The organism is Kitasatospora sp. NPDC024654 (assembly GCF_055559155.1).
Genome location: NZ_JBVHLF010000053.1, coordinates 1 through 54914 on the forward strand (window position 1 = coordinate 1; position 54914 = coordinate 54914).

Here is a 54914-nt window from a genome sequence, read left to right on the forward strand (position 1 = left end):
GCCGGTGGTCTGGATGGCCAGGTGCTCGCCGGCGGACTCCCAGCGGTGGATGGTGCCGGGGCGGTTGGCCAGCCACAGGTGGCCGTGGCCGCGGAGGGTGCCCGCACAGATCTGTTCCAGCGCGTCGTGGAGGCGTCGCGCGTGCAGCGGTCGGCGGGAGGTCCAGTGGGTGGAGCGGACCCCGTACTCGGGCGCGGGCGGTCGAGTGGGCGGGGGTAGCGGCCCGTGCCGGTCCCGGGCCCGGTCGGCGTCGAAGAGGTTCGCGCCGGTCAGGGGCGCGGGGTCGGACGTGCGGAGTGACCCGGTCAGTGGGTCGTGGCAGATGTGGGTCGTGGTGGCGGCAGGGGCGAGGTGGCGGATCAGCGCCGTGGCGCGTGCGGAGGTGGTGGGGTCGGGGTCGTTCGTGCTCGCGGTCACCACCAGGTCGGCGCTCTCCAGGTGCCGGGCGGCGGTCTCGGCCAGGGTGCGCCGGTCGTGGGGGCCGAGGGCGAGCCCGTGCCGCGCGAGCCGGTCGCCGCTGTTGAGGTCGTCCTCGACGCGGGAGAGGTCGACGGCGACGGCGACCGTGTCGATCCGCAGGTGGTCGGCGAGCGCCTGCCCGCGCGCGTGGCCGTGCAGCAGGCCGAGGGCGACCGGGTCGGCTTCCATCCCGGGCGGGAGCGTGAGCAGCAGGTGCCGGTGGCGGCCGGCGCGAGCCAGCCGCAACAGGAGCGGCAGCAGGGCCGCCGGCAGGAGGCGGGAGGAGGACGGGCGGGACGCGGGCCCCCGGTCGCAGTCCACCGGTACCGAGCCGCCGTCCACCGGCCCGGAGCGCTCCAGCAGCCGCCAGGAGAGCCCCCGGCCGTCGGGGTGGGCCCGCAGGGCGAGCGCCGCCAGCCCGGGGGTCTCGATGCGCGCCAGGTCGGCGACGCAGTCGCGGACTCCGGTGGCGAGGCCGCCGAGCACGGCGACGGGCAGTGGCGGCGGCTCGCCTTGCGGGGGCATCTCGCTCCTCTCGGGTGGCCGGCGGAGTCGACCTGGAGTCAGTTGGCCGTGCCGGGCTTCGAGCCGGTGAGTCCGTAGCGGCGCTGGAAGCGTTCGACGCGGCCGGCGGTGTCCAGGACGCGGGCGGTGCCGGTGTAGAAGGGGTGGCTGGCGGAGGAGATCTCGACGTCGACGACGGGGTAGGTGTTGCCGTCCTCCCACTCGATGGTGCGGGTGCTGGTGGCGGTGGAGCGGGTGAGGAAGGCGAGGCCGCCGGCGTTGTCGCGGAAGACGACGGGGCGGTACTCGGGGTGGATGCCGGGCTTCATGGCGGTCTCCCAGAGGTGGAGGTGGGCGGGGTCAGCGTTCTTCGCGGAAGAGCACGTGCTTGCGGGCGACCGGGTCGTACTTGCGCAGGACGAGGCGGTCGGGGTCGTTGCGGCGGTTCTTGCGGGTGACGTAGGTGTAGCCGGTCCCTTCGGTGGACCGGAGCTTGATGATCGGGCGCAGTTCGTTGCGGGCCATGGGTGTCCTTCCGGGCGGGGTGTGGCGGTTGCCGCACCACACTAGCGTAATGGTTTTCGTTTTCATGTGGTGTAGTGTCGATTCAACGCCGGCGGCAGTCGTGGCATTCCCCGCCCGGCCTCCCGCCCTGCCCCCAGTCGACACGGAGACGCCATGTCCGCCCACTGCCAACTCACCGGCCGCCAGCCCGGGTTCGGCAACACCATCTCGCACTCGCACCGCCGCACCCGGCGCCGCTTCGATCCGAACATCCAGACCAAGCGTTACTGGCTGCCCAGCGAGGGCCGCTTCGTGCGCCTGACGCTCAGCGCCAAGGGCATCAAAACGGTCGACAAGCTCGGCATCGAGCGGGCCGTCGCCCGGGTGCGCGCCCGTGGGGAGAAGATCTGATGGCCAAGCGCAGCAAGATTGCCAAGAACGAGCAGCGCCGCGAGATCGTCGCCCGGTACGCCGAGCGGCGGGCCGAACTCAAGCGGCTGATCGCGAACCCGGCCACCACGCCCGAGGGCCGCGCCGCCGCGCAGGCCGAGCTGCAACGCCAGCCGCGCGACGCCAGTGCCACCCGGGTGCGCAACCGCGACGCCGTCGACGGCCGCCCGCGCGGGTACGTGCGCGCCTTCGGCCTCTCCCGGATCGGCCTGCGACAGCAGGCCCACGCCGGGTTCCTCCCGGGCGTCCGCAAGGCCAGCTGGTAGCACCGGCACCGAACTCGATCGGAAAGGAAGACCAAGGGGTGTCCCCATCCAGCCTGCTGCCCGTGGTGGTGGTCGGCGGCCTGCACGAGGCCGCCCGCCGCCAGGCCGTCCTGGAACTGCTCGAAGCCCACCGGGACGCGGTGGTGCTGCACCACGACCTCGCCCGGGCCGGCGAGGGCCGGGTCCGTCGGGAGGCCCGGGACGCCTCGGGGCCGCTGCACGACGTCCGGGTGCCGCTCACCAACGACTGTCCGTGCTGCGCCCTGCGCGAGGACCTGCTGCCCGAACTGCGGCGGATCGCCGAGGCCGGTCGCCATCGCCTCGCCGTGGTGGAGCTGTGGGGCGGCAGCGACCCGCACCCGCTGGTCGAGGTGATCGCGGGCGGTGAGTCCGGCGACCGGTGCATGCACGAGGTGGTGGACGTGGTCGGCGTGGTCACCGCCGTGGACCCGCTGCGGGTCGTCCCCGAACTCTCGGTCTCGGACCAGCTCTCCGAGCATCGGCTGCACACCTGCGCCGACGACGAGCGCACCCTCGCCGAGGCGCTGGCCCACCAGATCGAGTACGCCGGGGTGTTGGCCGTCGCCGCCGCGCAGGAGGCCGCCGGGAGCGCCGAGTTGCACGCCGGCCTCGCCATGCTGCGCCAACTCCACCCGACGGTGCGGGCGGTGAAGCTCGGGACGGGCACGCTGGGCGCCGCCGCGCTCGCCGGGTTCGACGTGGCCGCCGCCCGGGACCGGGTCAACCCGGCGCTCGCCCTGCTGCCGCAGCAGGCCGACGAGGCGGGCGTGGCCACCCTGGTCTGGGAGCGCCGTCGGCCGCTGCACCCCGAGCGGCTGTACGAGGCGCTGGAGGAGCTGGTCCCGGCCGCCCAGCGCAGCCGGGGGCGGTTCTGGCTGGCCAACCGGCCGGACCTGATGCTGGCCTGGGACGCGGCGGGGGCCAACCTGGCGGTCGAGGAGTGCGGCCCCTGGCTCGCCGCGCTGCCGGACGCCGCCTGGGAGCTCTACCCGCCCGCTCGGCGGGCCGCCGCCGCCCTCGACTGGGACCGCCGGCACGGCGACCGGGTGCAGCAGCTGAGCTTCACCGCCCAGGGGTTGGACGTCGACGGGATCACCGAACTGCTCGACTCCTGCCTGCTCACCGACGTCGAGCTCGCGGCCGGGGAGCCGGGGTGGAAGGCGCTGCCGGACGCCTTCGAGGACCTGCTCGACCCGGTCGGCTCCTGAGCCCGAGCCGCTGGGCCCGGGCCGGCGGAGTCGGGGCGGACGGACTGTTTGAGCGGGCGGCGCGACTGTGGCACAGTTAACTCTGTGTTTCAGAACGATTGCCTGGAGTGACGGCCCATGCTGGAGTCCCCGGTCCGCCAGGACGCCGATGCCGCCGCCGTCCCCCACGTGCTGGGATTCGAGGAGGTCGGCGCCCGGGCGGTGCTCGTGAAGTGCATGGGCCGCACCTACTCGGCAGCCGCCACCGCCGAACGGGTCACCTTCAGTGACGTCACCGACATCACCCGCCCGCTCTGCCTGGGCACCGCCGTCCAGGCCGGTGACGCGCTGTGGGACGTGCGCACCCCGGACGGTCGGGTCCTGCTGCGCACCGGTGACCTGCTGCCCGCCGTGGTGGCGCTGCGCGAGGACTACACCTCGTCGACCAAGACGACGGGATCGTGCCGGGGCGCGGGGAGCACGGCCACTCCGCCGCAGCGCACCCGCGCGCCCGGGCGGTAGCCGGTCAGCCCATGGGGAACTTGATCTGGCCGGAGACGATGGGGTTGAGGTAGTTCGGTCCGGTGATCTTCAGGCGGTTCATCGCCAGGCCGGTCAGGCCCTCGAAGATGGCGCGGCGGGCGTTCATCGTGGTGGAGTAGCCGGCGTCCAGGTGCGGCGCGACCTCGACCACGTCCATGCCGATGACCTTGGTCTCGTGGCAGATCCGGCGGAAGGCCGGGAACAGCTCACGGTTGGTCAGGCCGCCGGGCTCGGGGGTGCCGGTGCCGGGGGCGAAGGCCGGGTCGAGCACGTCGATGTCCAGCGAGAGGTAGACGAACTCGGCGTTCTCCTGCACCTCGGCGATCGCCTTGTCGAGGACGGCGTGGAAGCCGATCTGCTCGATCTCCGCCATGAAGTGCGACTTCATGCCCTGCCGGCGCATCCAGTTGAACAGCTGGTTGTCGGGGCCGGTGACGGTGCGCAGGCCGACCTGGACCACGTTGCCGGCCGGGATCTTCTCGTCCTCGATGATCCGCCGGATCGGGGTGCTGTGGGTCACCCGGTGGCCCAACATGGTGTCGTGGCAGTCGGGGTGGGCGTCGAAGTGGATGACACCGATCTTCTCCGGGCCGTAGACGTCGGCCAGCGCGCCGACGCTCGGCCAGAGCAGCGAGTGGTCGCCGCCGAGCAGCACCGGCACCGCCCCCACCTCGGCGATCTCCCGGACCAGCGCCCGGATCGGGCCGATCGAGTTCGCCGTGCTGAAGGGGTCCACGGCCGCGTCGCCGTAGTCCACCACCTTCAGCACGTCGAACGGGTTGATCCGGGTGCTGGCGTTGATCACCGCTTCGGGGGTGTTGAAGATGTAGCGCTCGTCGGACCGGATCATGCGGGGCCCGTACGACGCGCCGCGGTGGCCGACCGAGGCGTCCAGCGGGATGCCCAGCACGGCCACGTCGACGTTCCCGGCCCGCAGGTCCTCCTGGTTGAGGCAGTACGGAACACCCATGAAGGTCGCGATGCCCGAGTAGGCGGGGTGCGCGTAGTACCGGCGGAGGTCGATCGGCCCCGGCTCCCGGCCGGGCGCCGTCGACCGGTCGATCTCCAGGCGGTGCTCGGGCGTCTGAGGCTTGTCGTTCAACACATCTCCCCGGTGGACGTTACGTCGCATTCCGCATTCGATTGGTGCAGCTGGTTCATCGACTGGTTCGCATACTCTGCTGGGGCACCAGCCTAGGCGGGCCGGGAAATCCGCCGAACCCTGGCCGGCCTCCTGTTCGACCCCTTTGACCCCTATTCGGAACCAGGTTCACCCCTATTCGCGGTGGCCGCCGTTCCCTCGCCGCGCGCGACGAATTACCGGACGTCACCTAGGGGGTGGGTAGGGGTTGGCGGTCCAGTGGGGCAGCTCTAGCGTGACGCCGGATATCGTTTCGATCGCAAGCGGCCCCACCGCGGATCGGCAGCCGGAACGCCGTAAAGAGGTCACGTTAAATGGCGAATGAAGAGACACTCCGCGGCTATCTCAAGCGGGTGACGGCCGATCTGCACCAGACCCGGTTGCGGCTGCGCGAGGTGGAGGCCAAGGACCAGGAACCGATCGCCATCGTCGCCATGAGCTGTCGGTTCCCGGGCGGGGTGGCCTCGCCCGAGGAGCTGTGGCAGCTGGTCGCCGCCGGCGGGGACGCGATGTCCGAGTTCCCGGCCGACCGTGGCTGGGACGTCGAGGCGCTCTACCACCCGGACCCGGACCACCCCGGCACCTCGTACACCCGCGAGGGCGGCTTCCTGCACGACCTCGCCCACTTCGACCCGACCGTCTTCGGCATCAGCCCGCGCGAGGCGCTGGCGATGGACCCGCAGCAGCGGCTGTTGCTGGAGACGTCCTGGGAGGCGTTCGAGCGGGCCGGCATCGACCCGCTGTCGGTGCACGGCAGCCGGGTCGGCGTCTTCGCCGGGACCAGCGGTCAGGACTACCTGGCCGTCCTGCTGAACTCCGCGGACGACGTCGAGGGCTACCTCGGCACCGGCAACGCGGCCAGCGTCGTCTCCGGCCGGATCGCCTACAGCCTGGGCCTGGAGGGCCCGGCGGTGACGGTGGACACGGCCTGCTCGTCCTCCCTGGTGGCGCTCCACCTGGCGGTGCAGGCGCTGCGCAACGGCGAGTGCTCGCTGGCGCTGGCCGGCGGTGTCACGGTGATGAACACCCCGGGCACCTTCGTCGACTTCAGCCGCCAGCGCGGGCTGGCGGCCAACGGCCGCTGCAAGTCCTTCGCGGACGCCGCCGACGGCACCGGCTGGGCCGAGGGCGCCGGCATGCTGCTGGTCGAGCGGCTCTCCGACGCGCGGCGCAACGGGCACCCGGTGCTGGCGATCGTGCGCGGCTCGGCGGTCAACCAGGACGGCGCGAGCAACGGTCTGACGGCGCCCAACGGCCCGTCCCAGCAGCGGGTCATCCTCCAGGCGCTCGCCAGCGCCCGGCTGACCCCCGACCAGGTGGACGCCGTCGAGGCGCACGGCACGGGGACCCGGCTGGGTGACCCGATCGAGGCCCAGGCGCTGCTCGCCACCTACGGCCAGAACCGTGAACGCCCGCTGTGGTTGGGCTCGTTGAAGTCCAACATCGGGCACACCCAGGCCGCCGCCGGCGTCGCCGGGGTGATCAAGACGGTGATGGCGATCCGGCACGGCGTGCTGCCCAAGACCCTGCACGTGGACGAGCCGACCCGGAACGTCGACTGGTCGGCCGGGGCGGTCTCATTGCTCACCGAGGCCCGGCCCTGGCCCGAGACCGGGCAGCCGCGGCGGGTGGGCATCTCCTCGTTCGGGATGAGCGGCACCAACGCGCACACCATCATCGAGCAGCCACCCGCCGACGAGGTCGCGGAGGCGGGCGCCGAGTCGGCGGTCCCGGCGCCCGCCGTGCTGCCCTGGCCGCTGGCCGGCCGGAGCGAGGAGGCACTGCGCGCCCAGGCGGCTCGGCTGCGGGAGCGGCTGGAGGCCGAGCCCGGGCTCGAACCGCTCGACGTGGGCCACTCGTTGGCGACCGGCCGGGCGGCGCTGGAGCGTCGGGCCGTGCTGGTGGCCGGTGAGCGCGAGGAGTTCCTGCGCGGGCTGGGTGCGCTGGCATCGGGTGAGCCGGCGGCGAACGTCGTCCGGGGCTCGGTGGCCGAGGGCCGGCTGGCGTTCCTCTTCACCGGCCAGGGGAGCCAGCGGGCTGGCATGGGCGCCGAGTTGTACGGCTCGTTCCCGGCGTTCGCGGCGGCCTTCGACGCCGTGTGCGCGGAGCTGGACCGGCACCTGGAGCGGCCGCTGAAGGATGTCGTCTTCACGGGTGACCGGATCGACGAGACCGGCTACACCCAGCCCGCGCTCTTCGCCGTCGAGGTGGCGCTCTTCCGCCTGGTCGAGTCGTGGGGTGTGAAGCCGGACGTGCTGGCCGGGCATTCGATCGGTGAGTTGGCGGCCGCGCATGTGGCGGGTGTGTTGTCGCTGGCGGACGCGGCGAAGCTGGTGGCGGCGCGTGGTCGGTTGATGCAGGCGCTGCCGTCCGCTGGTGCGATGGTGGCGGTGCGGGCGGCCGAGGACGAGGTGCTGCCGCTGCTGTCCGGCCGGGAGGCCGAGTTGGGGATCGCGGCCGTCAACGGTCCGTCCTCGGTGGTGCTTTCGGGCGCCGAGGCGGCCGTGCTGGCGGTTGCGGCCAAGCTGGCGGAGCAGGGGCGCAAGACCAAGCGGCTCACGGTCAGCCACGCGTTCCACTCGCCGCTGATGGACCCGATGCTGGACGAGTTCCGCGCGGTGGCCGAGGAGTTGGAGTTCCACGAGCCGCGGATCCCGATCGTCTCGACCCTCGACCAGTCCGCCGACCTGACCTCGCCCGAGTACTGGGTGCGCCACGTCCGCGAGGCCGTCCGGTTCCGTGCCGCGATCGCGGCGTTGGAGGCCGAAGGCGTCCGCACGTTCCTGGAGTTGGGCCCGGACGGGACGCTCTCCGCGCTCGGTCAGGAGTGCGTGAGCGGGGACGCGGTGTTCGCGCCGGTGCTGCGCGGTGACCGCCCCGAGACCCGGACACTGACCACCGCCCTCGCCCAGGTCCAGGTGCGCGGCGCGGTCGTCGACTGGCGGGCGTACTACGCCGGCCTCGGCGCCCGCCGGGTGGACCTGCCCAGCTACGCCTTCCAGCACCGCCGCTACTGGCCGACCGCCGCCGCCTGGGCCGAGACCGCGACGGCCGGCCCGGCCGGCACCGACGCGGTGGACGCCCGGTTCTGGGAGGCCGTCGAGCGCGGCGACCTGCAGGCCCTCACCACCACCCTGGACCTGGACGGCGACCAGCCGCTGAGCTCGGTGCTGCCCGCGCTGACCGCCTGGCGCCGGCAGAGCCGCGACCGCTCCACCGTGGACGGTTGGCGTTACCGGATCGGCTGGCGGCCGACCACCGAGGCGCCGCGCGCGGCGGTCGCGGGCCACTGGGTGCTGGTGGTCCCGGCCGGGCAGCGGGAGCACGAGTGGCCGGCCGCCGCCGGCCGGGCGCTGTCCCAGCGCGGTGTGACCGTCCGGTGGGTCGAGTTCGATGCGGCGACCGCGGACCGGACGGCGCTGGCCGAGCGGCTGCGCGCCGCGCTGCCCGAGGAGGGGCAGCCGGTCGACGGCGTGCTCTCCCTGGTCGCGCTGGACGACAGCGCGCACCCCGGCCTCCCCTCGGTGCCCGCCGCCCTCACCGGCACCCTGGCCCTGGTCCAGGCGCTCGGGGACGCCGGCATCGAGGCACCGCTGTGGTGCGCCACCCGCGGCGCCGTCTCGACCGGTCGCTCCGACCGGCTGGAGCACCCGGGCCAGGCGCAGATCTGGGGTCTGGGCCGGGTCGTGGCGCAGGAGTACCCCGAGCGCTGGGGCGGCCTGGTCGACCTGCCCGAGACGGCCGACGAGCGCGCGCTCGGCCGGCTGGCCGCCGTGCTCGGTGACCTCGGCGACGAGGACCACCTGGCGATCCGTCCCTCCGGCATCCTGGCCCGCCGGCTGCTGCGCGCGCCGCGCGGCGAGGCCCCGGCGCAGGGCTGGACCCCGCGCGGCACGGCGCTGGTGACCGGTGGCACCGGCGCGCTCGGCGCCCACGTCGCCCGCTGGCTGGCCCGGGCCGGAGCCGAGCACCTGGTGCTGACCAGCCGGCGCGGCCGAGGCGCCGCCGGTGTGGCCGAGCTGGAGGCCGAGCTGACCGCGCTCGGCGCCCGGGTGACCGTCGCCGCCTGCGACGTCGCCGACCGCGCCGCGCTCGCCGAGCTGCTGGCCGCGCTGCCCGCCGAGTACCCGCTGACCACCGTGGTGCACGCGGCCGGTGTGCTGGACGACGGTGTGCTGGACGCGCTGACCCCGGAGCGGCTGGCCGGCGTGCTGCGGCCCAAGGTGGACGCGGCCGTCAACCTGGACGAGCTGACCCGCGGGCTGGACCTGTCGGCGTTCGTGCTGTTCTCCTCCTTCGCCGGCACCTTCGGTGGCCCCGGCCAGGCCAACTACGCCGCCGCCAACGCGTTCCTGGACGCGCTCGCCGAGCAGCGCCGGGCCGCCGGCCTGCCCGCCACCACGATGGCCTGGGGCGCCTGGGCCGAGGGCGGCATGGCGGTGGACGACGTGGTCACCGAGCGCCTGCGCCGTGGCGGCGTGCCGGCCCTGGCACCCGAGCTCGCGATCGCCGCGATGCAGCACGCGCTGGACCACGACGAGACCTTCTCGCTCGTGGTGGACGTGCTCTGGGACCGCTTCGCACCCCAGTACACCGCGATCCGGCCCAGCACCCTCTTCGCCGAACTGCCCGAGGCGGTGAAGGCGTTGGCGGACGCGGAGGCGGAGTACGGCGAGCAGGCCGACAGCTCCTCGCTGCGGCAGCGGCTGTCCGCCGCCACCGAGGGCGAACGCGGCCGCCTCGCACTGGACTTCGTCCGTGCCCAGGTCGCCGCCGTGCTCGGCTACTCGGACCTGGACGCCGTCGAACCGGCCCGTGCCTTCCGCGAGTTGGGCTTCGACTCGCTGACCGCGGTCGAGCTGCGCAACCTGCTCGCCGCGCTCACCGGCCTGCGACTGCCCGCGACCCTGGTCTTCGACTACCCCAACGCCACCGCGCTCGCCGAACTGCTCTGCGCCGAACTCCTGGGCTCCGCACCGGAGACCGCCTCGGACGCGGTGGTCCCGGGCCGGCCGGACGACGACGATCCGATCGCCATCGTCGGCATGGCCTGTCGCTTCCCCGGCGGCGTGAGCACGCCCGAGGAGCTCTGGCGGCTGCTGGCCGCCGGCACGGACGCGCTCGCCGGGTTCCCGGACGACCGTGGCTGGGACCTGGACGCCCTGTACGACCCCGACCCCGAGCACCCCGGCACCTCCTACGTCCGCGAGGGCGGCTTCCTGGCCGATGCCGGCGCCTTCGACCCCGGCTTCTTCGGGATCTCGCCGCGCGAGGCGCTGGCGATGGACCCGCAGCAGCGGCTGCTGCTGGAGACCTCCTGGGAGGCGTTCGAACGGGCCGGTATCGACCCGTCCGGCCTGCGCGGCAGCCGGACGGGCGTCTTCACCGGCACCAACGGTCAGGACTACCTGCCGCTCATCCTGAGCGCGCCGGACGGCTCCGAGGGCTTCCTCGGCACCGGCAACGCGGCCAGCGTGATGTCCGGGCGCGTCGCGTACTGCCTGGGCCTGGAGGGCCCGGCGGTGACCGTGGACACCGCCTGTTCGTCCTCGTTGGTGGCCCTGCACTGGGCGATCCAGGCGCTGCGGGCCGGCGAGTGCTCGCTGGCGCTGGCCGGTGGTGTCACCGTGATGTCCACCCCCGGCGCGTTCGTCGACTTCAGCCGGCAGCGCGGCCTGGCCGCCGACGGCCGGTGCAAGGCGTTCGCGGCGGCGGCGGACGGCACCGGTTGGGGCGAGGGCGTGGGCATGCTGCTGGTCGAGCGGCTCTCCGACGCGCGGCGCAACGGGCACCCGGTGCTGGCGGTGGTCCGTGGTTCGGCCGTCAACCAGGACGGCGCGAGCAACGGTCTGACGGCGCCGAACGGTCCGTCGCAGCAGCGGGTGATCCGGCAGGCGCTGGCCTCGGCCGGGCTGACCGCCGGTGAGGTGGACGCGGTCGAGGCGCACGGCACGGGGACCTCGCTGGGTGACCCGATCGAGGCGCAGGCGCTGCTGGCGACGTACGGGCAGGACCGTGAACGGCCGCTGTGGCTGGGGTCGGTGAAGTCCAACATCGGGCACACCCAGGCCGCGGCGGGCGTGGCGGGGATCATCAAGATGGTGCTGGCGATGCGGCACGGCGTGCTGCCGCGGACCCTGCACGTGGACGAGCCGTCGCCGAAGGTGGACTGGGCGGCGGGTGCGGTGGAGCTGCTCACCGAGGCGCGGGAGTGGCCGGAGACCGGTCGGCCGCGCCGGGCGGCGGTGTCGTCCTTCGGCGTCAGCGGGACCAACGCGCATGTGATCGTCGAGCAGGGGCCGGAGGTCGCCGTGGGGGCACCTCCCAGCCTCCCCCAGCCTTCGGCCGGGGGGACCCCCATGGCTGGGGGAGAGCCGGTCGTCGAGGCGACCGTGACGGCGCCGGTGGTGCCGTGGCCGCTGTCCGCGCGCGATGCGGGAGCGCTCCGGGCGCAGGCGGAGCGGTTGCGCGCCCAGCTGGCGGAGCAGCCCGAGGCGCGCTCGGTCGACGTCGGCTACTCGCTGGCGACCACCCGGGCCGCGCTGGAGCACCGGGCCGTGGTGGTGGCGGCGGACCTGGCGGGCCACCTGCGGGCGCTGACCGCGCTGGCCGCGGGGGAGGAGGCGCTGGGGCTGGTCGAGGGCACCGCCGGGCTGGGCCGGACGGCCTTCCTCTTCACCGGCCAGGGCAGCCAACGTCCGGGCATGGGCGCGGAGTTGTACGACACCCATCCGGTCTTCGCGGACGCGCTGGACGAGGTCTTCGCGCACCTGGACCAGCACCTGGACCGCCCGCTGCGGGACGTCCTGTTCGCGACCGAGGGTGACCTGATCCACCGGACCGGCTGCGCGCAGCCGGCGCTGTTCGCCGTCGAGGTGGCGCTCTTCCGGCTGCTGGAGTCGTGGGGTGTGCGGCCGGACGTGCTGGCCGGGCATTCGATCGGTGAGTTGGCGGCCGCGCATGTGGCGGGTGTGTTGTCGCTGGCGGATGCGGCGAAGCTGGTGGTGGCGCGTGGTCGGTTGATGCAGGCGCTGCCGTCCGGTGGTGCGATGGTGGCGGTGCGGGCGGCCGAGGACGAGGTGCTGCCGCTGCTGGCCGGTGAGGTGGGTGTCGCGGCCGTCAACGGGCCGTCCTCGGTGGTGCTTTCGGGTGCCGAGGCGGCGGTGCTGGCGGTGGCCGAGAAGCTGGCGGAGCAGGGTCGCAAGACGAGGCGGCTGACGGTGAGCCACGCGTTCCACTCGCCGCTGATGGACCCGATGCTGGCCGAGTTCCGTGCGGTGGCCGAGGGGTTGGAGTTCCACGAGCCGAAGATCCCGATCGTCTCGACCCTCGACCAGGCTGCCGACCTGACCTCGCCCGAGTACTGGGTGCGCCACGTCCGCGAGGCCGTGCGCTTCCTCGACGCGGTGCGCACGATGGAGACCCAGGGCGTCACCACCTTCGTCGAGCTGGGCCCGGACGGGGTGCTGTCCGCTCTCGGGCCGGAGTGCGTGGCCGAGCCGGCGGTGTTCGCGGCGGCGCTGCGCGCGGGCCGTCCGGAGGTGCGCACGCTGACCGGCGCCCTCGCCCAGGCGTACGTCCAGGGCGTGTCCGTGGACTGGGAGGCGGTCTTCGCCGGCCAGGGCGCCCGCCGGGTGGACCTGCCCACCTACGCCTTCCAGCGCGAGCACTACTGGCCCGACGTCCCGGCGCTGGGCGCCGGAGACGTCACCATGGCCGGTCTCGGCGCGACCGACCACCCGCTGCTCGGCGCGGCGGCCGAACTGCCGGACTCCGGTGGCTTCGTGTTCACCGGCCGGCTCGCGCTCTCCACCCACCCGTGGCTGGCCGACCACGCCGTGATGGGCTCGGTGCTGCTGCCGGGCACGGCCTTCGTCGAGCTGGCCGTGCGCGCCGGCGAGCAGGTCGGCTGCGACCTGCTGGAGGAACTCACACTGGCCGCGCCGCTGGTCCTGCCCGAGCAGGGCGGGGTGCAGCTGCGTCTCACCGTGGCGGCGGCGGACCCGACCGGCCGCCGTGCGCTCAGCCTGCACTCGCGTCGCGAGGACGTCCCGGCCGAGGAGCCGTGGACCCGGCACGCGACCGGTCTGCTCGCCTCCGGTGCGCGGCCGGCCGGCTCCGACCTCGGTCTGGAGGAGTGGCCGCCGGCCGGCGCGACCGAGATCGAGCTGGACGGCCGCTACCAGAACCTGATCGAGCTGGGCTTCGACTACGGCCCGGTCTTCCAGGGCCTGCGCCGGGCCTGGCGCCGCGACGGCGAGGTCTTCGCCGAGGTGCGCCTGCCGCAGCAGGCGGAGGCCGACGCCGGCCTGTTCGGGCTGCACCCGGCGCTGCTCGACTCCGCCCTGCACGCGCTCGGCCTGGCCGCCGCCGACGACACCGACTGGCAGGGCAGGCTGCCGTTCTCCTGGACCGGCGTGTCGCTGTACGCGGTCGGTGCTTCGGCGCTGCGGGTGCGGTTGGCGCCGGTCGGGGCGGACGGGGTGTCGTTGGAGCTGGCGGACGAGTTCGGGCGGCCGGTGGCGTCGGTGGACGCGTTGGTGCTGCGGGCGGTGTCGGCGGAGCAGTTGCGGGCCGCGCGGGCGGCGTTCCACGAGTCGCTGTTCCGTCCGGAGTGGGTGGCGTTGCCGGCCGCGGGCGACCTGGTGACCGGGCGCTGGGCGGTGCTGGGTGATGGTGCCGCGGTCCTGGGCGCGTTCGACGGCGAGGTTTCCGCGTTCCCCGACCTCGACGCGCTGCTGGCGAGCGGGGAGCTGCCCGAGGCGGTGGTCGTCCCGTGCTTCGCTTCGGACGACTCCGTGGCGGATGTGCCCGAGGTGGTGCGCGCGACCGTGAACCGGGTGCTCGCGCTGGCGCAGGCCTGGCTGGCCGAGGACCGGCTCGCCGACACGCCGCTGGTGGTGCTCACCCGGGGTGCGGTGGCGACCGGTGAGGACGTGGGTGTCACCGACCTGGCCCACGCCGCCGCCTGGGGGCTGCTGCGCTCCGCACAGACCGAGAACCCCGGTCGGATCGTCCTGGTGGACTCCGACGAGGACGCCGCGTCGCGGTCGGCGCTGACCGCCGCCTTGACGGCGGAGGAGCCGCAGCTGGCGATTCGCCGGGGCGTGCCGCACGCGCTGCGGCTGGCTCGGGTGGAGGTCTCGGTGGCCGAGGCTCCCGTGTTCGGGTCGGAGGGGACCGTCCTGGTCACCGGCGGCACCGGCGCGCTCGGCGCGCTGCTCGCTCGGCACCTGGTGACCGAGCACGGCGTCCGGCACCTGCTGCTCACCAGCCGGCGCGGAGCCGAAACACCTGGTACGGCTGAACTCCTCGCCGAGCTGGCTGAGTTGGGCGCCGAGGTGGAGATCGCGGCCTGCGACGTGGCCGACCGGGCGGCGCTGGCCGAGTTGTTGGGCTCCTTGCGGCGTCCGCTGACGGCGGTGGTCCACACCGCGGGCATCACCGACGATGGCGTGTTCTCCGCGCTCACCCCGGATCGGGTCGAGCGCGTGCTGCGACCCAAGGTCGAAGGGGCCTGGCACCTCCACGAGTTGACCGCCGGACTCGACCTGTCGGCGTTCGTGCTCTTCTCCTCGGCCGCCGGCCTCTTCGGCGGTCCCGGTCAGGGCAACTACGCGGCGGCCAACGCCTTCCTGGACGCGCTCGCCGGGCACCGCCGTTCGGCGGGGCTGCCGGCGACCTCGCTGGACTGGGGGCTGTGGGCGCAGAGCAGTGGAGTCAGCGGCCACCTTGACGACAACGACCGTGCCCGGATGGAGCGTTCGGGCCTCGGGGCGCTCAGCTCGGCTGAGGGCGTGGCGCTCTTCGACGCCGCGCTGCGGGTCCGGAGCGAGGACGCCGTCCTGGTGCCGATGCACATCCGGACCGCCACCCTGCGGGCACAGGCGGCGGCCGGGCCGGTGCCCCCGCTGCTGCGTGGGCTGGTTCGCGCCCCGCTGCGCCGGGCCGTGGAGTCCGCAGGCGTGGGTGCGGCCTCCGGCGAGTCCGAGCTGGTCGGCCGGCTCGCCCCGCTGGCCGTCGCCGAGCAGCGGCAGGCGCTCCTCGACCTGGTCCGGCGGCAGATCGCCGCGGTCCTCGGCTACGCCGGTGCCGAAGCCGTCGACGCCGAACGGGCCTTCAAGGAGCTGGGCTTCGACTCGCTCACCGCGGTCGAGCTGCGCAACCAGCTGGCCACGGCCACCGGCCTGCGGCTGCCCGCGACGCTGATCTTCGACTACCCCAACCCGACCGCACTCGCCGGCCATCTGCGCGACGAACTGCTGGGTGGGCTGGAGGAGTTCAGCCTTGAGCCGGCGACCGCGCGGGCGGCGAGCGACGTCGACGACCCGATCGCCATCGTCGCGATGGCCTGCCGCTACCCGGGCGGGGTGAGCTCGCCCGAGGAGCTGTGGCGGCTGATCGCCGAGGAACGCGACGGGATCTCGACCTTCCCCACCGACCGCGGCTGGGACCTGGACGCCCTGTACGACCCGAACCCGGACACCCCCGGCACCTCGTACACCCGCGAGGGCGGGTTCCTGCACGACTCCAGCTACTTCGACCCGGCGTTCTTCGGCATCTCGCCGCGCGAGGCGCTGGCCATGGACCCGCAGCAGCGCCTGCTGCTGGAGACCACCTGGGAGGCCTTCGAGCGGGCCGGCATCGACCCGGTGACCGTGCGCGGCACGTCCGTCGGCGTCTTCGCGGGCGTGATGTACCACGACTACGGCACCCGGCTGCGGGCCGCTCCCGACGAGGTCGAGGGTTACCTCGGCACCGGCAGCTCCAGCAGCGTCGTCTCCGGACGCGTCGCCTACACCTTCGGGCTGGAGGGGCCGGCGGTGACCGTGGACACCGCCTGCTCGTCCTCGTTGGTGGCCCTGCACCTGGCGGTGCAGGCGCTGCGCAGCGGCGAGTGCACCATGGCGCTGGCCGGCGGTGTCACCGTCATGTTCACCCCCGGTACGTTCGTGGAGTTCAGTCGGCAGCGCGGGCTCTCGGCCGACGGGCGCTGCAAGTCCTTCGCGGCCGCGGCGGACGGCACGGGCTGGGGCGAGGGCGCGGGCATGCTGCTGGTCGAGCGGCTGTCGGACGCGCGGCGCAACGGGCACCCGGTGCTGGCGGTGGTGCGTGGCTCGGCGGTCAACCAGGACGGCGCGAGCAACGGTCTGACGGCGCCGAACGGTCCGTCGCAGCAGCGGGTGATCCGCGCGGCGCTGGCCAACGCGGGCGTCACGGCCGACGAGGTCGACGCGGTGGAGGCGCACGGGACGGGGACCTCGCTGGGCGACCCGATCGAGGCGCAGGCGCTGCTGGCCACGTACGGGCGCGAGCACTCGGCCGACCGGCCGCTCTGGCTGGGCTCGGTGAAGTCGAACCTGGGCCACACCCAGGCGGCCTCCGGCGTCGCCGGTGTGATCAAGATGGTGATGGCCATGCGGCACGGCGTGCTGCCGCGGACCCTGCACGTGGACGAGCCGTCGCCGCAGGTGGACTGGGCAGCGGGTGCGGTGGAGCTGCTGACCGAGGCGCGGGAGTGGCCGCGGACCGGCCGGCCGCGCCGGGTCGCGGTCTCGTCCTTCGGCATCAGCGGCACCAACGCGCACACCGTGCTGGAGCAGGCACCGGAGGCCGTCGTGGGGGCGCCTTCCAGCCTCCCCCAGCCTTCGGCCGGGGGGACCCCCGTGGCTGGGGGAGAGCCGGCGGAGCCGGGAGCCCCGGCGGGGGTGGTGCCCTGGGTGCTGTCGGCCAAGGGTGAGCCGGCGCTCCGGGCGCAGGCCGCACGGTTGCGCGCGCTGTTGACGGAACGGCCCGAGTTGCGGCCGGTCGACGTCGGCTACTCGCTGGCGACCACGCGTACCGCCCTGGAGCAGCGCGCGGTGCTGGTCGCCGGTGACCGCGAGGCGCTGTTGCGGCGGCTGGACGCGCTGGCGGCCGGCGAGGCGGCGGCCACCGCGGGCCTGGTGCAGGGGTCGGTCACTGGTGGGCGGACCGCCGTCCTCTTCACCGGCCAGGGGAGTCAGCGGGCCGGGATGGGCGCTGAGTTGTACGGCGCGTTCCCGGTGTTCGCGGCGGCCTTCGAGGCGGTGTGCGCGGCGCTGGAACTGCCGCTGCGCGACGTGGTCTTCGGGGGTGAGCGGATCGACGAGACGGCTTGCACGCAGCCGGCGCTGTTCGCGCTCGAGGTGGCGCTGTTCCGTCTGGTGGAGTCGTGGGGTGTGCGGCCGGACGTGCTGGCCGGGCATTCGATCGGTGAGATCGCTGCCGCGCATGTGGCGGGTGTGTTGTCGCTGGCGGATGCGGCGAAGCTGGTGGCGGCGCGTGGTCGGTTGATGCAGGCGCTGCCGTCCGGTGGTGCGATGGTGGCGGTGCAGGCGGCCGAGGACGAGGTGCTGCCGCTGCTCGCGGGCCGGGAGGCCGAGTTGGGCCTCGCGGCGGTCAACGGGCCGTCCTCGGTGGTGATTTCGGGCGCTGAGCATGCGGTGCTGGAGGTGGCCGAGATGCTGGCCGCCGAGGGCCGCAAGACGAAGCGGCTGACGGTGAGCCACGCGTTCCACTCGCCGTTGATGGACCCGATGCTGGCCGAGTTCCGTGCGGTGGCCGAGGGGTTGGAGTTCCACGAGCCGAAGATCCCGATCGTCTCGACCCTCGACCAGGCTGCCGACCTGACCTCGCCCGAGTACTGGGTACGGCACGTCCGCGAGGCGGTCCGCTTCGCCGATGCCGTGCGGACCCTGGAGAGCGAGGGCGTCCGGACGTTCCTGGAGTTGGGGCCGGACGGGACGCTCTCCGCGCTCGGCCAGGAGTGCGTGGCCGAGGAGGCGGTGTTCGCGCCGGTGCTGCGCCGCGACCGTGCGGAGGTGGAGACGTTCACCGCGGGTCTGGCCCAGCTGTACGTGCGTGGGGTCCGGCTCGACTGGCCGGCCGTCTTCACGGACGCGGGCGCCAGGCGGGTCGATCTGCCCACCTACGCCTTCCAGAAGGACCGCTACTGGCTGGACATGGGCATCTCCGCCGGCGACCTGGCCACGGTCGGTGTCGAGCCGACCGGTCACCCGCTGCTCGGTGCGGCGGTCGAGCTGCCGGACTCCGGTGGCTTCGTGTTCACCGGTCGGATCGCGCTCTCCACCCAGCCGTGGCTGGCCGACCACGCCGTGATGGGCTCGGTGCTGCTGCCGGGTACGGCCTTCGTCGAGCTGGCCGTGCGTGCGGGCGAGCAGGTCGGCTGCGACCTGCTGGAGGAACTCACGCTGGCCGCGCCGCTGGTCCTGCCCGAGCGCGGCGGGGTGCTGCTGCGGATCACGGTCGGCCAGCCGGACGAGTCCGGCTGCCGTTCGCTGACCCTGCACTCGCGCCACGAGGACGTCCCGGCCGAGACGCCGTGGACCCGGCACGCGACCGGTCTGCTCGCCTCCGGTGCGCGGCCGGCCGGCTTCGACCTCGGCGAGTGGCCGCCGGCCGGCGCCGAGCCGGTCGACACCGCCGGCCTCTACGAAGGTGCGGCGGCGGCCGGCCTGGAGTACGGCCCGCTCTTCCAGGGCCTGCGCCGGGCCTGGCGCCGCGACGGGGAGGTGTTCGCCGAGATCCAGCCGGCGCCGGCCGAGCCGGGCCTGGGCACGCAGCAACTGGACGGTACGCCGTTCGGCCTGCACCCGGCGCTGCTCGACGCCGCACTGCACGGCGTCGGCCTGGGCGGAGTCGTCGCGCAGGCCGACCAGGACGCCGGCCGGGCCCGGCTGCCGTTCTCCTGGAGCGGGGTGCGACTGCACGCCACCGGTGCTTCGGCGCTGCGGGTGCGGTTGGCGCCGGTCGGGGCGGACGGGGTGTCGTTGGAGCTGGCGGACGAGTTCGGGCGGCCGGTGGCGTCGGTGGACGCGTTGGTGCTGCGGGCGGTGTCGGCGGAGCAGTTGCGGGCCGCGCGGGCGGCGTTCCACGAGTCGCTGTTCCGTCCGGAGTGGGTGGCGTTGCCGGCCGCGGGCGACCTGGTGACCGGGCACTGGGCGGCGCTGAGCGATGACGCCCTGGCCCTGGGTCTCCCGGTGTTCCCCGACCTCGACGCGCTGCTGGCGAGTGGGGAGCTGCCCGAGGCGGTGGTCGTCCCGTGCTTCGCTTCGGACGACTCCGTGGCGGATGTGCCCGAGGTGGTGCGCGCGACCGTGAACCGGGTGCTCGCGCTGGCGCAGGCCTGGCTGGCCGAGGACCGGCTCGCCGACACGCCGCTGGTGGTGCTCACCCGGGGTGCGGTGGCGACCGGTGAGGACGTGGGTGTCACCGACCTGGCCCACGCCGCCGCCTGGGGGCTGCTGCGCTCCGCACAGACCGAGAACCCCGGTCGGATCGTGCTGGTCGACCTGGACGGTGAGGCCGACCCGCAGACCGCCCTCGCGACCGCTCTGGCCAGTGGCGAGCCCCAACTCGCCCTCCGCGGCGGGGTTGTGCACGCCTTCCGGCTCGGCCGGGTGGCGGCCGCGCCGGTCGAGCGGACGCTGTCGCTGGATCCGTCCGGGACGGTCCTGGTCACCGGCGGCACCGGGGCGCTGGGCGCGCTGGTGGCCCGCCACCTGGTGGTGGAGCACGGCGCGCGGCGTCTGCTGCTCACCAGCCGGCGCGGTGCCGACGCCCCGGGCGCGGCCGAACTCAGCACTGAGCTCGCCGAGTTGGGTGCCGAGGTGGAGATCGCCGGCTGCGACGTGGCGGACCGCGAGGCGCTGGCCGCACTGCTGGCCGCCGTGCCGGTGGACCGGCCGCTGACCGCGGTCGTGCACACCGCGGGTGTGCTGGACGACGGGGTGCTCGCCGCGCTGACCCCGGAGCGGGTGGAGGCCGTGCTGCGCCCGAAGGTGGACGCGGCCTGGAACCTGCACGAGCTGACGCAGGATCAGAACCTTTCGGCGTTCGTGCTCTTCTCCTCGGTCGCCGGCGTCTTCGGCGGCCCGGGGCAGGCGAACTACGCGGCGGCCAATGCCTTCCTGGACGCGCTGGTCACCCGGCGCCGGGTCCAGGGCCTGACGGCGCTCTCGCTGGCCTGGGGCCTGTGGGCGACGGCGGATGGTATGGCCGGCGGGCTGGCCGAGGCGGACGTGGACCGGATGACCCGGTCCGGGTTCGCCCCGCTGCAGCCCAAGGAGGGCCTGGAGCTGTTCGACCTCGCGGACGGTCAGGACGACCCGGTGCTGGTGGCGATGCGGATGGACGTGGCGGTGCTGCGCGGCCACGGCGACCCCGAGCGGGTGCCGCACCTGCTGCGCGGCCTGGTCCGGATCCCGGCCCGCCGCCCGGTCGCCGGCCCGGCCGGCACGCGCGGCCCGGCGGCGGCCGAGGAGCAGTCGCTGGCCGAGCGCTTGCGCGGCCTGCCGGACGCCGAGCGGGACCGCCTGCTGCTGGACCTGGTGCGTGGCCAGGTGGCCGCGGTGCTGGGCTACGGCAGTGCCGGGGCGATCGAGCCGGAGCGCGGCTTCGTCGAGCTGGGCTTCGACTCGCTGACCGCCGTCGACCTGCGCAACCGCCTGGGCGCGCTGGCCGGGCTGCGGCTGCCGGTCACGCTGATCTTCGACTACCCGACACCCATGGCGCTGGCCGGCTACCTGCGCGAGGAGACCCGCCAGGACGAGGTGACCACCGCACCGGCTCTCCCGATCGGCGCGGAACTGGACCGCCTGGAGTCGATCCTCTCCACCCTCGATGCCGGCGACGAGGAGCGCCGGACCGTCACCACCCGCCTGCGCACCCTGCTGTCGATGTGGACCGAGAGCCAGAGCCCGCAGTCCGCTGCGGCGGCCGACCCGGCCGCCGACGCCGAACTCCAGTCGGCTACCGCCGACGAGCTCTTCAGCCTGCTGGACGAGGAGTTGGGGCTGTCCTGACCCGCCCCGGGGCGTGCGCCCCGGGTAGCCCGCAAGCCCGACCGCCCCGCTGGACCGGAGCACCGTCCCGGTCCAGCGGGGCGGTCGTGTGGTGTGCCGGATGCTGCGCGGCTTCGCCCGCGTCGATGCCCCTCCTGGTGGTGGGCGACGCGCTACGGGAGTTCGAAGCGGGCCGAACCCGTTGCCGAGGTTCGGCGCCCTGGCCACGTTGTTCGGTGCGGGCCAGTGGATCGTGTGGGGCACCGTGCGGTTCGCCCGGCGGAACTACCAGCACCGAAGCCGGCTGGTCGAGTGGGGCGATGCGGACCGTCGGCGAGGCGGTCGGCGGCACGCCGTCGTCGACGGCGGTTCTCCGTGCCGACACGAATTCCCGCAGGGCGGCCACGCCTGTCAGAGGCGCCCGGCTCGTCGATTCCCGTCGCGGTGACCGCGGTGTCGTGACGGCAGCACTTCGGCCCGCCGGGCGGGCCGGCGGGCCGAAGTGGGGGCTGCTGCTCAGGCGAACTCGCGTAGCGAGGGCCAGAGTTGGGACCACGGTGTGTGCGGGTCCTGGCAGAGCCAGAGCTGTTTGCCCTGCTCGGTGTTCTTCACCCCGTAGCCGTTGTCGATGGTGCCCACCTGGCGCACGGTGGTGAACTCGGCGCGCAGCTTGGCCTCGTCGCCGCCGACGTACAGCACGACGCCGGCGGTGTCCGGCGGCGGGCCGAAGTACCAGGCACCGCGCTGCGGGCTGTAGACCTTCGGCAGGCCGAGGGCCGGACCGTAGCGTTCCAGTGCGCCCTCGGCCCAGAAGGTGTCGGTCACGATCACCGCCTGTCGCTGCTCGTCGGCGGGCAGCGCGTGGTAGGCGGCGGCGACCGTGTGGGAGAGCTGCGGCCAGCCGATGGTGTCGGCGGCCGCGAAGTTGACGGCCTGCAGGGGGCCGGTGGCCGAGCCGAGCGGGTAGAGCGGCAGTTCGGCCACCGCGACCACCGCGGAGATCACGAAGGCGATCCGGCTGAACGCCCAGCGCCAGCCGCGAGCGGCCGGTCTGTGCTGGAGCGAGACCGCGCCCGCCGCCCAGAGCACCGGGAACAGCCCGGCGACGTAGTACTCCCGGCCGTCGGTGACCAGGAAGAACGCGGTCGTACCCACCGCGGCCCAGCCGAGGAAGCGGTAGGTCCGCAGCTCCTCCATCCGCAGCAGCCGCCACAGGCCGGCGCACATCAGGAGCATCAGGGGGAAGCCCGCGAAGGCCAACGCCAGCGGCAGGAAGAGAACCTGACCGCCGAAGAGGCGGTCGTCCTCGGCCGCGATCACGCTGGTCATCTGCGACTGCGGCCAGCCGTGCTGGGCCTGCCAGAGCAGGCTCGGCGCCGTTGCCAGCACCGTGAAGGCGCCGGCCGCCCACAGCGCGGGCCGGGTGAGCAGCTCGCGCGGGCCCACCGCGGCCACCGCGACGAGCAGGGTCAGCAGGAAGACGCCGACCAGGTACTTGTTCTGCAGACCCAGCGCGGCGGCCAGGCCGAGCCAGAGCAGCAGCTTGTCGTCGCGCAGCCGGATCCAGCGCACCAGCAGCCAGCTGATCAGCGTCCAGAAGAAGACGTCCAGGGTCGGGGTGATCATCAGGTGGCCGAAGACCACGACGATCGGCGACACGGCGAACGCGCCCGCACTGAGCAGTTGGGCTCGCCGCTGTCCGCCCAGCTCCCGGGCGATCAGGGCGCAGAGCACCACGCCCACCCCGCTCAGCAGGGTGGCGGGCAGTCGCAGCACCACCAGGTTGCCCGGGGCCAGCGTGTCCAGGACGTGCGAGAGCAGCGGCACCAGCGGCGGCTGGTCGGCGTAACCCCAGGCGAGGCGCTTGCCGGCGGCGAGGAAGTACAGCTCGTCGCCGTAGTAGCCGTATCTGGCGCTGGTCGCCAGCAGCGCCAGGGTGAGGATGCCGGTGATGATCGCCACTGGCCGCAGGGCGAGCGGTTCGCAGCCGGCCGGCGGCTGTTCGGAATTCGGTGTCTCCGCGGGCGCCGGGGCCGCGGCCGCGGCGGGGTCAGTTGCTTGGCTCAAGATTCCTCCACTCCTCCACGGTGGTCAGTCCAGTGCTCGCTTGCGGAAGCCGCGGATGCCGAGCAGCCCGTACAGCAGGCAGGCCGCCGCGAGCGCGGCGGCGTCGATCCAGAGCGGGATCGAGTGCAGGTCGGCGCGTGGGATCAGGGCGGCCCGCATCCCCTCGCTGACGTAGGTCAGCGGGTTGAGCGCGCAGATCACCTGGAACGGCCGCACGCTGGCGAGGCCGAACCACGGGAACTGGGTGGCACCGGTGAACATCAGCGGGGTCAGCACCACGGTGATGATGATGCTGATGTGCCGCGACTCGACCGCCGTGCCGATGGTCATCCCCAGCGTGGCGCCGGCCAGTGAGCCGAGCGCGAGCACGCCGGTGATCGGCAGCAGGCTCGACAACGGCCAGGACACGTCGTCCAGCAGCAGGAAGCCGATCGGGATCATCACGGCGGCGGCGATCATGCCGCGGACCGCCCCGAAGACCAGCTTCTCCACCGCGACCAGGGCGAGCGGGATCGGGGAGAGCAGCCGGTCCTCGATCTCCTTGGTGAACGAGAAGTCCACGATGAGCGGGAAGGCCGTGTTCTGCAGGGCCACCAGGAAGGCGCTCAGCGCCACCACGCCGGGCAGCAGCACCTGCTGGAAGCCGTGGCCGGCGTATCCGAGACCGGTCAGGACCTTGCCGAAGACGAACAGGATGAAGAACGGTTCCACCACGACCTGGGCCAGGAACGGCACCAGTTCGCGACCCGTGACGAAGATGTCCCGCCAGAGGATGAAGAAGAACGCCCGGGCCGCGGCACTGCCGGCGCGGGTACCGCCGTGGGTGTCGCCGCCGCTGAGAGGCATGGTCGACGTGGTGCTGCTCAACGGAGTTCCCTCCCGGTCAGTTCGATGAAGACGTCCTCCAGGGTCAGCTTGGCGAGAGACACGTCGTCGAGGTCGCAGTGCAGTTCGGTGAGGACACCGACGACGGCGGGCAGCGCCGCCGTGGGCTGGCCGGTGGTGTAGATCCGCAGTCGCGTGGCGTTCGGGGCGGGGGTGTCGGTGGCGGTCCCGTCGGCGGCCGGCTCGGCGGGCCCGACGGTCTCGACCCGTTCGACCCCGCCGGTCTTCTCCAGCGCTCGGACCACGTCGTTCTGGTCCTCGGGGGCGGGGGTGCGCAGCGAGACGGTCAGGCTGCCGGTACCGCGGAGCGACTCGGTCAGCGCCTGCGGCGAGTCGAGCGCCAGCAGCTTGCCGTGATCGACGATGCCGACCCGGTCACAGAGCTTGGCGGCCTCCTCCATGTCGTGGGTGGTGATCACGACGGTGACCCCGCCCGCGCTCAGCTCGGCCACCCGCTCGTGGATGAAGAGCCGGGACTGCGGGTCGAGGCCGGTGGCCGGCTCGTCCAGGAAGAGCACCCGCGGTCGGTGCATCAGCGCGCGGGCGATCATCACCCGCTGGGCCTGGCCGCCGGAGAGCTCGTCCACCCGGGCCTTGCCGTGGTCGGTGAGGCCCACCCACTCCAGGCTCCCGTCGGCCAGCCGGTTGCGCTCGGCCCGGCCCATGCCGTGGTAGCCGGCGTGGAAGAGCAGGTTCTGGCGGATGGTCAGGGAGCGGTCGAGGTTGTTCCGCTGCGGGACGACCGCGAACGTCCGGTGGGCGGTGGCCGGGTCGGCCGCCACGTCGACCCCGAGGATGGTGACCCGTCCCGAGGTCGGGGCCACCCGGGTCGTCATGACGCCCACCGTGGTCGACTTGCCGGCGCCGTTCGGGCCGAGCAGGCCGAACACCTCGCCGGGGCTGACACTGAAGCTGAGGTCGTCCACCGCGGGTTGTTCGCGATTGCGGTATCTCTTGACCAGCCGGTCGACGACGACGGCGGCGGAATCCACGTCCTGTGGTGCGCGTGCTGTATTCATTGATGCCTGCGAATCGGGCGGGACGCGATAACGGCGGCATGAGAGCTGCGCGGCGAGGAGTTCACGCGCATCCTGACACGACGTCATGCGCCGGATGAAATGGGACACGGAACTGCGTCCACCATGTATAGCATGATGGCCACTTGGGTAAGCCTGCCGCGATCCGCGACCCCTCTGAAACAGGGGGGCTAGGGGGAGGGTAGGGGATGCCCCCGGCTGTGGGCCGCTGCTAGCGTGGCGGAGCAGCAATTATGTTCCACCGGTCCACCGGGAATATCGGCCGGCAACGGCACGACGAACCGGCGGGCGAGCGCGAACACCGATACCGGAACTGTGCGGGACGCCGATGTCGGAATAGTCAGGGAGTCTTTCCCGGGCGGGCGGGGAGCTGCGGGCGCGCGCTATTCATCACGAATCAATTGGTGGTCGATCAATTGGTGGTCATGCCCGATCCGCTCGGCGACGTGTTCAGACGTCGCGCAGCGACCGGCACGACCCTCACGGCCGGTTCAGGGGTGTGACGGACAACGTGGAGAACGAAGAGAAGCTCCTCGACTACCTCAAGCGGGCGACCGCCGACCTGCGTGAGACCCGCCGGCGGCTTCGCGAGCTCGAGGAGCAGGAGCCCGAGCCGATCGCCATCGTCGGCATGGCCTGCCGCTACCCGGGCGGCGTGCGCTCCCCCGAGGACCTCTGGCAGCTCGTCGCGACCGGCGCCGACGGCGTCTCCGGCTTCCCCGACGACCGTGGCTGGGACCTGGCCGCCCTGGCCGCCGACGACCCCGAGCAGCCCGGCAGCTCGTACACCCGCGAGGGCGGGTTCCTGCACGACGCCGCCCAGTTCGACCCCGACTTCTTCAACATCTCGCCGCGCGAGGCGCTGGCGATGGACCCGCAGCAGCGGCTGCTGCTGGAGACCTCCTGGGAGGTCTTCGAGCGCGCCGGCATCGACCCCGACTCGGTGCGCGGGAGCGCCACCGGCGTCTTCACGGGCGTGATGTACCACGACTACGCCTCCCGGCTGCTGGACGTCCCCGAGGGCGTCGCGGGCTACCTGGGCAACGGCAACTCGGGCAGCGTCGCCTCGGGTCGGGTGGCCTACGTGCTGGGCCTGGAGGGCCCGGCGGTCACCGTCGACACGGCCTGCTCCTCCTCGCTGGTCGCGCTGCACTGGGCGGTCCAGGCGCTGCGGGCCGGTGAGTGCTCGCTGGCGCTGGCCGGTGGCGTCGCGGTGATGTCCACCCCCAACGCCTTCGTCGACTTCAGCCGCCAGCGCGGGCTCGCGGCCGACGGCCGCTGCAAGTCCTTCGCGGCGGCGGCGGACGGCACCGGCTGGGGCGAGGGCGTCGGCATGCTGCTCGTCGAGAAGCTCGCCGACGCCCAGCGCAACGGGCACCCGGTGCTGGCGATCGTGCGCGGCTCGGCCGTCAACCAGGACGGTGCCAGCAGCGGGCTGACCGCCCCCAACGGACCGGCGCAGCAGCGGGTGATCCGCCAGGCGCTGGCCTCCGCGCGGCTGACCGGCCAGCAGATCGACGCCGTCGAGGCGCACGGTACGGGGACCCGGCTGGGTGACCCGATCGAGGCGCAGGCGCTGCTGGCGACGTATGGACAGGACCGTCAACGACCCCTGTGGCTGGGCTCGTTGAAGTCGAACATCGGTCACACCCAGGCGGCGGCGGGCGTCGGCGGCATCATCAAGATGGTGATGGCGATGCGGCACGGTGTGCTGCCCAAGACCCTGCACGTGGACGAGCCGACCCCGCACGTGGACTGGTCGGCGGGTGCGGTGGAGCTGCTCACCGAGGCGCGGGACTGGCCGGAGACAGGTCGGCCGCGCCGGGCGGCGGTGTCGTCCTTCGGCGTCAGCGGGACCAACGCGCACGTGATCGTCGAGCAGGGGCCGGTGCGGGAGCCCGCCGCGCGGGTGGCGGGCCCGGTTGGGCGGCCCTTGCCGCTGGTGGTCTCCGGGCGGGACGAGACGTCCCTGCGCGCCCAGGCGGCGCGCCTGCGGGAGCACCTGGCCGGCGACGCCGACCTCGACGTGGCGGACCTGGGCTTCTCGCTGGCCACCTCCCGGGCGGCCCTCAAGCAGCGGGCCGCGCTGCTCGTTCGTGACCGCGACGAGGCGCTGGCGGCGATCGAGGCGCTGGAGAGCGGCGGGTCGGCGGCGCGCGCGGTGCTGGGGAGCGCGGGTTCGGCGGGTCGGCTGGCGTTCCTGTTCGCGGGGCAGGGGAGTCAGCGGGCCGGTATGGGTGCGGAGTTGTACGGCGCGTTCCCGGTGTTCGCGGCGGCGTTCGATGCCGTGTGCGCGGAGCTGGACGGGCACTTGGGCCGTCCGTTGAAGGATGTCGTCTTCGCGGGTGAGCGGATCGACGAGACGGCTTGCACGCAGCCGGCGTTGTTCGCGGTCGAGGTGGCGCTGTTCCGGTTGGTGGAGTCGTGGGGTGTGCGGCCGGACTTCCTGGCCGGGCACTCGATCGGTGAATTGGCGGCCGCGCATGTGGCGGGTGTGTTGTCGCTGGCGGACGCGGCGAAGCTGGTGGCGGCGCGTGGTCGGTTGATGCAGGCGCTGCCGTCCGGTGGTGCGATGGTGGCGGTGCAGGCGGCCGAGGACGAGGTGCTGCCGCTGCTGTCCGGCCGGGAGGCCGAGTTGGGCCTCGCGGCGGTCAACGGGCCGACCTCGGTGGTGCTTTCGGGTGCCGAGGCGGCGGTACTGGCGGTGGCCGAGAAGCTGGCGGAGCAGGGTCGCAAGACGAGGCGGCTGACGGTGAGCCACGCGTTCCACTCGCCGTTGATGGACCCGATGCTGGCCGAGTTCCGTGCGGTGGCCGAGGGGTTGGAGTTCCACGAGCCGAAGATCCCGATCGTCTCGACCCTCGACCAGGCTGCCGACCTGACCTCGCCCGAGTACTGGGTGCGCCACGTCCGCGAGGCGGTCCGCTTCGCCGATGCCGTGCGGGCCCTGGAGAGCGAGGGCGTCCGGAGCTTCCTGGAGTTGGGGCCGGACGGGACGCTCTCCGCGCTCGGCCAGGAGTGCGTGACCGAGGAGGCGGTGTTCGCGGCGGCGCTGCGGCGGGATCGTGCCGAGGCTGAGGCTTTCACCGCCGGCCTGGCCCAGCTGTACGTGCGTGGGGTCCGGCTCGACTGGTCAGCCGTCTTCACGGGCACCGACGCCAGGCGGGTCGATCTGCCGACCTATGCCTTCCAGCGGGAGCGCTACTGGCTGGACGCCGGTGTCGTCCCCGGAGGCGATGTCACCGCGTCCGGCCTCGGGTCGGTCGATCACCCTCTGCTGGGCGCCGTGGTCGCGCTGCCCGACGCGGACGGTCTCCTGCTCTTCGGGCGGTTGTCGCTCGACGCGCAGCCGTGGCTGGCCGATCACGCGGTGGCCGACACGGTGCTGCTGCCGGGGACGGCGTTCGTGGAGCTGGCGGTGGCGGCCGGCGACCAGGTGGGTTGCGGCCTGCTGGAGGAGCTGGCGCTGGAGGCGCCGCTCGTCGTCCCGGCGGTGGGCGCGCTCCGGCTGTGCCTGGCGGTGGGCGAGCCGGACGGCTCGGGGCGTCGGCCGCTGAGCGTGTACTCGCGCGCCGAGGACGCCGAGCAGGACGAGCCGTGGACCCGGCACGCGAACGGTCTGCTGGCGGTCGGCGAGCGGTCGGCGTCGTTCGAGCTGGCGCAGTGGCCGCCGGTGGGTGCGGAGGCGGTGCCGGTCGAGTCGGTGTACGAGGGCTTCGCCGCCGTCGGGTTCGGTTACGGTCCGGCTTTCCAGGGCCTGCGGGCGGCCTGGCGTCGGGACGGTGAGCTGTTCGCCGAGGTGGTGTTGCCGGAGGAACACCGCTCGGAGGCGGGTCTGTTCGGTCTGCACCCGGCGCTGTTGGACGCCTCGCTGCACGCGATCGGTCTGGGCGGCCTGGTGGAGGAGACGGGTCGGGGTCGGCTGCCGTTCGCGTGGTCGGGTGTGTCGCTGTTCGCCGCCGGTGCGGCCGAGCTGCGGGTGCGGCTGTCGGCCGTCGGCGCGGACGCGGTGTCGCTGGCGGTGGCCGACGGGACCGGTGCGCCGGTGGCGTCGGTGGACTCGCTGGTCCTGCGGCCGTTCTCCGCCGAGCAGTTGGCGGTTTCCGGTGGGCGGCACGAGGCGCTGTTCCGTTGCGAGTGGACGGGCGTGGCGCTGCCGCCGGCCGCCTCGCTCGGTGCGGTGGCGGTGCTGGGCGAGGACGACCTCGGGTTCGCGGGCGCGGTGCCGTTCGAGGAGCTGGGCGAGCTGACGGAAGCCGTGCCGGACACGATCGTGGTGCCGGTGCGGCCGGAGTCGGGTGATGTGGCGACTGCCACGCACGCCTCCGTGCACCGGGTGCTCGCGCTCGTCCAGCGCTGGTTGGCGGAGGAGACGTTCCGCGAGTCCCGCCTGGTGGTGGTGACTGGCGGGGCGACCGGCGGTGATCTCCCGTCGGCTGCCGTGTGGGGTCTGGTGCGTTCGGCGCAGTCGGAGAACCCGGGCCGGATCGTGCTGGTCGACCTGGACGAGGAGGCCGGCTCGCTGGGCGCCCTGTCGCGGGCGGTCGACGCCGGTGAGCCGCGGCTGGCGCTGCGGGCGGGCGAGGCGTTCGCGCCGCGTCTGGCGCGGGTGCCGGCGAGCGTCGAGGTGACGCCCGTGGACCTGGACCCTGAGGGCACGGTGCTGCTCACGGGCGCGACGGGTTCGCTGGGCGGGCTGTTCGCCCGGCACCTGGTGACCGGGTACGGGGCTCGGCGGCTGCTGCTGGTCTCGCGTCGGGGCGAAGCGGCCGAGGGCGCGGCGGAGTTGGCCGCCGAGCTGGCGGAGCTGGGCGCCGAGGCGCGGTTCGCGGCCTGTGACGTGTCCGACCGTCCCGCGCTGGCCGAGCTGGTGGGCTCGCTGGAGCACCCGCTGACCGCCGTGGTGCACACCGCCGGCGTGCTGGACGACGGCGTGTTCTCCTCCCTCAGCCCCGAGCGGGTCGACGCCGTGCTGCGACCGAAGGTGGACGCGGCCTGGCACCTGCACGAACTGACGAAGAGTCAGAATCTTGCCGCCTTCGTGCTCTTCTCCTCGGCCGCCGGGGTGTTCGGCGCGGCCGGCCAGGGCAACTACGCGGCGGCCAACAGCTTCCTGGACGCACTCGCCGAGCACCGCCGCTCCGCCGGCCTGCCTGCGACGTCGCTGGCCTGGGGCCTGTGGGCCGAGGACGGCGGCATGGCGGCCGACGTCGAGCGGATGGCCCGTGGCGGGGTGCTGCCGCTCTCGCCGGCGGAGGGCCTGGCCCTGTTCGACGCCTCGATGCTGTCGGGCGAGCCGGTCCTGGTACCGGTCCGGCTGGACCAGGCCGGTCTGCGGGCCCAGGCCGAGGCGGGCACGCTGCCGTCCCTGCTGCGCGGCCTGGTCCGGTCGCCGATGCGCCGTGCCGCCTCCGGCGCCTCCGCCGAGACCTCCGCGCTCGGCGCTCGGCTCGCCGGCCTGCCCCCGCAGGAGCAGGACGCCCTGCTCCTCGACCTGGTCCGGACCCACGCCGCGGCCGTGCTGGGTCACGGCGGTCCGGAGGCGGTCGACCCGACCCGGGCCTTCCGCGAGTTGGGCTTCGACTCGCTCAGCGCCCTTGAGCTGCGCAACAGCCTGAACGCGGTGACCGCCCTGCGCCTGCCGGCCACCCTGGTCTTCGACCACCCCAACCCGCACGCCCTCGCCCGGCAGCTGCGGGCCGAACTCGTCGGCGGCGCCGGGCCCGACCAGCGGGACGGTTCCGCCCCCGCGGTCGCGTCGGCCGACGACGACCCGATCGCCATCGTCGCCATGAGCTGCCGGTTCCCCGGCGGGGTCTCCTCGCCCGAGGAACTGTGGCAACTGGTCGCCGACGGGCGGGACGCGGTCTCCGGCTTCCCCGAGGACCGCGGTTGGGACATCGAGCGCCTCTACCACCCGGACCCGGAGCACCCCGGCACCTCGTACACCCGTGAGGGCGGGTTCCTACACGACGCCGCCGAGTTCGACCCGACGTTCTTCGGCATCAGCCCGCGCGAGGCGCTGGCCACCGACCCGCAGCAGCGGCTGCTGCTGGAGACCTCCTGGGAGGCCTTCGAGCGCGCCGGCATCGACCCGGCCGCCCTGCGCGGCAGCCGGACCGGTGTCTTCGTCGGCGTGATGTACCACGACTACGCCACCCGTCTGCAGGACGACCCGGCCGCCGGCGAGGGCTACCTGGGCGGCGGCGACACGGGCAGCGTCGCCTCGGGACGACTCTCCTACACGTTCGGGCTCGAGGGTCCGGCGGTGACCGTCGACACCGCGTGCTCGTCCTCGTTGGTCGCGCTGCACTGGGCGATCCAGGCGCTGCGCAGCGGGGAGTGCACGATGGCGCTGGCCGGTGGCGTCACCGTGATGGCCACCCCGGCGACGTTCGTGGGCTTCAGCCGCCAGCGCGGCCTGTCGCCCGACGGCCGCTGCAAGGCGTTCTCCGAGGGCGCGGACGGCACCGGCTGGGGCGAGGGCGTCGGCATGCTGCTCGTCGAGCGGCTCTCCGACGCCCAGCGCAACGGGCATCCGGTGCTGGCCATCGTGCGGGGCAGCGCGGTCAACCAGGACGGCGCGAGCAACGGTCTGACGGCGCCGAACGGACCGTCCCAGCAGCGGGTGATCCGCCAGGCGCTGGCGAACGCCGGGCTGACGGCGGCCCAGGTCGACGCGGTCGAGGCGCACGGCACGGGTACCTCGCTGGGTGACCCGATCGAGGCGCAGGCACTGCTCGCCACCTACGGCCGGGAACACACCGAGGACCAGCCGCTCTGGCTCGGCTCGATCAAGTCGAACCTGGGCCACACCCAGGCCGCCGCCGGCGTGGCAGGTGTGATCAAGATGGTCATGGCGATGCGCCACGGGGTGCTGCCGCGGACCCTGCACGTCACCGAGCCGTCCACGCACGTGGACTGGTCGGCGGGTGCGGTGGAGTTGCTCACCGAGGCGCGGGAGTGGCCGCAGACCGGGCAGCCGCGCCGGGCCGCCGTCTCCTCCTTCGGGATCAGCGGCACCAACGCGCACACCGTCATCGAGCAGCCCCCGGGTGTCGGGGAGGCGCCGGAGCGGCCCGCGGTGGCCGGTCGCACGCCGGTGCTCCCGCTCGTGCTCTCGGGCCGGACGCCGGACGCCCTGCGTGGCCAGGCGGCCAGGCTGCGGGACCACCTCGCGGCCCGTCCGGAGCTGGCGACCGTGGACGTCGGCTACTCGCTGGCCACCGCACGGGCGGGATTCGACCACCGTGCCGCGCTGGTGGTGCGCGACCGCGCGGAGCTGTCGCGCGGGCTGGAGCTGCTGGCGAGCGGAGAGGTGCCGGCCGAGGCGGCCGTCGGTGTCGGGACGGTCGGCGGCAGGTCGGCCTTCCTCTTCACCGGTCAGGGGAGCCAGCGGGCCGGCATGGCCGGGGAGTTGTACGCCGCGTTCCCGGTGTTCGCGGCGGCGTACGACGCCGTGTGCGCGGAGCTGGACCGGCACCTGGTGCGGCCGCTGAAGGACGCGGACGCGCTGATCGACGAGACCGCCTACACGCAGCCCGCCCTCTTCGCCCTCGAGGTGGCGCTGTTCCGCCTGGTCGAGTCCTGGGGCGTGCGGCCCGACTTCCTGGCCGGGCACTCGGTCGGCGAGCTGGCCGCCGCGCACGTCGCGGGCGTCCTCTCCCTCGCCGACGCGGCCGAGCTGGTTGCCGCGCGCGGTCGCCTGATGCAGGCGCTGCCGGCGGGCGGTGCGATGGTCTCCGTCCAGGCCGGCGAGGAGGACGTGCTGCCGCTGCTCGCGGGCCGGGAGCGCGAGATCGGCCTCGCCGCCGTCAACGGGCCGACCTCCGTGGTGCTTTCGGGTGCCGAGCGGGCCGTCCTGGAGATCGCCGAGAAGCTGGCGGCGGACGGGCACAGGACGAAGCGGTTGACCGTGAGCCATGCGTTCCACTCGCCGCTGATGGACCCGATGCTGGAGGAGTTCCGCACGGTCGCCGAGGGCCTGACCTTCGCGGAGCCCCGGATCCCGATCATCTCCACACTGACCGGCAGGGCCGCCACCGCCGAGGAGCTGTGCTCGCCCGAGTACTGGGTGCGGCACGTGCGCGGGGCCGTCCGGTTCCGCGACGCGGTGCGGGTCCTGGAGAGCGAAGGCGTGCGCGTCTTCGTGGAGTTGGGCCCGGACGGCACGCTCTGCGCGATGGCGCAGGACTGCCTGGTCGAGGAGACCGCGGCGCTGCTGACGCCGCTGCTGCGGCGCGACCGCCGGGAGACCGAGACGGTCGCCGCGGCCCTGGGACGCCTGCACGCGCGCGGGGTCCGGGTCGACTGGGCCGCGCTGTACGTCGGGACCGGGGCGCGGTTCGTCGAGCTGCCCACCTACGCGTTCCAGCGCGAGCGCTACTGGCCCCGGCCGCAGACCGGCTGGGTCGGTGACGTCGCCTCGGTCGGTCTGGGGTCGGCGGATCACCCGCTGCTGGGCGCCTCGCTGGCGCTCGCGGATGCGGACGGCCATGTCCTCACCGGCCGGCTCGCGCTGGACGGCCACCCGTGGCTGGCCGATCACGCGGTGGCCGACACGGTGCTGCTGCCGGGAACGGCCTTCGTGGAGCTGGCGATCCGGGCCGGCGACCAGGTCGGCTGCGACCTGGTGGAGGAGTTGACGCTGGAGGCGCCGCTGGTGCTGCCGGCCAGGGGCGCGATGCAGGTGCAGGTGGCGGTCGGGGCGCCCGACGAGGCGGGCCGGCGTGCCATCAGCCTGTACTCGCGCGCCGAGGACGCCGAGCCCGACCAGCCGTGGACCCGGCACGCGAACGGTCTGCTGGCGGTCGGCGGTGCCCAGGCGCCGAGCGGGCTGGCGCAGTGGCCGCCGGCCGGTGCGGAGCCGGTCTCCGTCGAGTCGGTGTACGCCGATTTCGCGGCGGCTGGCTTCGGTTACGGTCCGGTGTTCCAGGGCCTGCGGGCGGCCTGGCGTCGGGACGGTGAGCTGTTCGCCGAGGTGGCGTTGCCGGAGGAGAGCCGGTCGGAGGCGGGTCTGTTCGGTCTGCACCCGGCGCTGTTGGACGCCGCGTTGCACGCGATCGGTCTGGGCGGTCTGGTGGAGGAGACGGGTCGGGGTCGGCTGCCGTTCGCGTGGTCGGGTGTGTCGCTCTTCGCCGCCGGTGCGGCCGAGCTGCGGGTGCGGCTGTCGGCCGTCGGCGCGGACGCGGTGTCGCTGGCGGTGGCCGACGGGACCGGTGCGCCGGTGGCGTCGGTGGACTCGCTGGTCCTGCGGCCGTTCTCCGCCGAGCAGTTGGCGGTTTCCGGTGGGCGGCACGAGGCGCTGTTCCGTTGCGAGTGGACGGGCGTGGCGCTGCCCGCCGCCGGTTCGCTCGGGGTGGTGGCGGTGCTCGGGCAGGACGACCTCGGCTTGACGGGCGCCGAGCGGTTCGACGACCTGGCGACGCTGGGCGAGGCCCTGCCGGACACGGTCGTGGTGCCGGTGGCACCGGCCACCGCCCCGGACCCGGCCGCGGCCACCCACCACGCTGTCCACCGTGCGCTGGAGCTGCTGCAGACGTGGCTCGCCGAGGACGCCTTCGCGGACTCGCGGCTGGTCGTGGTGACGCGTGGCGCGGTGGCCGCCGGTGACGGAGAGGACGTTCGCGACCTGGCCTCGGCCGCCGTCTGGGGTCTGGTGCGGTCCGCGCAGGCGGAGAACCCGGGCCGGATCGTGCTGGTCGACCTTCCCCCGGCCTCCGGCCCGGGGACACCTCCCGGCCGTCAGGCCGGGGGCGGGTACCCCCATGGGGACGCGGCCTCACCGGCCCTGCTCGCCGCCGCCGTCGACGCGGGCGAGCCGCAGCTCGCGCTGCGCGCCGGTGCGGCGCTCGCCCCGCGCCTGGCGGCGGTGGCCACCGACGAACCCGAGGCGGCCCCGGAGTACGACACCACCGGCACGGTCCTGGTGACCGGTGCGACCGGCTCGCTCGGTCGGGCGGTGGCCCGGCACCTGGTGGCCCGGCACCACGTGCGGCACCTGCTGCTGGTCTCGCGACGTGGTGATGCGGCACCGGGGGCGGCGGAGCTGGCCGCCGAGCTGGCGGAGCTGGGCGCGTCGGCCCGGTTCGCGGCCTGTGACGTGTCCGACCGTGCCGCACTGGCCGAGCTGCTGGGGACCGAGCTGGAGCACCCGCTGACCGCCGTGGTGCACACCGCCGGTGTGCTGGACGACGGTGTGCTCTCCTCGCTCACCCCGGACCGGATCGACACGGTACTGCGACCGAAGGTGGACGCGGCCTGGCTCCTGCACGATCTGACGAAGCATCAGAAACTCGCGGCCTTCGTGCTGTTCTCCTCAGCCGCCGGTGTCTTCGGCAACGCCGGCCAGGCCAACTACGCCGCCGCCAACGCCTTCCTGGACGCGCTCGCGCAGCACCGGCGCGCCGCCGGTCTGCCCGCGACCTCCCTCGCCTGGGGCCTGTGGGCCGAGGACGACGGGGGCATGGCGGGCGAGCTGGCCGAGGCCGACTCCCGCCGGATGACGCGCGGTGTGGCGGCGCTGTCGGTGGAGGAGGGTCTGGCGCTGCTCGACACGGCGCTCGGCCTGCCGGACCCGGTGCTGCTGCCGGCCCGCCTGGACCTGGCCCAACTGCGGGCCCGGGCAGCGGAGTCGGGCGAGGTGCCCGCGCTGCTGCGGGGCCTGATCCGCCAGCCGGCCCGGCGCGCGGTCGGGACCGCGGAGACCGACCCGGGCGCCGCGCTGGTGCGGCAGCTGACCGCTCTGGCCGCGGACGAGCAGGAGCGCATCCTCCTGGAGCTGGTGCGCGGGCAGGTCGCGGCGGTGCTCGGCTACACCGATGCCACCGCCGTTCAGCCGGCCGCCGGCTTCCGCGAGTTGGGCTTCGACTCGCTGACCGCCGTCGAGCTGCGCAACCGCCTGAACGCGGTGACCGGCCTGCGACTGCCGGCCACCGTCGTCTTCGACTACCCGAGCCCGGCCGAGCTGGTCGGACAGCTGCGCACCGCGCTGCCGCTGGACGGGCAGGCGGCCGGGGCGGGTGTCTTCGCCGAGCTGGACCGGCTGGCCGAGGCCCTGGCGGCCACTCCCACCGACGAGGAGACCGGGACGCGGGTCACCCTGCGCCTCCAGGCCCTGCTCGCGCAGTGGCGGGACCACGTCGGTGCCGACCAGCGCCCGGCGGAGGACGACAGCGACATCGAATCGGCCACCGACGACGAGCTGTTCGACCTGCTCGACGACGAGCTCGAAACCTCCTGACCCGGGCTCCCGGCCCCACTACGCAGGCGCGACCCTTATTCCGCGAGGAACGGACGAGATGGTGAACGAGGACAAGCTGCGCGACTACCTCAAGCGCGCCACCGCTGATCTGCGGAACGCTCGCCGGCGCCTGCGGGAGCTGGAGGAGCGCGACCAGGAGCCGATCGCGATCGTCGGCATGAGCTGCCGCTACCCCGGCGGTGTGTCCTCCCCGGAGGAGCTGTGGCAGCTGGTGGCGGACGGCGGCGACGCCATCGGGGGCTTCCCGACCGACCGCGGCTGGGAGGTCGAGTCGCTGATCGACGACGACCCGGACCAGCAGGGCACCAGCTACGTCAGCCAGGGCGGCTTCCTGCACGACGCCTGCGAGTTCGACCCGGCGTTCTTCGGGATCTCGCCGCGTGAGGCGCTGGCGATGGACCCGCAGCAGCGGCTGCTGCTGGAGGCGTCCTGGGAGGCGTTCGAGCGGGCCGGCATCGACCCGACCGGGCTCAAGGGCAGCCGGACCGGTATCTTCGCCGGCCTCATGTACCACGAGTACGCCAGCCGGCTCAGCTCGGTGCCGGAGGGCGTCGAGGGCCACCTGGGTACCGGCAGTTTCGGCAGCGTCGCCTCGGGACGGGTCTCCTACACGCTGGGCCTGGAGGGCCCGGCGGTGACCGTCGACACGGCCTGCTCCTCCTCGCTGGTCGCGCTGCACCTGGCCGTGCAGGCGCTGCGCACCGGGGAGTGCACGCTCGCGCTGGCCGGTGGTGTGACCGTGATGGCCACGCCCGGCACCTTCGTGGAGTTCAGCCGCCAGCGCGGCCTGGCCACCGACGGCCGCTGCAAGGCGTTCTCCGACGACGCGGACGGCACCGGCTGGGGCGAGGGCGTCGGCATGCTGCTCGTGGAGCGGCTCTCCGACGCCCGGCGCAACGGGCACCCGGTGCTGGCGATCGTGCGCGGCTCGGCGATCAACCAGGACGGCGCCAGCAACGGGCTCACCGCGCCCAACGGTCCCTCCCAGCAGCGGGTGATCCGCCAGGCACTGGCCTCGGCCGGTCTGACGCCGGCCCAGGTCGACGCGGTCGAGGCGCACGGCACCGGCACCACGCTCGGCGACCCGATCGAGGCGCAGGCCCTGCTGGCCACCTACGGCCAGGAGCGGGCGGGCGGACGGCCCCTCTGGCTCGGCTCGTTGAAGTCCAACATCGGCCACACCCAGGCGGCGGCCGGGGTCGGCGGCATCATCAAGATGGTGATGGCGATGCGGCACGGCGTGCTGCCGCAGACCCTGCACGTCACCGAGCCGTCCACGCACGTGGACTGGACCGAGGGCGCGGTGGAGCTGCTGACCCAGGCGCGGGAGTGGCCGCAGACCGGGCAGCCGCGCCGGGCCGCCGTCTCCTCCTTCGGCTTCAGCGGCACCAACGCGCACGTGATCGTCGAGCAGGCGCCGGAGGCCGTGGAAGAGCCGCCGGCACAGGAGCGACCGCTGACCGAGGCGCCGGTCGCGGCGATCGCCACCGCCGTGCTGCCGTGGCCGGTGTCGGCCCGGGGCGAAGCGGGGCTGCGCGGGCAGGCGGCCCGGCTGTCCGCCTTCGCGGCCGGCGAGCCGACGCCGGACGCGCTGGCTGTCGGGTTCTCGCTGGCGGTCGGCCGGGCCGAACTGGAGCACCGGGCCGTGGTGCTCGGCACCGACCTCGCCGAGCTGGGCCGCGGGCTGGAGACGCTCGCCACCGGCGGCGTCGCGGCTGACGTGGTCGAAGGAGTGGCCCGGCCCGTCGGCAAGGTGGCGTTCGTCTTCCCCGGGCAGGGCTCGCAGTGGGCCGAGATGGGCGCTCAGCTGTGGGACCAGTCGCCGGTGTTCCGCACCGCGATCCAGGACTGCGGCGCGGCCCTCGCGCCGTTCACCGACTGGTCGTTGGAGGACGTGCTGCTCGGCCGCGCCGGTACCCGGTGGCTGGACCGGGTCGAGGTCGTGCAGCCGGTGCTGTGGGCCGTGATGGTCTCGCTCGCCGAGGTCTGGCGGGCCTCCGGCGTCGAGCCCGCGCTGGTGGTGGGCCACTCGCAGGGCGAGATCGCCGCCGCGGTGCTGGCCGGCGTGCTGTCGCTGGCCGACGGCGCCAAGGTCGTCGCGCTGCGCAGCCAGGCGATCGCCGCCGGCCTCGAGGGCCACGGTGGCATGGTCTCGCTCGCGCTGCCGGTGGACGCCGCGCGGGAGCGGCTGGCCTCCTGGGGCGAGCAGCGGATCTCGGTGGCGGCCGTCAACGGCCCGACCTCGGTGGTCGTCTCGGGTGAGCCGGCGGCGCTGGACGAACTGCTCGCCGCCTGCGAGGCGGACGGGGTCCGGGCCCGCCGGGTGCAGGTCAGCTACGCCTCGCACTCCGCCCAGGTCGAGTCCCTGCGCGACGAGCTGCGCACGGCCCTGGCCGGGATCACCCCGCGCGCCGGCCGGATCTCGCTGCTCTCCACCGTGACCGGCGAGCTGCTCGACGGCACCGCGATGGACGCCGAGTACTGGTACACCAACCTCCGCTCGACCGTGCGGTTCGGCGACGCCGTCCAGGCGGCCGTGGCCGCGCACGGCATCGACGGTTTCGTCGAGGTCAGCGCGCACCCGGTGCTGCTGACCGGACTGCAGGAGTGCCTGGAGGAGGCCGGCGCGCCGGCGGTGACCGTGGGCACGCTGCGGCGCGGCGAGGGCGGCGCCCGCCGGATGGCGGCCTCCCTCGCCGAGGCGTGGGTGCGCGGCATCGCGGTGGACTGGCGGGCCGCCGTCTTCGCGGGCACCGGGGCGCAGCGCGTCGAGCTGCCCACCTACGCCTTCCAACGCGCCCGCTACTGGCTGGACGCACCCGCCGCCCTGGCCGCCCAGTCCCGGGAGACGGTCCTCGACCCGGTCGAGGCGGAGTTCTGGGCCGCCGTGGAGGACGAGGACCTGGCCGCGGTGGCCGGCTCGCTGGACCTCGCCGACGACGCCCCGCTCAGCGCGGTGCTGCCGGCACTGTCGTCCTGGCGGCGGCAGATGCGGGAGCGGTCGGTGGTGGACGGTTGGCGCTACCGGATCGTCTGGCAGCCGCTGGCCGAGCTGTCGGCGCCGGTGCTCTCCGGCACCTGGGCGCTCGTGGTGCCCGAGGCGCTGGCCGGCGACGCGTGGGTGGCCGACACCGCCCAGGCGCTGGCCGGCCACGGTGCCGACGTGCGGCACCTGGTGGTCGGGCCGGCGGACCTGGACCGCGACGCGCTGGCCGGGCGGCTGCGCGCCGAACTCCCCGAGGGCGTCGCACCCGCCGGGGTGCTCTCGCTGCTCGGCCTGGTCGAGCAGCGCTGCCCGGACCACCCCGCCGTGCCGTTCGGTCTGGCCGGATCGATGACCCTGCTCCAGGCGCTGGCCGACGTCGAGATCGAGACGCCGGTGTGGAACGCCACGCGTGGCGCGGTGGCGGTGAACGGTGCCGAACGGCTGACCGGGCCCGCGCAGGCTCTGCTCTGGGGCCTGGGCCGGGTGGCCGCGCTGGAGGACGCGCAGCGCTGGGGCGGTCTGCTGGACCTGCCCGAGCGGCTGGACGAGCGGGCCCTGAAGCGCCTGGTCGGGGTGCTGGCCGGCACCGGTGGCGAGGACCAGCTCGCCCTCCGGAACACCGGCGTGTACGCCCGCCGACTGGTGCACGCGCCGGCCGGACCGGCGCCGGCCGAGCAGTGGCAGCCGAGCGGCACCGTCCTGATCACCGGCGGTACCGGCGCGCTGGGCGCGCACGTGGCCCGCTGGCTGGCCGGCAACGGCGCCCGGCACCTGCTGCTCACCAGCCGCCGTGGACCGGACGCCGAAGGTGCCGCCGAGCTGCGCGAGGAACTCACCGCTCTCGGCGCCCAGGTGACGATCACCTCGTGCGACGTGTCGGACCGCGCGGCGCTGGCCGAGCTGCTGGCGGCCGTCCCGGCCGAGCGACCGCTCACGGCCGTGATGCACACCGCCGCCGTGCTGGACGACGCGGTGATCCGGGCGCTCACCGCCGACCAGCTGGAGCGGGTGCTGCGGGTCAAGGTCAACTCCGCCCTGCACCTGCACGAGCTGACCCGTGACCTCGACCTGTCCGCCTTCGTGCTCTTCTCCTCCTTCGCCGCCACCTTCGGAGCCCCCGGCCAGGGCAACTACGCGCCCGGGAACGCCTTCCTGGACGCGCTGGCCGAGCAGCGCCGCGCCGACGGCCTGCCCGCCACCTCGGTGGCCTGGGGGCCGTGGGGTGAGGGCGGAATGGCGGCCGAGGGCGGCATCGGCGACCGGATGCGCCGGCACGGCATCCTGGAGATGGCGCCCAACCTGGCCGTGACCGCCCTCCAGCAGGCGCTGGACCAGGGCGAGACCGTACTGACCGTCACCGACATCGACTGGCAGCGCTTCGCGCTCGCCTTCACCTCGGGCCGGGTCCGGCCGCTGCTGTTCGACGTGCCCGAGGCGGTGAGGGCCCTGGAGAGCAGCGCGGGCGGCGCCGACGGTCAGGAGAGCGCCGGTGGCGGCCTCGCCGCACGGCTCGCCGGTCTCCCGGCGGCCGAGCGTGAACGCGTCCTGCTGGACCTGGTCACCTCCCACGTCGCGGCCGCGCTGGGCTACCCGGGCCCGGAGGCGGTGGACACCGGCAGGGCGTTCAAGGAGCTGGGCTTCGACTCGCTGACCGCCGTGGAGCTGCGCAACCGACTCGGTGCGGCCGCCGGGATCAAGCTCCCGGCCACCCTGATCTACGACCACCCCAACGCCGTCGCACTGGTCCGCCACCTCGACGAGGAGCTCTCGGGCGCCGTGGGCGGTGCCGTCGCCCCGGTCGTGGTCAGGGCGGCCGCCGACGACGAGCCGATCGCGATCGTCGGCATGAGCTGCCGGTTCCCCGGCGGGGTGTCCTCGCCCGAGGACCTGTGGCAGCTGCTGGTCAACGCCGGTGACGCCCTGACGGAGTTCCCCGCCGACCGTGGCTGGGACCTCGACACGGTCTTCAACGCGGACCGCGACCACCAGGGCACCTCCTACATCCGCCAGGGCGGCTTCCTGCACGACGCGAGCCGGTTCGACGCCGCCTTCTTCGGGATCTCGCCGCGTGAGGCGCTGGCGATGGACCCGCAGCAGCGGCTGCTGCTGGAGACCTCCTGGGAGGCCTTCGAGCGGGCCGGCATCGACCCGGCCACGCTGCGCGGCAGCCGGACCGGCGTCTTCGCCGGCACCAACGGTTCGGACTACCTCGGTCTGCTGGCCGGTGCGGCCCAGTCGGTGGAGGGCCATGTCGCCACCGGCACGGCGGCCAGCGTGGTGTCGGGCCGCGTCTCGTACCTGTTCGGCCTCGAGGGCCCGGCGATGACCGTGGACACCGCCTGCTCGGCCTCGCTGGTGGCCCTGCACCTGGCCGTGCAGTCGCTGCGGAACGGCGAGTGCGAGCTGGCGCTGGCCGGTGGTGTCACCGTGATGTCCACCCCGGGTACGTTCGTCGAGTTCAGCCGTCAGCAGGGCCTGGCCTCCGACGGCCGCTGCAAGCCGTTCTCGGCCGCCGCGGACGGTTTCACGCCCTCCGAGGGCGTCGGCATGCTGCTGGTCGAGCGGCTCTCGGACGCCCGGCGCAACGGCCACCCGGTGCTGGCCGTCGTCCGTGGTTCGGCGATCAACCAGGACGGCGCCAGCAACGGCCTGACCGCCCCCAACGGGCCCAGTCAGCAGCGGGTGATCCGCCAGGCGCTGGCGAACGCCGGGCTGACGGCGGCCCAGGTCGACGCGGTCGAGGCGCACGGGACGGGCACCTCGCTCGGTGACCCGATCGAGGCGCAGGCGCTGCTCGCCACCTACGGCAAGGACCGGCCCGAGGGCCGGCCGCTGTGGCTCGGTTCGGTGAAGTCGAACATCGGCCACGCCCAGGCGGCGGCCGGCCTGGCCGGTGTCATCAAGATGGTGCTGGCGATGCGGCACGGCGTGCTGCCGGAGAGCATCCACATCGACGAGCCCACCCCGCAGGTGGACTGGTCGGCGGGCGCGGTGGAACTGCTGACCGAGGCCCGGGAGTGGCCGCGGACGGACCAGCCCCGTCGGGCGGGGATCTCCTCGTTCGGGTTCAGCGGCACGAACGCGCACGTGATCATCGAGCAGGAGCCGGTCGCGGAGGAGCCGGTCGCGCGGGCCGAGGTGGAGCGGGACGGGGGCCCGGCGGTCGCCGCTCCGGTGGTGCCGTGGGTGCTGTCGGGCCGCGGCGAGGAGGCGTTGCGCGGTCAGGCGGCGCGGCTGCGGGCGTTCGCGGCGGGTGAGTCGGAGCCGGACGTGCTGGGTGTCGGTCTCTCCCTGGCGGTGAGCCGTACGGTGCTGGAGCACCGGGCCGTGGTGCTGGGCGCGGACGCCGCCGAGCTGGGTCGTGGTCTGGCGGCGCTGGCCACCGGCGGACCGGATGCGCGCGTGGTGCAGGGTGCGGCGGGTTCCCCGGGGAAGGTGGCGTTCGTCTTCCCGGGGCAGGGTTCGCAGTGGGCCGGGATGGCGGTGGAGCTGCTGGAGTGCTCCGCGGTGTTCGCGGAGCGGATGGAGGAGTGTGCGACGGCGTTGGCGCCGTTCGCGGATGGCTGGTCGCTGTTGGAGGTCGTCCGTGGTGAGGCCGGCGATGGCTGGCTGGAGCGGGTCGACGTGGTCCAGCCAGTGTTGTGGGCGGTGATGGTGTCGCTCGCGGAGGTCTGGCGCGGGGCGGGAGTCGAGCCCTCCGTGGTGGTCGGGCATTCGCAGGGTGAGATCGCGGCGGCCGTCGTCGCGGGTGCGCTGTCGTTGGAGGACGGCGCGCGCGTGGTGGCGTTGCGCAGCCGGGCGATCGCCGGTGGTCTGGCGGGCCTCGGCGGGATGGTGTCGGTGGCGCTGCCGGTCGAGGCGGTGCGTGAGCGGCTCGTGATGTGGGGCGAGGAGCGGATCTCGGTGGCGGCGGTGAACGGGCCGTCCTCGGTGGTCGTCTCCGGTGAGCCGACCGCGCTGGAGGAGCTGTTGGCCTCCTGCGAGGCGGACGGTGTGCGGGCGCGTCGGGTGCCGGTGGACTACGCCTCGCACTCGGCGCAGGTGGAGTCGATCCGCGAGGAGCTCCTCGGGGCTCTGGCGGGGATCGAACCGCGGGCCGGTCAGGTGCCGCTGCTGTCCACGGTGACCGCCGAGCTGACGGACGGCTCGGTCATGGACGCCGAGTACTGGTACACCAACCTCCGTCGGACCGTGCGTCTGCAGGAGGTGACCGAATCGCTTCTCGGCACCGGCTGTGGGACGTTCATCGAGGTCAGCCCGCATCCGGTGCTGGTGATGGCGCTCCAGGAGAGCATCGAGGCGGCGAACCGCGACGCGGTGGCCTTCGGTACGCTGCGCCGCGGCGAGGGGGATGCCCGCCGGGTGCTGGCCTCCTTCGCGCAGGCGTGGGTGCGCGGCATCGCGGTGGACTGGCGGGCCGCCGTCTTCGCGGGCACCGGGGCGCAGCGCGTCGAGCTGCCCACCTACGCCTTCCAGCGCCGCCGCTACTGGCCCGAGGCGGCCAGGCTGGAGGAGCCGGCCGGGCAGGTGGGCAACGACCCGGTGGAGGCGGCGTTCTGGGAGGTCGTCGAGAACGAGGACCTGGAGGCACTGGCCGGTTCGCTCGACCTGGGCGGGGACGCCCCGCTGAGCGCGGTCCTGCCCGCGCTCTCCTCCTGGCGGCGGCAGCGCCGCGAGCAGTCCACGGTCGACGGCTGGCGCTACCGGGTCACCTGGCAGCCGCTGGGCGACCTGCCGGCGGCCGCGAGCCTCTCCGGCACCTGGGCGGTCGTCGTGCCCGAGGGGCTGGCGGAGGACGACGGGGTGGCCGACATCGCCCGGGTGCTGACCCAACACGGCGCGGAGGTCCGGAAGTTCAGCCTCGACGGGCGCGACCTGGACCGGGAGGTGCTGGTTGAGCTGCTCCGCAAGCAGCTGGGCGACGTGGTGGAGCTGACGGGCGTGCTGTCGCTGCTCGCGCTGGACGAGCGGCCGCACCGGGACCATCCGGGCCTGCCGCTCGGCCTGGCCGGGACCGTCGGGCTGGTTCAGGCACTCGGCGACGCCGGGTTCGAGGCTCCGCTGTGGTGCGCCACCAGGGGTGCGGTGGCGGTGAACCGTGCCGAGCGACCGGCGGGCCCCGCGCAGTCGCTGGTCTGGGGCCTGGGCCGGGTCGCGGCGCTCGAGCAGCCGCAGCGCTGGGGCGGTCTGGTGGACCTGCCCCCGACCCTGGGCGAGCGCTCCGACGAGCGCGCGCTGGACCGGCTGGTGAGCGTGCTGGCCGGCGCGGGGGTCGAGGACCAGCTCGCCGTGCGGGCCTCCGGGGTGTTCGTCCGCCGACTGGTGCACGCACCCGCGGGCCTTGCCCCGGCGGAGGGTTGGCGCCCGGGCGGGACCGTCCTGGTCACCGGCGGCACCGGCGCCCTCGGCGCGCACGTCGCCCGCTGGCTGGCCCACAGCGGTGCCGGGCACCTGCTGCTCACCAGCCGTCGCGGCCCGGACACCGAAGGCGCCGCCGAGCTGCGCGAGGAACTCCTCGCCCTCGGCACGCAGGTCACGATCGCCTCCTGCGACGCGGCCGACCGTGCCGCGCTCGCCGAACTCCTGGACGCCGTACCGGCGGAGCAGCCGCTCACCGCGGTCGTCCACACCGCGGGCGTCCTGGACGACGGGGTGCTCGACTCGCTGACGCCCGACCGCATCGCGGGCGTCCTGCGTCCGAAGGTGGACGCCGTGCTCAACCTGCACGAGCTGACCAGGGAGTCGAACCTGACGGCGTTCGTCCTGTTCTCCGGCATCGCCGGCACGCTCGGCGACCCCGGCCAGGGCAACTACGCCGCCGCCAACGCCTTCCTGGACGCCTTCGCCGAGCACCGCCGGGCCGAGGGCCTGCCCGCCACCTCGGTGGCCTGGGGCCGGTGGGGTGAGACGGGCATGGCGGCCGACGGCCTGATCGGCGACCGCCTGGACCGTGCCGGACTGCCCGGCATGCCGCCGGCGGCGGCGATCGCCGCCCTGCAGGGGGCCCTGGACCTGGACGAGACGGTGGTCACGGTCGCCGACATCGTCTGGGAGCGTTTCGCGCCCGGCTTCACGGCCGTCCGCGCGTCCGCCCTGCTCGACGAGCTGCCCGCCGCCCGCCGCGGGGCCGACGGCGGCGAGTCCACGGCGCAGGCGGCGCCCACCGACACCGCTGACCTGCGCCGGCGCCTGGCGGAGATGGCGGAGCTGGAGCGTGAGCAGGCCGTCCTCGACCTGGTACGGGCCCACGCGGCGGCGGCGCTCGGACACGCGACGGTGGACGAGGTGGTCGGGGGCCGGGCCTTCAAGGAACTCGGACTCGACTCGCTGACCGCCCTGGAGCTGCGCAACCGACTCAGCGCCGCCACCGGGCTCCGGCTCCCGGCGACGCTGGTGTTCGACTTCCCGACTCCGGCCGCGCTGGCCGCCCGACTGCGGGCGGACCTGCTGCCCGCCGCCGGCGGAGACGGTGCGGCCTCGCTCGCCGACATCGACCGGCTGGAAGCCGCGCTGGCGGCGGTCTCCGAGGACGAGGACACCCGGGCGGACGTCGCCGCCCGCCTCCAGGCCCTGCTGACCCGGTGGAGCGGCGCTCCACGCGAGCGGGAGGCCGAGGCCCAGGTGACCGAGAAGCTGCAGTCGGCCTCGGCCGACGAGCTGTTCGCCTTCATCGACAACGAGTTGGGCATGGCCTGACGGGCCCGCGACAGCGGCCCGTCGTCAGTGCGGCCGCAAGGCCCCCGCGGCGCCGCACCGACGACCGGACCGGGCCCGCACCGGCCCGCAACTACCTGCAGCAGTGATCGAATTGGGTGAGGTTCCAACAGTGGATCAGGAAAAGCTCCTCGACTATCTGAAGCGCGTGACGGCGGATCTGCACCAGACCCGCCAGCGGCTGCGTGACGCGGAGTCGGGCGACTCTGAGCCGATCGCCCTGGTCTCGATGAGCTGCCGGTTCGCGGGCGGGGTGAACTCCCCCGAGGATCTGTGGCAGTTGGTGGCCGAGGGCCGCGACGCGATCGGCGACTTCCCGTCCGACCGTGGCTGGGACGTGGAGTCGCTCTTCGACGACGACCCCGACCAGCAGGGCACCAGCTACACCCGGCACGGCGGGTTCCTCTACGACGCGACGGAGTTCGACGCCGCCTTCTTCGGCATCAGCCCCCGTGAGACGCTCGGCATGGACCCGCAGCAGCGACTGCTGCTGGAGGCGTCCTGGCAGGTGCTGGAGCGGGCGGGCATCGATCCGACCTCACTCAAGGGCAGCCGGACCGGCGTCTTCGCCGGTACCAACGGCCAGGACTACGGCGATCTGCTGTACCAGGTGCCCGAGGGCGTCGAGGGCTACACGCTCACCGGCAACGCGGCGAGCGTGCTCTCCGGGCGCCTCTCCTACACCTTCGGCCTGGAGGGCCCGGCGGTCACCGTCGACACGGCCTGCTCCTCCTCGCTGGTCGCCCTGCACCTCGCGGTGCAGGCGCTGCGCCAGAAGGAGTGCTCGCTGGCGCTGGCCGGTGGCGTCACGGTGATGTCCAGCCCGCGGGCCTTCATCCAGTTCAGCCGCCAGCGCGGGCTCGCGGCCGACGGCCGCTGCAAGTCGTTCGCCGCGGCGGCGGACGGCACCGGCTGGGGTGAGGGCGTGGGCATGCTGCTGCTGGAGCGGCTCAGTGACGCCCGGCGCAACGGCCACCCGGTGCTCGCGGTGATCCGGGGTTCGGCCGTCAACCAGGACGGCGCCAGCAACGGCCTCACCGCGCCCAACGGCCCGTCCCAGCAGCGGGTGATCCGCCAGGCGCTGGCCTCGGCCGGTCTGACGCCGGGCCAGGTCGACGTGGTCGAGGCGCACGGTACGGGTACGGTGCTCGGCGACCCGATCGAGGCGCAGGCCCTGCTGGCCACCTACGGTCTGGAGCGGCCCGAGGACCGGCCGCTGTGGCTGGGCTCGGTCAAGTCGAACCTCGGGCACACCCAGGCGGCGGCCGGTGTCGCGGGCGTCATCAAGATGGTGCTCGCGATGCGGCACGGCGTGCTGCCCAAGACCCTGCACGTGGACGAGCCCTCGCCGCACGTCGACTGGGCCTCCGGCGGCGTCGCCCTGCTCGAGGAGGCCCGGCCGTGGCCGGAGACCGGCGAGCCGCGCCGTGCGGGCGTGTCCTCCTTCGGCGTCAGCGGCACCAACGCGCACACCATCATCGAACAGGCGCCCGAGCCCGAGGGCTCGGCCGTCGAGGCCCCGACGACGGCCGCCCCCGCGCTGCTGCCGTACCTGGTCTCGGGCCGGACCGCCGAGGCGCTGAGCGCCCAGGCCGCCCGACTCCGTGCCCACCTGGACACCGTTCCCGACCTCGCACAGGCCGACCTCGCGCACTCCCTGGCCACCACCCGCGCCGCCCTGGACCACCGCGCCGCCGTCCTGGCCGCCGACCGGGCCGAACTGCTGACCGGCCTGGACGCCCTCGCCGCCGGCGAGAGCGCGCCGCACCTGGTGCGGGGCGTCGCGGCCGCGGAGGGCCGCACCGCCTTCCTGTTCACCGGTCAGGGCAGCCAGCGGGCCGGTATGGGCGCGGAGTTGTACGAGGCGTTCCCGGTGTTCGCCGAGGCCTTCGACGCGGTCTGCGCGGAGCTGGACGGTCAGCTGGGGCGCGCGCTGAAAGACGTGGTCTTCGGGGCCGAGGGCGGACTGCTGGACGAGACGCGCTACACGCAGCCCGCGCTGTTCGCGGTCGAGGTGGCGCTGTTCCGGCTGGTGGAGTCGTGGGGCCTGGCGCCGGACTTCCTGGCGGGTCACTCGATCGGTGAGCTGGCCGCCGCGCACGTGGCGGGCGTGCTCTCGCTCGCCGACGCGTCCGCGTTGGTGGCGGCCCGCGGTCGGTTGATGCAGGAACTGCCGCGCGGTGGTGCGATGGTGTCGCTGCAGGCGTCCGAGGAGGAGCTGCTGCCGCTGCTGGCGGACCGCGCGGCCGTGGTGGGCATCGCCGCCGTCAACGGTCCGACCGCCGTCGTGGTCTCCGGTGCCGAGGACGAAGTCCTGGCCATCGCGCGGCACTTCGAGGAGCTGGGCCGCAAGACCAGGCGCCTGACCGTGAGCCACGCCTTCCATTCCCCGCTGATGGACGGCATGCTGGCGGACTTCCGCAGGATCGCCGAGGGCCTGGACTACCAGCCGCCGCGCATCCCGATCGTCTCCACCGTCACCGGCGCCTCGCTGACCGCCGAGGAGCTGTGCTCGCCCGAGTACTGGGTGCGCCACGTCCGCGAGGCCGTCCGCTTCCTCGACGCCGTCCGCCGGCTCGACGCCAACGGTGTCACCACCTACCTGGAGCTCGGCCCCGACGGTGTCCTCACCGCCATGGCCCAGCACTGCCTCGGCGAGAACGCCGACGGCGCCGCCCTGGTGCCCACGATGCGCACCGGCCGCCAAGAGACCCGGACCCTGCTGACCGCGCTCGCCCTGGCCCATGCCCACGGCGCCGCGCCCGACTGGCGTGCCGTGTCCGCGGCCTGGGGCGGCACCCGGGTGGACCTGCCCACCTACGCCTTCCAGCGCCGCCGTCACTGGCCCGAGCCGCCGGCCGGCTGGCTCGGCGACGTCGCCTCGGTCGGTCTCGGCGCGGCCGACCACCCGCTGCTCGGCGCCGCGGTCGCGCTCGCCGACGCCGACGGCGTGCTCTTCACCGGCCTGCTCTCGCTCCAGACCCATCCCTGGCTCGCCGACCACGCGGTGATGGGCACCGTCCTGCTGCCCGGCACGGCCTTCGTCGAGCTCGCGATCCGCGCCGGTGACCACGTGGGCTGCCACCAGCTCGTCGAGCTGACCCTGCAGGCCCCGCTCGTCCTGCCCGAGCGCGGCGCCGTCCAGATCCAGCTCGCGGTGGGGGAGGCGGACGCCACCGGCAGTCGCGGCTTCACCCTGCACTCCCGCCCGGAGCCCGAGGACGCCGCCGGTGGGGCGGCCCTGACCACCGAGCACGCCTGGACCAGGCACGCCACCGGCATCCTCGCGCCCGCCGCCACCGACCACCCGGCCGAGGCCCTCGGCCTGGACAGCTGGCCCCCGGCCGGCGCCACCCCGGTCGAGACCGAGGGACTCTACGAGTACCTGGCGGAGGCCGGTTTCGGCTACGGTCCGGTCTTCCAGGGCCTGCGCGCCGCGTGGCAGTCGGGCGACGAGATCTTCGCCGACGTCCGGCTGCCCGAGCAGGCCAGGGCCGATGCCCGCCTGTTCGGCCTGCACCCCGCCCTGCTCGACGCCGCCCTGCACGGCGTCGGCATGGGCACGCTGCTGAGCCCCAGCGAGTCCGGGCGGCTCCCGTTCGCCTGGAGCGGTGTCACCCTGCACGCCTCAGGCGCCGACACCCTGCGGGTACGGCTCTCCCCGGCCGGAGCGGACTGCGTCTCGGTCACCGTCGCCGACGGCACCGGCGCCCCGGTCGCCCGGGTCGACTCCCTGCTGCTGCGACCGGTCTCGGCCGCCCAGGTGCACGCCGCCCGCAGCGCCCACCACGAGTCGCTCTTCACCGTGGAGTGGCAGCCCGCCGCCCCCGGCACCGCCGACACCGCGGGGTGGGCGCTGCTCGGCGCGGAGCGGCTCGGCCTCGACCTGCCCGGCTACGCCGACCTGCCCGCGCTGGCCACCGCCGTCGCGTCCGGCGCGGCGCTGCCCGACACCGTGCTGACGGTCGTCGCGGCCGAGCCGGGCGAGCTGCCGCAGGCCGCGCACGCGACGGCTCGTCGCGCCCTCGCCCTGGTCCAGGAGTGGCTGGCCGCCGACGAGTTCGCCCACGCCCGCCTGGTGCTGGCCACCCGCGGCGCGCTGGCCGTCACCCCCGGCGAGGCGATCACCGACCTGGCCGCCGCCACCGTCTGGGGCCTGGTCCGCTCGGCCCAGACCGAGAACCCGGGCCGGCTGGTCCTGCTCGACCTCGACACCGACGAGGCCTCGCTGCGGGCGCTGCCCGCCGCCCTCGCCGCCGAGGAGCCCCAGCTCGCGCTGCGCGCGGGCGGCCTCCGGGTGCCCCGGCTGGCCCGGGTCACCGCTGCCGCCGACGTCTCGCAGGGCCTCGACGTGGGCCCGGACGGCACCGTGCTGGTCACCGGTGCGACCGGCACCCTGGGCGCGCTGGTCGCCCGCCACCTGGTCGCCGGGCACGGCGTGCGGCGCCTGCTGCTGGTCTCCCGGCGCGGTGCGGAAGCCGTCGGTGCGGCCGAACTCGTCGCCGAGCTGACCGAGTCGGGCGCCGAGGTGACGCTGGCGGCCTGCGACGTCGCCGACCGCGACGCGCTGGCCGAGCTGCTCGGCTCGCTGGAGCACCCGCTGAGTGCCGTGGTGCACACCGCGGGCGTGCTGGACGACGGCATCGTCTCCGCGCTCACCCCCGAGCGGCTGGCTCCCGTGCTGCGCCCCAAGGTCGACGCGGCCTGGCACCTGCACGAACTGACGAAGGGTCAGAAACTGACCGCCTTCGTGCTCTTCTCGGCGGCGGCGGCCACCCTCGGCGGACCCGGCCAGGCCAACTACGCCGCCGCCAACGCGTTCCTGGACGCCCTCGCGCACCACCGCCAGGCGTCCGGGCTGCCGGCCACCGCGCTGGCCTGGGGCCTGTGGGCCGAACGCAGCGGCATGACCGGCACGTTGGAGGAGGCCGACCTCCAGCGGATGGCCCGTGGGGGGGTCGGCGCGCTCTCCAGCGAGGAGGGCCTGTCCCTGCTCGACACCGCCGCCGCGCTGGGCGGCGCGACCTACGTCCCGATGCGCCTGGACCTGGCCGGGCTGCGGGCCCAGCCCGTGACCTCGGCGCTGCCCGCCCTGCTGCGCGGCCTGGTCCGGGCGTCGGCCCGGCGCGCCGCCCAGGTCGAACAGGCCACCGACTCCTTCGGCCAGCAGTTGGCCGCGCTGCCGGCGGCCGAGCGGAGCAAGGCACTGTTGAGCCTGGTCACCGGCCAGGTGGCCGCCGTGCTCGGCCACACCGGTTCCGACGCCATCGAGCCGAACCTCGCCTTCAAGGAGCTCGGCTTCGACTCGTTGACCGCCGTCGAGCTGCGCAACCGCCTGACCACCGCGACCGGACTTCGGCTGCCGACCACCCTGGTCTTCGACTACCCGAACCCGGCCGCCCTCGCCGACCAGCTGAGCGCTGAACTCCACGGCTCCAGCCGGACCGCGGCCGCCCCGGCCGGCCCGCGCGCCACCGCGGGCGCCTCCGAGGAGCCGATCGCGATCATCGGCATGGCCTGCCGCTACCCGGGCGGGGTGACCACGCCCGAGGAGCTGTGGCAGCTGGTCACCAGCGGCCGCGACGGCATCTCCGGCTTCCCCACCGACCGCGGCTGGCTGGTGGACGCGCTGCACAGCGCAGACACCGAGCAGGCCGCCGCGGCGCTGGAGGGCGGCTTCCTGCACGACGCCAGCGCCTTCGACCCGACCTTCTTCGGCATCAACCCGCGCGAGGCGCTGGCGATGGACCCGCAGCAGCGGTTGCTGCTGGAGGCGTCCTGGGAGGCCTTCGAACGGGCGGGCATCGACCCGACCTCGGTCAAGGGCAGCCGAACGGGCGTCTTCGCGGGCGTGATGTACCACGACTACGTCACCCGGCTGCCCGCCGTCCCCGAGGAGGTCGCCGGCTACCTCGGTACCGGTGGCGCCGGCAGCGTCGCCTCGGGTCGGGTCTCCTACACCTTCGGGCTGGAGGGCCCGGCGGTCACCGTGGACACCGCCTGCTCGTCCTCGCTGGTCGCGCTGCACCTGGCCGCCCAGGCGCTGCGCAGCGGCGAGTGCTCGCTGGCGCTGGCCGGTGGCGTGACGGTGATGGCCACGCCCGACACCTTCGTCGACTTCGCCCGCCAGGGCGGCCTGTCCTCCAGCGGTCGCTGCAAGTCCTTCTCCGCCGACGCGGACGGGACCAGCTGGGCCGAGGGTGTGGGCATGCTGCTGGTCGAGCGGCTCAGTGACGCCCAGCGCAACGGGCACCCGGTGCTGGCGATCGTCCGGGGCACGGCCGTCAACCAGGACGGTGCGAGCAACGGTCTGACGGCGCCGAACGGGCCCAGCCAGCAGCGGGTGATCCGCCAGGCGCTGGCGAACGCCGGGCTGACGGCGGCCCAGGTCGACGCGGTCGAGGCGCACGGCACGGGCACCTCGCTGGGCGACCCGATCGAGGCGCAGGCGCTGCTCGCCACCTACGGCCAGGAGCACAGCGCCGAACGGCCGCTCTGGCTCGGCTCGATCAAGTCGAACCTGGGCCACACCCAGGCCGCCGCCGGCGCCGCCGGAATCATCAAGATGGTCATGGCGATGCGGCACGGCGTGCTGCCCCGGACGCTGCACGTCACCGAGCCGACCCCGCACGTGGACTGGGAAGGGGGCGCCGTGGAGCTGCTGACCCAGGCCCGGCCGTGGCCGGAGACGGGCGAGCCGCGCCGCGCCGGCGTCTCGTCCTTCGGTGTCAGCGGCACCAACGCGCACGCCATCATCGAGCAGGTGCCCGAGCCGGTCGCCCAGGCCGAGCCGGTCGCCCCGGCCGCGCTGCCCTGGGTGCTCTCCGCGAAGACCCGCGAGGCGTTGCGAGGCCAGGCGCGCAAGCTGCACGAGCGGTTGGCCGCCGACCCCGCGGTGCACCCGGTCGACGTCGCCTTCTCGCTGGCCGTCACGCGCGGCGGCCTGGAGCAGCGCGCCGCGGTGGTCGGCGGCGGTCGCGAGGAGCTGCTGCGCGGCCTGGCGGCCCTGGCCGCCGGTGAGTCGGCCGGCAACCTGGTCGAGGGCACCGCCGGCAGCGCGCCGCGGACGGCGTTCCTGTTCGCGGGACAGGGCAGCCAGCGGGCCGGGATGGGGGGCGAACTGTACGGCGCGTACCCGGTGTTCGCCGCCGCCTACGACGCGGTCCGCGCCGAGTTGGACCAGCACCTGGAGACGCCGCTCGAGGACGCCGCCGAGCTGATCGACCAGACCGCCCACACCCAGCCGGCGCTGTTCGCGCTCGAGGTGGCGCTCTTCCGCCTGGTCGAGTCCTGGGGTGTCCGCCCGGACTTCCTGGCCGGGCACTCGATCGGCGAGCTGGCCGCCGCGCACGTCGCGGGCGTGCTGTCGCTCGCCGACGCGGCCAGGCTGGTCGCCGCGCGCGGTCGCCTGATGCAGGCGCTGCCCGCCGGTGGCGCGATGGTGGCCGTGCAGGCCGCCGAGGACGAGGTGCTGCCGCTCCTTGCGGGCCGTGAGCACGAGTTGGGCATCGCCGCGGTCAACGGGCCGGCGTCCGTGGTGCTTTCGGGTGCCGAGCGGGCCGTCGTCGAGGTCGCGGAGCAGCTGGCGGCCGGGGGGCGCAAGACCAAGCGCCTGACGGTCAGCCACGCGTTCCACTCGCCGCTGATGGACCCGATGCTGGACGAGTTCCGCACGGTGGCCGAGCAGTTGACCTACCACGCCCCACAGCTCCCGATCGTCTCCACCCTCGACCGGTCCGCCGATCCGACCTCGCCCGAGTACTGGGTGCGCCACGTCCGCGGGGCCGTCCGCTTCGCGGACGCGATCGAGGCCCTGGAGGGCGAAGGCGTCCGCACCTTCCTGGAGTTGGGCCCGGACGGCACCCTCGCCGCGCTCGGCCAGGAGTGCGTGACCGAGGACGCGGTGTTCACGCCCGTGCTGCGCCGCGACCGTGCTGAGGCGCGGACGTTCACCACGGCGCTCGCCCAGCTGCACGTGCGCGGCATCGAGCTCGACTGGCCGGCGCTCTTCGCCGGCACCGGCGCCCGCCGGGTCGACCTGCCGACCTACGCCTTCCAGCGCGAGCGCTACTGGCTGGAGGCACCGGCGCTGTGGGCCGCCGACGTCGCCTCGGCCGGGCTGGTGACCCCCGAGCACCCGCTGCTCGGCGCCGCCGCCCCGCTGGCCGAGTCGGACGGCTTCCTGTTCACCGGCCGGCTCGCCCTGGACACCCACCCCTGGCTGGCCGATCACGCGGTCTCCGGGACCGTCCTGCTGCCGGGCACCGCCTTCGTCGAGCTCGCGGTCCGCGCGGGCGACCAGGCGGGCTGCGACCGGCTGGAGGAGCTGACCCTGCTGGCGCCACTGGTGCTGCCGCAGAGCGGCGCGCTCCAGCTCCAGCTCTGGCTGGGCGCGGCCGACGAGTCGGGCCGCCGGGCGCTCTCCCTCCACTCCCGTCCCGAGGACGCGGAGGCCGACGAGCCGTGGACCAAGCACGCCGACGGCGCGCTGGGCACCGGCCGGGCCGGTGAGCCGGCCGGTGCCGGTGAGCTGGCCGCCTGGCCGCCGGCTGACGCGGTGCCGCTGGAGACCACCGGCTTCTACGAGCGCCTGGCGGTCGGCGGATTCGCCTACGGGCCCGCCTTCCAGGGCCTGACCGCCGCCTGGCAGCGCGGTGAGGAGATCTTCGTCGAGGTCCGGCTGCCCGAGGGCACCGAGCCGGACGGGAGCCTGTTCGGGCTGCACCCCGCGCTGCTCGACGCCGCGCTGCACGGCACCTTCCTCCAGGGGAGCGGCGCCGAGGGCGGCCGGCTGCCGTTCGCCTGGAGCGGCGTCACCCTGCACGCCACCGGGGCGGGCGAGCTGCGCGTGCGGATCACCCCGCAGGGCACGGACGCGGTCGCCCTCGCGCTCGCCGACGCCACCGGCGAGCCGGTGGCCACCGTGGAGTCACTGGTGCTGCGCCCGGTCGCCGCCGACCAGTTGCGCGGTGCTGCTCGCGGTGCTCATCACGAGTCGCTGTTCCGGGTGGAGTGGGCCGCGTTGCCGGTTGCGGCGGGTGTGGTCCAGGGTGGTCGTTGGTC

At 74.4% G+C, this 54914-nt stretch carries 15 protein-coding genes; 8 read left to right on the forward strand and 7 right to left on the reverse strand.

The genetic code is table 11. The features are described from left to right. From ACZ38L_RS26530 to rpmG, 3 genes are all read right to left on the reverse strand, one after another. On the reverse strand, positions 1–984 hold a 984-nt coding region (locus tag ACZ38L_RS26530; protein WP_465697836.1), incomplete at its 3' end, for a GTP-binding protein. Positions 985–1022: 38 nt separating this feature from the next. Beyond that, a complete protein-coding gene (locus tag ACZ38L_RS26535; protein ID WP_465697838.1) occupies positions 1023–1292 on the reverse strand; it encodes a type B 50S ribosomal protein L31 in 270 nt (89 codons plus the stop codon). A gap of 31 nt (positions 1293–1323) precedes the next feature. Continuing rightward, entirely contained in the window at positions 1324–1488 is a 165-nt protein-coding gene (gene rpmG, locus ACZ38L_RS26540; RefSeq protein WP_184944103.1) for a 50S ribosomal protein L33, read from the reverse strand. Between the two features lie 153 nt (positions 1489–1641). On the opposite strand from rpmG, the gene rpmB reads away from it, so the two are divergent. From rpmB to ACZ38L_RS26560, 4 genes are all read left to right on the forward strand, one after another. Beyond that, positions 1642–1878, forward strand: coding sequence for a 50S ribosomal protein L28 (gene rpmB / locus ACZ38L_RS26545; protein ID WP_465697840.1), 237 nt, complete (start codon positions 1642–1644; stop codon positions 1876–1878). After that, positions 1878–2183, forward strand: coding sequence for a 30S ribosomal protein S14 (rpsN, locus tag ACZ38L_RS26550; RefSeq protein ID WP_465697842.1), 306 nt, complete (start codon positions 1878–1880; stop codon positions 2181–2183). The genes rpmB and rpsN overlap by 1 nt, the downstream gene beginning before the upstream one ends. 38 nt (positions 2184–2221) lie before the next feature. Beyond that, a complete protein-coding gene (locus tag ACZ38L_RS26555; protein ID WP_465697844.1) occupies positions 2222–3412 on the forward strand; it encodes a CobW family GTP-binding protein in 1191 nt (396 codons plus the stop codon). Between the two features lie 117 nt (positions 3413–3529). After that, positions 3530–3913 (forward strand): hypothetical protein, encoded by a 384-nt coding sequence (locus ACZ38L_RS26560; RefSeq protein WP_465697846.1) that lies wholly within the window; start codon positions 3530–3532, stop codon positions 3911–3913. Between the two features lie 4 nt (positions 3914–3917). Here the strand turns inward: ACZ38L_RS26560 and ACZ38L_RS26565 are convergent, their stop codons facing one another. Continuing rightward, complete coding sequence (locus ACZ38L_RS26565; RefSeq protein ID WP_396563617.1) at positions 3918–5036, reverse strand: agmatinase family protein; 1119 nt, start codon at positions 5034–5036, stop codon at positions 3918–3920. A 392-nt stretch (positions 5037–5428) separates the two neighbouring features. Between ACZ38L_RS26565 and ACZ38L_RS26570 the strand changes: the two genes are divergently transcribed. Continuing rightward, positions 5429–20920 carry a type I polyketide synthase gene (locus ACZ38L_RS26570; RefSeq protein WP_465697858.1) on the forward strand — a complete coding sequence of 5164 codons (15492 nt, stop codon included), beginning with the start codon at positions 5429–5431 and terminating at the stop codon, positions 20918–20920. A 495-nt stretch (positions 20921–21415) separates the two neighbouring features. Here ACZ38L_RS26570 and ACZ38L_RS26575 read toward each other — a convergent pair whose 3' ends face one another. From ACZ38L_RS26575 to ACZ38L_RS26585, 3 genes are read right to left on the reverse strand one after another with little or no spacing between them, the layout of a single operon-like run. Beyond that, entirely contained in the window at positions 21416–22966 is a 1551-nt protein-coding gene (locus ACZ38L_RS26575; protein ID WP_465697848.1) for an ArnT family glycosyltransferase, read from the reverse strand. 24 nt (positions 22967–22990) lie between these two features. Further along, positions 22991–23833, reverse strand: a complete 843-nt coding sequence (locus ACZ38L_RS26580; protein ID WP_465697850.1) for an ABC transporter permease — start codon at positions 23831–23833, stop codon at positions 22991–22993. Further along, positions 23830–24843, reverse strand: a complete 1014-nt coding sequence (locus ACZ38L_RS26585; protein WP_465697852.1) for an ABC transporter ATP-binding protein — start codon at positions 24841–24843, stop codon at positions 23830–23832. The genes ACZ38L_RS26580 and ACZ38L_RS26585 overlap by 4 nt, the downstream gene beginning before the upstream one ends. A 556-nt stretch (positions 24844–25399) precedes the next feature. Between ACZ38L_RS26585 and ACZ38L_RS26590 the strand changes: the two genes are divergently transcribed. The 3 genes from ACZ38L_RS26590 to ACZ38L_RS26600 all read left to right on the forward strand — a co-directional run. Then, positions 25400–36130, forward strand: a complete 10731-nt coding sequence (locus tag ACZ38L_RS26590; RefSeq protein ID WP_465697854.1) for a type I polyketide synthase — start codon at positions 25400–25402, stop codon at positions 36128–36130. 61 nt (positions 36131–36191) lie between these two features. Continuing rightward, positions 36192–45833 carry a type I polyketide synthase gene (locus ACZ38L_RS26595; RefSeq protein WP_465697860.1) on the forward strand — a complete coding sequence of 3214 codons (9642 nt, stop codon included), beginning with the start codon at positions 36192–36194 and terminating at the stop codon, positions 45831–45833. 130 nt (positions 45834–45963) lie between these two features. Then, the coding region (locus ACZ38L_RS26600; protein ID WP_465697856.1) for a type I polyketide synthase at positions 45964–54914 on the forward strand (8951 nt) is incomplete at its 3' end.

Excerpts from the sequence above, each read along its gene's own strand:
- ACZ38L_RS26535 (WP_465697838.1), bottom strand. The coding sequence starts at position 1,292 with ATGAAGCCCGGCATCCACCCCGAGTACCGCCCCGTCGTCTTCCGCGAC.
- rpmG (WP_184944103.1), bottom strand. The coding sequence starts at position 1,488 with ATGGCCCGCAACGAACTGCGCCCGATCATCAAGCTCCGGTCCACCGAA.
- rpmB (WP_465697840.1), top strand. The coding sequence starts at position 1,642 with ATGTCCGCCCACTGCCAACTCACCGGCCGCCAGCCCGGGTTCGGCAAC.
- rpsN (WP_465697842.1), top strand. The coding sequence starts at position 1,878 with ATGGCCAAGCGCAGCAAGATTGCCAAGAACGAGCAGCGCCGCGAGATC.
- ACZ38L_RS26560 (WP_465697846.1), top strand. The coding sequence starts at position 3,530 with ATGCTGGAGTCCCCGGTCCGCCAGGACGCCGATGCCGCCGCCGTCCCC.